At 46.7% G+C, this 57,671-nt stretch carries 54 protein-coding genes, 1 riboswitch and 2 other annotated features (1 of these 57 cut by a window edge); of the genes, 5 read left to right on the plus strand and 49 right to left on the minus strand.

Annotated elements, in window-relative coordinates:
• Positions 1–161: 161 nt before the first annotated feature.
• The 6 genes from KH172YL63_RS15975 to KH172YL63_RS16000 form a co-directional block, all read right to left on the minus strand.
• Positions 162–386, minus strand: a complete 225-nt coding sequence (locus KH172YL63_RS15975) for a helix-turn-helix domain-containing protein (protein ID WP_032087424.1) — start codon at positions 384–386, stop codon at positions 162–164.
• A gap of 134 nt (positions 387–520) precedes the next feature.
• Entirely contained in the window at positions 521–991 is a 471-nt protein-coding gene (locus KH172YL63_RS15980) for an acyl-CoA thioesterase (protein WP_173107036.1), read from the minus strand.
• Positions 992–1,133: 142 nt separating this feature from the next.
• On the minus strand, positions 1,134–2,714 hold the full coding sequence (locus KH172YL63_RS15985; RefSeq protein WP_173107037.1) for a bifunctional metallophosphatase/5'-nucleotidase: 1,581 nt from the start codon (positions 2,712–2,714) through the stop codon (positions 1,134–1,136).
• Positions 2,715–2,818: 104 nt separating this feature from the next.
• Positions 2,819–3,586 (minus strand): succinate dehydrogenase iron-sulfur subunit, encoded by a 768-nt coding sequence (gene sdhB, locus KH172YL63_RS15990; RefSeq protein ID WP_173107038.1) that lies wholly within the window; start codon positions 3,584–3,586, stop codon positions 2,819–2,821.
• Positions 3,586–5,349 (minus strand): succinate dehydrogenase flavoprotein subunit, encoded by a 1,764-nt coding sequence (sdhA, locus tag KH172YL63_RS15995; RefSeq protein ID WP_173107039.1) that lies wholly within the window; start codon positions 5,347–5,349, stop codon positions 3,586–3,588. Before sdhA ends, sdhB begins: the two co-directional genes overlap by 1 nt.
• A 73-nt stretch (positions 5,350–5,422) precedes the next feature.
• Positions 5,423–6,031 carry a succinate dehydrogenase cytochrome b558 subunit gene (locus tag KH172YL63_RS16000; protein WP_173107040.1) on the minus strand — a complete coding sequence of 203 codons (609 nt, stop codon included), beginning with the start codon at positions 6,029–6,031 and terminating at the stop codon, positions 5,423–5,425.
• Positions 6,032–6,381: 350 nt separating this feature from the next.
• Between KH172YL63_RS16000 and KH172YL63_RS16005 the strand changes: the two genes are divergently transcribed.
• Positions 6,382–6,819 carry a YslB family protein gene (locus KH172YL63_RS16005; protein WP_232066044.1) on the plus strand — a complete coding sequence of 146 codons (438 nt, stop codon included), beginning with the start codon at positions 6,382–6,384 and terminating at the stop codon, positions 6,817–6,819.
• Positions 6,820–6,946: 127 nt separating this feature from the next.
• Here the strand turns inward: KH172YL63_RS16005 and KH172YL63_RS16010 are convergent, their stop codons facing one another.
• The 21 genes from KH172YL63_RS16010 to zapA all read right to left on the minus strand — a co-directional run bounded on the left by KH172YL63_RS16010 (position 6,947) and on the right by zapA (position 31,512).
• Positions 6,947–8,185 carry an aspartate kinase gene (locus KH172YL63_RS16010; protein WP_173107041.1) on the minus strand — a complete coding sequence of 413 codons (1,239 nt, stop codon included), beginning with the start codon at positions 8,183–8,185 and terminating at the stop codon, positions 6,947–6,949.
• A gap of 188 nt (positions 8,186–8,373) precedes the next feature.
• Positions 8,374–8,552, minus strand: a riboswitch (Lysine riboswitch).
• Positions 8,553–8,674: 122 nt separating this feature from the next.
• On the minus strand, positions 8,675–10,453 hold the full coding sequence (uvrC, locus tag KH172YL63_RS16015) for an excinuclease ABC subunit UvrC (RefSeq protein WP_173107042.1): 1,779 nt from the start codon (positions 10,451–10,453) through the stop codon (positions 8,675–8,677).
• Entirely contained in the window at positions 10,450–11,934 is a 1,485-nt protein-coding gene (locus KH172YL63_RS16020) for a hypothetical protein (RefSeq protein ID WP_173107043.1), read from the minus strand. Before KH172YL63_RS16020 ends, uvrC begins: the two co-directional genes overlap by 4 nt.
• A 466-nt stretch (positions 11,935–12,400) precedes the next feature.
• Complete coding sequence (locus KH172YL63_RS16025; RefSeq protein ID WP_173107044.1) at positions 12,401–13,321, minus strand: FTR1 family iron permease; 921 nt, start codon at positions 13,319–13,321, stop codon at positions 12,401–12,403.
• A 42-nt stretch (positions 13,322–13,363) separates the two neighbouring features.
• Positions 13,364–14,113: a hypothetical protein gene (locus tag KH172YL63_RS16030; protein WP_173107045.1), complete on the minus strand. Its 750-nt coding sequence runs from the start codon at positions 14,111–14,113 to the stop codon at positions 13,364–13,366.
• Positions 14,114–14,225: 112 nt separating this feature from the next.
• The gene (locus tag KH172YL63_RS16035; RefSeq protein WP_173107046.1) at positions 14,226–14,993 is read right to left on the minus strand and encodes a glycosyltransferase family 2 protein; all 768 of its coding nucleotides are present in this window, start codon (positions 14,991–14,993) and stop codon (positions 14,226–14,228) included.
• The gene (locus tag KH172YL63_RS16040) at positions 14,986–16,443 is read right to left on the minus strand and encodes an alkaline phosphatase family protein (RefSeq protein WP_173107047.1); all 1,458 of its coding nucleotides are present in this window, start codon (positions 16,441–16,443) and stop codon (positions 14,986–14,988) included. Before KH172YL63_RS16040 ends, KH172YL63_RS16035 begins: the two co-directional genes overlap by 8 nt.
• Before the next feature lie 6 nt (positions 16,444–16,449).
• Positions 16,450–17,379, minus strand: a complete 930-nt coding sequence (locus tag KH172YL63_RS16045) for a lysylphosphatidylglycerol synthase transmembrane domain-containing protein (protein ID WP_173107048.1) — start codon at positions 17,377–17,379, stop codon at positions 16,450–16,452.
• Complete coding sequence (locus KH172YL63_RS16050) at positions 17,360–18,313, minus strand: SDR family NAD(P)-dependent oxidoreductase (RefSeq protein WP_173107049.1); 954 nt, start codon at positions 18,311–18,313, stop codon at positions 17,360–17,362. The genes KH172YL63_RS16045 and KH172YL63_RS16050 overlap by 20 nt, the downstream gene beginning before the upstream one ends.
• Positions 18,314–18,479: 166 nt before the next feature.
• A complete protein-coding gene (locus tag KH172YL63_RS16055; RefSeq protein ID WP_173107050.1) occupies positions 18,480–19,655 on the minus strand; it encodes a hypothetical protein in 1,176 nt (391 codons plus the stop codon).
• 240 nt (positions 19,656–19,895) lie between these two features.
• Positions 19,896–20,210 carry a thioredoxin gene (gene trxA, locus KH172YL63_RS16060; RefSeq protein ID WP_173107051.1) on the minus strand — a complete coding sequence of 105 codons (315 nt, stop codon included), beginning with the start codon at positions 20,208–20,210 and terminating at the stop codon, positions 19,896–19,898.
• A 215-nt stretch (positions 20,211–20,425) separates the two neighbouring features.
• Positions 20,426–21,406, minus strand: coding sequence for an electron transfer flavoprotein subunit alpha/FixB family protein (locus tag KH172YL63_RS16065; RefSeq protein WP_173107052.1), 981 nt, complete (start codon positions 21,404–21,406; stop codon positions 20,426–20,428).
• 42 nt (positions 21,407–21,448) lie between these two features.
• On the minus strand, positions 21,449–22,222 hold the full coding sequence (locus KH172YL63_RS16070; protein ID WP_173107053.1) for an electron transfer flavoprotein subunit beta/FixA family protein: 774 nt from the start codon (positions 22,220–22,222) through the stop codon (positions 21,449–21,451).
• A gap of 141 nt (positions 22,223–22,363) precedes the next feature.
• Positions 22,364–23,134: an enoyl-CoA hydratase gene (locus tag KH172YL63_RS16075; protein ID WP_173107054.1), complete on the minus strand. Its 771-nt coding sequence runs from the start codon at positions 23,132–23,134 to the stop codon at positions 22,364–22,366.
• A 21-nt stretch (positions 23,135–23,155) separates the two neighbouring features.
• The gene (locus KH172YL63_RS16080) at positions 23,156–23,743 is read right to left on the minus strand and encodes a fatty acid metabolism transcriptional regulator FadR (RefSeq protein ID WP_173107055.1); all 588 of its coding nucleotides are present in this window, start codon (positions 23,741–23,743) and stop codon (positions 23,156–23,158) included.
• Positions 23,744–23,878: 135 nt separating this feature from the next.
• The gene (locus tag KH172YL63_RS16085; protein ID WP_173107056.1) at positions 23,879–25,573 is read right to left on the minus strand and encodes a long-chain-fatty-acid--CoA ligase; all 1,695 of its coding nucleotides are present in this window, start codon (positions 25,571–25,573) and stop codon (positions 23,879–23,881) included.
• 345 nt (positions 25,574–25,918) lie between these two features.
• Entirely contained in the window at positions 25,919–26,326 is a 408-nt protein-coding gene (locus KH172YL63_RS16090; protein WP_173107057.1) for a DUF350 domain-containing protein, read from the minus strand.
• Positions 26,327–26,424: 98 nt separating this feature from the next.
• Positions 26,425–28,782: an endonuclease MutS2 gene (locus KH172YL63_RS16095; RefSeq protein WP_173107058.1), complete on the minus strand. Its 2,358-nt coding sequence runs from the start codon at positions 28,780–28,782 to the stop codon at positions 26,425–26,427.
• A 20-nt stretch (positions 28,783–28,802) separates the two neighbouring features.
• On the minus strand, positions 28,803–30,512 hold the full coding sequence (gene polX, locus KH172YL63_RS16100) for a DNA polymerase/3'-5' exonuclease PolX (protein WP_173107059.1): 1,710 nt from the start codon (positions 30,510–30,512) through the stop codon (positions 28,803–28,805).
• Positions 30,513–30,704: 192 nt separating this feature from the next.
• Positions 30,705–31,244 (minus strand): CvpA family protein, encoded by a 540-nt coding sequence (locus tag KH172YL63_RS16105; RefSeq protein ID WP_173107060.1) that lies wholly within the window; start codon positions 31,242–31,244, stop codon positions 30,705–30,707.
• 7 nt (positions 31,245–31,251) lie between these two features.
• Positions 31,252–31,512, minus strand: a complete 261-nt coding sequence (gene zapA / locus KH172YL63_RS16110) for a cell division protein ZapA (protein ID WP_173107061.1) — start codon at positions 31,510–31,512, stop codon at positions 31,252–31,254.
• A 131-nt stretch (positions 31,513–31,643) separates the two neighbouring features.
• On the opposite strand from zapA, the gene rnhC reads away from it, so the two are divergent.
• Complete coding sequence (gene rnhC / locus KH172YL63_RS16115; RefSeq protein WP_173107062.1) at positions 31,644–32,567, plus strand: ribonuclease HIII; 924 nt, start codon at positions 31,644–31,646, stop codon at positions 32,565–32,567.
• A 362-nt stretch (positions 32,568–32,929) separates the two neighbouring features.
• Here rnhC and pheT read toward each other — a convergent pair whose 3' ends face one another.
• The 3 genes from pheT to KH172YL63_RS16130 all read right to left on the minus strand — a co-directional run bounded on the left by pheT (position 32,930) and on the right by KH172YL63_RS16130 (position 37,526).
• On the minus strand, positions 32,930–35,344 hold the full coding sequence (gene pheT / locus KH172YL63_RS16120) for a phenylalanine--tRNA ligase subunit beta (protein WP_173107063.1): 2,415 nt from the start codon (positions 35,342–35,344) through the stop codon (positions 32,930–32,932).
• Between the two features lie 19 nt (positions 35,345–35,363).
• Positions 35,364–36,401, minus strand: coding sequence for a phenylalanine--tRNA ligase subunit alpha (pheS, locus tag KH172YL63_RS16125; RefSeq protein WP_173107064.1), 1,038 nt, complete (start codon positions 36,399–36,401; stop codon positions 35,364–35,366).
• Between the two features lie 65 nt (positions 36,402–36,466).
• Positions 36,467–36,706, minus strand: a binding site (T-box leader).
• 58 nt (positions 36,707–36,764) lie between these two features.
• Complete coding sequence (locus KH172YL63_RS16130) at positions 36,765–37,526, minus strand: TrmH family RNA methyltransferase (RefSeq protein WP_173107065.1); 762 nt, start codon at positions 37,524–37,526, stop codon at positions 36,765–36,767.
• Between the two features lie 124 nt (positions 37,527–37,650).
• On the opposite strand from KH172YL63_RS16130, the gene sspI reads away from it, so the two are divergent.
• Both sspI and KH172YL63_RS16140 read left to right on the plus strand, forming a co-directional pair.
• Positions 37,651–37,872 (plus strand): small acid-soluble spore protein SspI, encoded by a 222-nt coding sequence (sspI, locus tag KH172YL63_RS16135; RefSeq protein WP_173107066.1) that lies wholly within the window; start codon positions 37,651–37,653, stop codon positions 37,870–37,872.
• A gap of 128 nt (positions 37,873–38,000) precedes the next feature.
• Positions 38,001–38,543: a cysteine hydrolase family protein gene (locus tag KH172YL63_RS16140; RefSeq protein ID WP_173107067.1), complete on the plus strand. Its 543-nt coding sequence runs from the start codon at positions 38,001–38,003 to the stop codon at positions 38,541–38,543.
• Positions 38,544–38,874: 331 nt separating this feature from the next.
• Here KH172YL63_RS16140 and KH172YL63_RS16145 read toward each other — a convergent pair whose 3' ends face one another.
• Both KH172YL63_RS16145 and KH172YL63_RS16150 read right to left on the minus strand, forming a co-directional pair.
• On the minus strand, positions 38,875–39,960 hold the full coding sequence (locus KH172YL63_RS16145) for a M42 family metallopeptidase (RefSeq protein ID WP_173107068.1): 1,086 nt from the start codon (positions 39,958–39,960) through the stop codon (positions 38,875–38,877).
• A gap of 74 nt (positions 39,961–40,034) precedes the next feature.
• A complete protein-coding gene (locus KH172YL63_RS16150; RefSeq protein ID WP_173107069.1) occupies positions 40,035–40,523 on the minus strand; it encodes a dUTP diphosphatase in 489 nt (162 codons plus the stop codon).
• Between the two features lie 139 nt (positions 40,524–40,662).
• Between KH172YL63_RS16150 and KH172YL63_RS16155 the strand changes: the two genes are divergently transcribed.
• Positions 40,663–41,049: a sigma-w pathway protein ysdB gene (locus KH172YL63_RS16155; protein ID WP_173107070.1), complete on the plus strand. Its 387-nt coding sequence runs from the start codon at positions 40,663–40,665 to the stop codon at positions 41,047–41,049.
• Positions 41,050–41,291: 242 nt separating this feature from the next.
• Here the strand turns inward: KH172YL63_RS16155 and KH172YL63_RS16160 are convergent, their stop codons facing one another.
• From KH172YL63_RS16160 to polA, 17 genes are all read right to left on the minus strand, one after another.
• On the minus strand, positions 41,292–41,861 hold the full coding sequence (locus tag KH172YL63_RS16160) for a TVP38/TMEM64 family protein (protein WP_173107071.1): 570 nt from the start codon (positions 41,859–41,861) through the stop codon (positions 41,292–41,294).
• A gap of 96 nt (positions 41,862–41,957) precedes the next feature.
• A complete protein-coding gene (locus KH172YL63_RS16165; RefSeq protein ID WP_173107072.1) occupies positions 41,958–42,236 on the minus strand; it encodes a DUF1294 domain-containing protein in 279 nt (92 codons plus the stop codon).
• Between the two features lie 85 nt (positions 42,237–42,321).
• On the minus strand, positions 42,322–42,681 hold the full coding sequence (gene rplT / locus KH172YL63_RS16170; RefSeq protein WP_113969573.1) for a 50S ribosomal protein L20: 360 nt from the start codon (positions 42,679–42,681) through the stop codon (positions 42,322–42,324).
• A gap of 28 nt (positions 42,682–42,709) precedes the next feature.
• Positions 42,710–42,910: a 50S ribosomal protein L35 gene (gene rpmI, locus KH172YL63_RS16175; RefSeq protein ID WP_032087387.1), complete on the minus strand. Its 201-nt coding sequence runs from the start codon at positions 42,908–42,910 to the stop codon at positions 42,710–42,712.
• A 23-nt stretch (positions 42,911–42,933) separates the two neighbouring features.
• Positions 42,934–43,452: a translation initiation factor IF-3 gene (infC, locus tag KH172YL63_RS16180; RefSeq protein ID WP_173108233.1), complete on the minus strand. Its 519-nt coding sequence runs from the start codon at positions 43,450–43,452 to the stop codon at positions 42,934–42,936.
• A gap of 71 nt (positions 43,453–43,523) precedes the next feature.
• Positions 43,524–43,662: a sequence feature (ribosomal protein L20 leader region), on the minus strand.
• A 204-nt stretch (positions 43,663–43,866) separates the two neighbouring features.
• Positions 43,867–45,798, minus strand: coding sequence for a threonine--tRNA ligase (gene thrS / locus KH172YL63_RS16185; RefSeq protein WP_173107073.1), 1,932 nt, complete (start codon positions 45,796–45,798; stop codon positions 43,867–43,869).
• 419 nt (positions 45,799–46,217) lie between these two features.
• Entirely contained in the window at positions 46,218–47,084 is an 867-nt protein-coding gene (locus KH172YL63_RS16190) for a putative sporulation protein YtxC (RefSeq protein WP_173107074.1), read from the minus strand.
• A 535-nt stretch (positions 47,085–47,619) separates the two neighbouring features.
• The gene (gene dnaI / locus KH172YL63_RS16195; RefSeq protein ID WP_173107075.1) at positions 47,620–48,552 is read right to left on the minus strand and encodes a primosomal protein DnaI; all 933 of its coding nucleotides are present in this window, start codon (positions 48,550–48,552) and stop codon (positions 47,620–47,622) included.
• Between the two features lie 12 nt (positions 48,553–48,564).
• On the minus strand, positions 48,565–49,950 hold the full coding sequence (locus KH172YL63_RS16200) for a replication initiation and membrane attachment family protein (protein WP_173108235.1): 1,386 nt from the start codon (positions 49,948–49,950) through the stop codon (positions 48,565–48,567).
• A gap of 101 nt (positions 49,951–50,051) precedes the next feature.
• On the minus strand, positions 50,052–50,507 hold the full coding sequence (gene nrdR / locus KH172YL63_RS16205; protein WP_173107076.1) for a transcriptional regulator NrdR: 456 nt from the start codon (positions 50,505–50,507) through the stop codon (positions 50,052–50,054).
• A gap of 82 nt (positions 50,508–50,589) precedes the next feature.
• Positions 50,590–50,970: a cytosolic protein gene (locus tag KH172YL63_RS16210; protein WP_173107077.1), complete on the minus strand. Its 381-nt coding sequence runs from the start codon at positions 50,968–50,970 to the stop codon at positions 50,590–50,592.
• A 209-nt stretch (positions 50,971–51,179) separates the two neighbouring features.
• Positions 51,180–51,560 carry an adenosylmethionine decarboxylase gene (speD, locus tag KH172YL63_RS16215; RefSeq protein ID WP_034756998.1) on the minus strand — a complete coding sequence of 127 codons (381 nt, stop codon included), beginning with the start codon at positions 51,558–51,560 and terminating at the stop codon, positions 51,180–51,182.
• A 337-nt stretch (positions 51,561–51,897) separates the two neighbouring features.
• On the minus strand, positions 51,898–52,926 hold the full coding sequence (locus KH172YL63_RS16220; RefSeq protein WP_173107078.1) for a glyceraldehyde-3-phosphate dehydrogenase: 1,029 nt from the start codon (positions 52,924–52,926) through the stop codon (positions 51,898–51,900).
• Positions 52,927–53,443: 517 nt separating this feature from the next.
• A complete protein-coding gene (gene coaE / locus KH172YL63_RS16225; protein ID WP_173107079.1) occupies positions 53,444–54,049 on the minus strand; it encodes a dephospho-CoA kinase in 606 nt (201 codons plus the stop codon).
• A 21-nt stretch (positions 54,050–54,070) separates the two neighbouring features.
• Positions 54,071–54,703 (minus strand): sporulation membrane protein YtaF, encoded by a 633-nt coding sequence (gene ytaF, locus KH172YL63_RS16230; RefSeq protein ID WP_173107080.1) that lies wholly within the window; start codon positions 54,701–54,703, stop codon positions 54,071–54,073.
• Between the two features lie 68 nt (positions 54,704–54,771).
• Positions 54,772–55,596 carry a DNA-formamidopyrimidine glycosylase gene (gene mutM, locus KH172YL63_RS16235; protein ID WP_173107081.1) on the minus strand — a complete coding sequence of 275 codons (825 nt, stop codon included), beginning with the start codon at positions 55,594–55,596 and terminating at the stop codon, positions 54,772–54,774.
• 24 nt (positions 55,597–55,620) lie between these two features.
• A protein-coding gene (gene polA, locus KH172YL63_RS16240) for a DNA polymerase I (protein WP_173107082.1) crosses the window boundary here: on the minus strand, positions 55,621–57,671 show its 3' portion. Its footprint extends 580 nt past the window's final position; the window shows 2,051 of its 2,631 coding nt (coding positions 581–2,631); its start codon lies off the right edge, out of view; the stop codon is at positions 55,621–55,623.

The following is a 57,671-nucleotide window of genomic DNA, read 5'->3' on the forward strand; positions in this document are numbered from 1 at the left end:
GGCTAAGGACCCCTTACTAGCATTTTCGCCTTTTTCAGGTGAAATTTCAAGACAAGTTCGCCGAGGCCCACAACTAAAAGAGACTGACTCTCATTCAAACAGGCAGCGGCTTCCGCGAAGGATCCCCATCAATGTTTGATATCAGAATCAGTCCCTTACAATTAAAGCTTGAGTTCCCCCATGCGAAGAAGCTCTACAACAGCTTGAGATCGCCCCTTCACTCCAAGCTTTTGCATGGCGTTGGAAATATGATTTCGAACTGTTTTTTCACTAATAAAAAGATCACTTGCAATTTCTTTAGTGGTTTTGTCTTGGACTAACAGTTCGAATACTTCTTTTTCTCTTTTGGTGAGCAACGGTTTGTGTGTAAAATCATTGTCCTTCAATTATGGTAACCCTCCTTGCCTTCGCCAGCTTTAAACCGCGGGGATGGGTATTGTCGGTCGTCAGGATATCATATGTGAAGGTAGGGTTTGGAGTGACATAGAGAAGGAAGTTCTATGAAAAATAGGCAGCACACTTATGTCGGGCTTTCGACCACCCTGTTGCATTCGAGCTTCTTCTTCATTTCTTCCGTCCAAGGGACACCTTTTCCAGTGTGCTTAGATATTTGCACCATGGTCCCTCTACCTGTAAAGCAAATCTTGTCTTTTTCATTCAGTCCCATATAGTGTAGATCGACGGATGAATGACCAATCCGGTTTGCTTTCACATACACCCTCAACGTTTCATCAAAGAAAACCTGGTTCAAAAAGTCACACTGCAGGTCTGCAACGACCGGGATTGTATCATGCTTTGGACTCACCCAGCTTTGCATAAATCCAATGTGCTTGAAGTATTCGATTCGGGCTTCCTCGAAATAGGTGAATGGAATCGTATTATTCATATGTCCAAACATATCCGTCTCAGAAAACCGAACCTTTATATGGATAGAAAATGAGAATTCTTTTTTCCATGTTTCTATATCATCAATGTATGTAGAATGCTTCAAATTGGCTCCTCCTTTTATATATGGAAACAAGATAAAATGAATGGTGATTCATTCAATATCATTATACCTGTTTTCAGAAAAATAAGAAACCTTGAAAACCCAACAATAAAAGCAGCTCATAACGGCCGCTCTTTTTGTTGGGTTATTCTTTGTCCGCCTGCCTGATCCTTCCCTCGATTTCAGGGGACACGGGCGAGTGCTGTTGGAGGTAGTCACTCAACACGTCATACAGGCTGATGTAAAGTTCGGATATGCGGCCGGCATCTTTCGCTTCCCGGAAAACGGCATATCCGTCTCCCCCATTGGCAAGGAATCCATTGGTGGCCACACGGTACGACTGATCGGGATCAAGGGGCTTTCCTCCGATAAGGACGTCTGTCACCCTGCTGCCAGGATCTTTCGCCGGATCGAAACAGAAGGTGATTCCGGACACCTGGAGGAACCGGCCCGCTTCTTCTTCTACTTTTGCCACACTGTGCTCCAATGCCCGGAGGATTTCTTCCCCGGTGAGATCCAGCCTGACAAGTGCGGTTCCGAACGGTAAAACTTCGAGTACATCCCCTATTGTAATATCCCCTTTTGCCAATGATGTACGAATGCCGCCCCCGTTTTGAAACGCGATGTGGACAGGGGCGATGCTGTTCGCTTTTTCGACCATGCTGTCTGTTATGAGATTGCCGAGATTGGTCTCTTCTGTCCGGACAGAATGGCGGTCGCCGATCAGCGGCACCGTCGTAGATCCGATCACCTTTTGCTTCGCTTCTTGTATCGGCTCATCCAATTGTGCCAACCGCTCTTTCGCCCATGGATCGGCCGGGAATCTGTCATGGCCTTTTGCATCCTTTGCACGGAGCGGGATCAGTTCACCTTCCCAGCCCGTCAGCACCCCCTCTTTGGAAAAAGAGGCTTGGATTTTACCGAGATCATTCCCGTACTCATGGGCCTGCACAATCAACACAGGCCCACTTTTTCCATGATACACGATGGGATGCGGCAGCTTCGAATGGGAATGGCCGCCGATGATGACATCAATCCCCTCCACCGTTTGGGCGAGCACTTTGTCCTGAAGGATGCCCAAATGGGACAGGAGGATGATATGATTGACTCCCTTACTCTGAAGACTCGCTACCTCCTCCTTCACACGACGGGCTGCATCCTGGAATTGTATGTCAGCAGACGGGCTTGAAAGGAAAGCTGTGTCTTCCGTGGTGACACCGATGATTCCCACGTCCACACCCCTCACAGACTTGATGATGGATGGATATATTTTTCCACCCTCTGCTTTTTCCGGTGGCCCCTTTCCTATTAAAGGGGAAAGATACGGATCCCGGCGGACATCCACATTGCTGCTAATCACAGGAAAAGAAAGCTCTTTGATGAAATCAGCCAGCACGCCGCTTCCCCTATCAAATTCATGATTCCCAAACGTCATCCCGTCATAGCCGATCGCATTCATGAATTCGGCATCGGCCTGACCAAGATACTCGTTAAAATACAGCGTGCCTGAAAACACATCGCCTGCATCAAACAGGAGCGCTTCCCCATCTTTTTCCCTTTCTTTCTTAATTGCCGTATGAAGATACGGGATATTTTCCAGATGTGCATGAACATCATTTGTATGTAAGATCGTCAGCTCAAAGGTAGCCGGTTTTTCTACCGCGGCTGCTTTCCCTGTGAAAATAATCGTGATCAACAGAATACATGCAGCGATCGTCCGTTTCACATCCACCACTCCTAAACGTTTCCTTTTTGTCTACTATGCAGCAAAATGGGCTGTTTTATGAAAAACAAAAAGCACTCCCCCGAAGGAAAGTGCTTTTGCTGGTATCAGTCAACCATATGATCGCTTCCGAAGAAGTTCTTGAACATTTGGAAAGTGGTTTCCCTGTTCAGTGCGGCAATCGATGTTGTCAAAGGAATTCCTTTTGGACATGATTGAACACAGTTTTGGGAGTTTCCACAGTTTGCAAGGCCGCCGTCACCCATGATGGCTTCCAGACGCTCGTCCTGGTTCATCGCACCTGTTGGATGGGCGTTGAACAGACGTACCTGCGATAATGGCGCCGGACCGATGAAGTCCGATTTGCTGTTTACGTTCGGGCACGCTTCAAGGCATACTCCGCACGTCATGCATTTCGATAATTCATACGCCCACTGACGCTTTTTCTCCGGCATACGCGGTCCAGGACCAAGATCGTACGTTCCATCGATCGGGATCCATGCTTTGACCTTTTTCAAGCTGTCGAACATGCGGCTGCGGTCTACCTGCAGGTCGCGGACAACAGGGAATGTGCGCATCGGCTCAAGGCGGATCGGCTGTTCCAATTGATCGACAAGTGCCGTACATGACTGTCTCGGCTTCCCGTTGATCACCATTGAACAAGCTCCACACACCTCTTCAAGACAGTTCATGTCCCAGTTGATCGGAGTGGTTTGTTCCCCTTTGGCATTGACCGGGTTACGACGGATTTCCATCAGTGCGGAAATGACGTTCATATTCGGACGGTAATCTAGTTCGAACTCTTCTTGGAAAGGGGCTGCTTCCGGGCTGTCCTGACGAGTAATGATAAAACGGACTTTTTTATTTTCACTCATCATTTACTTCCCCCTTTGCTTTTAGAATAGTCACGCTTACGCGGCGGGATCAGTGATGTATCCACTTCCTCGTAATGGAACTCAGGTGAATTCGTCACGGCATTGTATTTCGCCATTGTCGTCTTCAGGAATTCTTCATCATTACGTTCCGGGAAGTCAGGCTTGTAATGGGCGCCGCGGCTTTCATCACGATTCAATGCGCCGATTGTGATGACACGGGCAAGCTGCAGCATGTTCCACAATTGACGGGTGAATGTCGCACCTTGGTTGCTCCATTTTGCCGTATCATTGATATTGATTTTTTTGTAACGCTCCATCAGTTCCAGGATCTTCTCATCGGTCTGCTTCAGCTTGTCGTTATGACGTACAACCGTTACGTTATCCGTCATCCATTCGCCAAGCTCCTTATGGATAACGTACGCATTTTCCGTACCATCCATAGACATGATGTCGTTCCATTTATCTTCTTCCTGCTTCACGTAGCGCTCAAACAGTTCAGATGGAACAGATTCGGACGTTTTCTCCAAACCTTCAATATATTTAATTGCGTTAGGACCGGCGACCATACCACCGTAAATCGCAGATAATAACGAGTTCGCACCCAGACGGTTACCACCGTGCTGTGAATAATCACACTCACCGGCAGCGAATAGACCAGGGATATTCGTCATTTGATCGTAATCAACCCATAATCCACCCATTGAGTAGTGAACGGCAGGGAAGATTTTCATTGGTACTTTACGCGGATCGTCACCCATGAACTTCTCATAGATTTCGATGATTCCGCCAAGCTTGATATCAAGCTCTTTAGAATCTTTATGGGAAAGATCCAGGTAAACCATGTTCTCTCCATTAATACCAAGCTTTTGATTCACGCACACGTCAAAGATTTCACGGGTGGCGATATCACGTGGTACAAGGTTTCCGTATGCAGGATACTTCTCTTCAAGGAAGTACCAAGGCTTACCGTCTTTATACGTCCAGACTCGTCCACCTTCACCACGGGCAGATTCACTCATGAGGCGGAGCTTATCGTCCCCGGGAATCGCAGTCGGATGGATCTGGATGAACTCACCATTTGCATAGTAAGCACCCTGCTGATACACGATCGATGCAGCTGAACCTGTATTGATGACAGAGTTTGTAGACTTACCGAAGATGATCCCCGGCCCGCCTGATGCCATGATGACTGCATCTGCTGCAAAGGATTTGATTTCCATCGTTTGAAGGTTTTGCGCCACGATCCCACGTGCGACGCCTTCGTCATCAATGACGACCCCAAGGAATTCCCAACCTTCGAACTTGCTTACTAATCCAGCCACTTCATGGCGGCGTACCTGCTCGTCCAGTGCATATAACAACTGCTGACCAGTTGTCGCACCTGCGAATGCGGTTCTGTGATGCTGAGTCCCACCGAAACGACGGAAATCAAGCAATCCTTCCGGCGTACGGTTGAACATGACACCCATACGATCAAGCAAGTGGATGATCCCAGGTGCCGCTTCCGTCATCGCTTTGACAGGCGGTTGATTGGCTAAGAAATCCCCGCCATAAACCGTATCGTCAAAATGTTCCCAAGGAGAGTCCCCTTCTCCCTTCGTATTAACGGCTCCGTTAATACCGCCTTGTGCACATACAGAGTGAGAACGCTTTACGGGTACCAGTGAGAATAAATCGACTTGCGTTCCTTTTTCTGCTGCTTTAATTGTGGCCATCAGGCCGGCTAAACCGCCACCGACAACGATGATTTTGCCTTTACTCATCGTGACTCACTCCTTTTCCTACCATACTTCGAGAGCACTTATTTAATCTATCAGACTCGCATATCATTCATTCTTATACGAAGGCAAAGATTGCACGCATACCGACAATCGATAATGCCACAAAAATCCCGATCGTAACATATGTAGCAATTAATTGAGAACGTGGTGTAACCGTAAGTCCCCAGCTCACGCAGAATGACCATAAGCCGTTTGCGAAGTGGAAGATCGTTGAAAGCACACCAAGCACGTAAAATCCTAACATAAATGGATTCGATAAAATGTTTTCCATCATTTGAAAGTTCACTTCAGCTCCAAAAGCTGCCGCTACCCTTGTTTCCCAGATATGCCATGTTACGAAAATGAATGTGATCACTCCGGAAACACGTTGAAGCAAAAACATCCAGTTACGGAAATAACCGAACCTGCTTGCATTATTCTTTGAAGTGAATGCAATATAGATTCCGTAAATCGCATGGAAATACAATGGAAGGAAGATGATAAAGAGTTCAAGGAAATAACGGAAAGGAAGACTTTCCATAAAGTGTGCCGCTTGGTTAAATGACTCTTCCCCACCAGTGGCAAAATGGTTCACGACTAAATGTTGTGTTAAAAATAATCCAACTGGAATAACACCTAGCAATGAATGAAGCCTGCGATAATTAAATTCTCGATTTCCAGCCATGATTTACCCCCCTTAATGATAAAATATGAATTCGCTTTCTAATTCTATCTACCAATATTAGACAGCGATACATATTTTATATTGTAACAATAATGTGACATGTTCATTTTACTCCCAAGGAGTGGAAGCGTCAAGAAAACGTATTCATAATTTCGACAATATCGCAAAAATATTTTTAATATATTGATAACGAAAAAGAAGCGGTTTTCCCTGTTAAAATATTTGAAAATTTAAACAAATGGAGAAATAATATTATAGCGCCAAAATATCCCAACGTCATTTTTTCATTGTATGGGATGATAATTCCCCTTTTCATGTATATAATAGTTTTATAGAAAGAGGGGATTTACTTGGAACAGAAAAATGAAGAAATACAGCAGCCGTCCGTTCCAATCTTCGGATATGAAATGTTACGAGACATATTGATTCCAGATATTTTAGGCAAACATACGCCGGATATTCTCTACTGGGGTGGAAAACAGCTTTCCCGGAAGTTCCCCCTTCATTCAACCGAGGAATTATCATCATTCTTCACTGAAGCCGGCTGGGGAAATCTGACGCTTCTGGAACAAAAGAAAAGCGAGATGACCTTTGAATTAAACGGACCGGTGATCGAACGGCGCCTGGCACTGAAAACAGATGTCAACTTCAAGCTGGAAACAGGGTTTCTTGCGGAACAAATCCAACTGCAGAGAAAATGCGTGGCAGAAGCTGCCGATGAAATACATAAGCGGAATCATTCCGTGAAAATCGTCGTGAGATGGGACGATAAAGACATCATAGAATAAATCAACTTTAGTGACTACATCCAGGCAAGACTCAGCATGTTTTCAAAAAAGAATCCGAACTCATTCGATCTTTAGCAAGATTTTCGAATGATCGTTCGGATTTTTTTTATTCTTTTTCACCTTTATGTTACAGCGTGACTTCCTCCACTTTCACGGCATCTAGGTTGAACGCCGTATGCAGGACGCGGGCTGCTTTTTGCATATATTCTCCGTCCACGACTGTTGATACTTTGATTTCTGATGTGCTGACCATTTTGACAGTGATGTCATTCTGGGCCAATACTTCGAACATTTCCGCTGCAACACCTGGGTTTGAAATCATGCCGGATCCGACGATGGATACTTTCGCAAGTCCGCTTTCATGTTCAACATGGGTAAATTTCAGTACATTTTTATTGCGCTCGAGCACAGACAGGGTTTCTTCAAGATCCTGTTCTTTGATCGAGAAAGATAAGTTGGTTGTATTCTGGTCGGTTTGGGTCTGGATGATGATATCTACATTCAGATGATTCTTGGCAAGTGTCGTGAACACGGAAGAAAGGCCCGTCAACGCATTTTGGAGTCCGAATACCGTGACCCGTGTGATGTCATTTTCAAATGCTACTCCTCTTACAATCAGGTTTTGTTCCATGCTTGCTTCCTCCTCAATATACGTTCCTTCTGCTCTTTCAATACTGGATCTTACTTCCAGCGGGATTGAATAGTTTTTCGCAAACTCCACCGCCCTCGGATGCAGGACGCCTGCACCGAGATTGGCCAGTTCAAGCATTTCATCATAAGAGATGGACGGTAATTTCCTTGCTCCTTCAATAAAGCGGGGATCAGTCGTATACACCCCGTCCACGTCTGTATAAATATCACAGCGTTCCGCTTTCAGCGCAGCTGCGATCGCAACCGCCGTCGTATCCGAGCCGCCGCGGCCCAGGGTGGTGATTTCCCCTGCTTCAGTCATGCCCTGGAATCCGGCTACAATGACGACTCTTCCTTCCTGAAGGTTCGCCTCGATTTTCTCAGTATGGATGTTTGTGATCCTCGCGTTGCTGTGTACGGATTCGGTTTCGATCCCGGCCTGCCAGCCTGTAAATGAAATGGCGTCATGCCCGGCCTGGATGAGGGCCATCGTCAGCAGGGATATCGTCACCTGCTCTCCGGTTGAGAGCAGCATATCCATCTCCCGTTTGCTCGGCTGTGATGTAATCTCCCTTGCAAGACCTACAAGCGTATCGGTCGTTTTCCCCATGGCAGACACCACGACGACGACATCATTCCCTCTTTCTTTTTCTTCAGCGATCCTTGACGCAACATTTTGAATTCTGTCTACAGACCCGACTGAAGTCCCACCGAATTTCTGAACAATAATACTCACGACTTCTCCCTCTTTCTGAGCGCAAATCCATGGCTCAATTTTTATGATGAAGAGTAATCACAATCATCCTATGTGTTCACATACAGGCCTGAAACAGACCTCATTGCTGATAATAAAAAAAGCAATGAGAATGATATCTCATTGCTTTATGAACATACAGCGGAACATACGTAATAGGTTCATTGGCATTGTGAGATAGCTCTCCAAGATTGAATCATCTTGACAATCCTACATTTCTTAAACGCAGGACCAGCGGAAACAGCATGAGACTATAACCACTTCGGCGATTCTCCCCTTTCCAGGCATCTCAACGGAGCTCATACTCCTCTTCACCTGTACTCTTGAAGTTCGCACCTCTATCACCACTTTAAAAAGTGATAATGTATAAATTTTCATTTATTATAGCACACGGGATTTCGTGATACAATGTGCATTTTCAAATTAGCTACTTTTATCATGGTTTTTGCAAATCGTATTACAGACTACTTTCTAAGTATTCTGCTTCAGCTTCTCCACCAAATCCTTTGCGACTGCTTCAGGAATCCCAATCTCGGTGAATTGTTCAACACTGGCTTCTTTCATTTTCTTCATGGAACCAAAATGCTTCAGCAGCTGCTTTTTCCTCTTTGGTCCAATCCCGTCAATGTCATCAAGCGTAGATTGAAATGCGCTCTTCCCTCTGAGCTGACGGTGGAAGGTGATGGCGAAACGGTGGACTTCGTCCTGGATCCGCTGCAGAAGATAGAATTCCTGGCTTCGTTTCTCAAGCGGTACAATCTGTAGGGGATTCCCGTATAGCAGCTCGGACGTCTGGTGCTTGTCGTCCTTCGCCAGTCCACCAATCGGGATATCGAGTCCCAGTTCCTGCTCCAGCACTTCTCTCGCTGCTTCGATTTGTCCTTTTCCTCCATCGATGATGATGAGGTCGGGTAAAGGCAGCCCGTCTTTCAATACTCTGCTGTATCTTCTCCGGACAACTTCCCTCATGGAATCATAATCATCCGGACCGGTAACGGTCTTGATCTTGTACTTACGGTATTCTTTCTTCTCCGGTTTGCCGTCGATGAAGACAATCATCGCCGAAACCGGGTCTGATCCCTGGATGTTCGAGTTATCGAACGCTTCGATCCTGAACGGGGTATAAATCCCCATATGCTCCCCGAGTCGTTCAATGGCTTTGATCGTCCGTTCTTCATCCCTTTCGATCAGGGCAAATTTTTCACCGAGTGCCTGGCTCGCATTTTTCTCGGCAAGCTTCACCAGTTCCTTCTTCTTACCACGTTGAGGCTGTGTGATTTTCACATCCAGCAGCTTTGCCGCCAGTTCCACATCGATACTTTCCGGTAGGAATATTTCCTTCGGCTTAAAATGATTGGATTTAGAATAGAACTGCCCTAGGAACGTCAGGAATTCACCTTCTGGTTCATCATAGACAGGGAACAAGGAAACGTCCCGTTCTATGAGCTTCCCTTGCCGGACGAAGAACACCTGCACACACATCCAGCCTTTATCAACCGAATAGCCGAACACATCACGGTCGGTGAAATCGGTCATCGTCATTTTCTGTTTTTCCATCGTCGCTTCGATGTGGAGGATCTGGTCCCTGAATTCCTTTGCTCTTTCAAATTCCAGATTCTCCGCCGCCTCGTTCATCTTTTCCGTCAACTGTTTCTTGATGTCTTTATATCCTCCATTAAGAAACCTGGAAATCTCATCGACCATTTCACGGTATGTATCCTTGCTCACTTCTTTGATGCACGGGGCGAGACATTGCCCCATATGGTAGTAAAGGCATGCCCTGTCAGGAAGGGTCGTGCATTTCCGCAGAGGATACAGCCGGTCAAGCAGCTTCTTCGTTTCATTCGCCGCCCCGGCGTTCGGGTACGGTCCGAAATACCTCCCCTTTCCCCGTTGTACTTTACGGGTGGTGATGAGCCTCGGATGCCGTTCATTGGTCAATTTGATGAACGGATAGCTTTTATCATCCTTCAGCATGACGTTGTATTTCGGGTCATATTTTTTGATCAAATTCATCTCAAGGACGAGGGCTTCAAGGTCTGATGAGGTCATGATGTATTCAAAGTCCTCGATCTCCCCGACGAGACGCTGGGTCTTCGCGTCATGTGAACCGGTGAAGTATGATCGGACCCGGTTTTTCAGCACCTTTGCCTTGCCTACATAAATGATCGTCCCCTGTCTGTCCTTCATTAAATAACATCCTGGCTGATCGGGGAGCAGCGCTAATTTATTCGTGATATTCTGATTCATCGGTCTTCCTCCCCTCTGGTTTTGGTGTTGAGCTTGCCTTGATATTTATACAATGTAATCTCATGATAGACGGGATCCATGAGTTCATTTGATTCAAATTGTTTTATCTTCTTGAAGGAATCAACAGGTACTCCCTGCTGACGGAACCCTTCAAGAACTTTATCGGTTACATAAATATCCCGGTCAGGATAATATCCTGCATCCACTGAAAACACCTCATACGTTTCCACTTTTTCGTGGCGGAAAGGAACGGAGAGATACTCAAACACCCTCGACTCTTCCCACGTATACACGATCAGTGGCTCATCTTTCTTCTCAAGAAAATGGGCGAGCTGATAAACAGCCGGAATATCAGAATGATGACTATATAATAGCTTCCCTGTATGAAAAACCTGAAACATCAATAGAAGCGAAAGTATCATCAGACGGATGGGAGATTGCCTGCCGGAGTAAACCTTCACGGTAATAAGGAATATCCCCATTCCGATGAGCGGCAGTGCGTGACGGGGCTTCATCACATTCTGGGCAAAAAGCGCCCACAGAAGATAACCCCCGAGAAGGACAAGTATCAGCCTGATCATCATATGACGATTGACACGAGCCTTCCACGCCAAGAGCAGAGCTGATACCAAAAGTACGAGAAGAGGGACGGACCTCGCCACGCCACCTGTCCACATCGTGTTTTCAAACAGCAGTTTGCTGCCCCGCTCAAAGAGTCCGAGGTCCGACGCGCCGATCGCACCGCCCCATTCCTGGAAATGCCCGTTTGTAAACGAGAACGCCAGGCGGAGAAAGCTACTGTATCCCCCTTCTGAAATCGAGATGGCAGTAACCCAAAGGAGCTGAAAGAGAATCCCGATGACAAGAAAGAGTGGGATCTCTTTCACTTTGAGCGTTCCACTTCTCCACTTTATTCCCATCACCATCAGGATTCCCACTCCGAGCGCTACATATGAAAGCCTGATCCCAAGGAGCAGGCTGAATACAAACAGCGGCACAATCAAAAATCCTTTATGTGCCCGGTCGTGGGCGTACACCAAACTCCATATGTACCACCACATCATCCCAATCGCAGCCCCTTCTGACATCGGTTGATTCACCATCAAAACCGTGAAGCTGCTACTATAAAGAATCGCCACAGCCATGATGGATTGAGAAGGCTGAACGAGCCGCTTCACCAGAAGGAACATCGGGATCATCCCGCTTCCGTACAGGAGGATATTAAAAAGGGACAGTGATTTGGCCGGATCATCCACCAGGAGATGAAGGGCTTTCCCGCCCAGAATAAAATAAGGGTACCCGGGGAAGTGTGGCCGCATTTGATACATATCAAAATGCACCACCCCAAGGGAGAAATCCACCATATCCCACGTGGCTGCAAAGGCAGGCACCCACATCCATTGAAGGATCAATACAAGCACAACCGCCGCTGCCCCCAACCCATTCGGCCAACTCACATACTTCTCTACATTCCACTTCACGCACTTCACCCTCGAACTATGATAACGATTAAAATATTATTGGTTTTTGTTCTGCTTTTTGATTAGAACTATACTCTGAAAATGTTGGGGGAATTCCTTATACCACAACTGGAAAAATAGTCCCCTGATTATCTATAAAGGATTTACTTAAAATGATCATACATGTTTAACACTTCACTTTGAAGTTGATTGGAGCGGAAGATGCTCGACTCCTGCGGGAACTGATGGACAGGTGAGACCCCGCAGGACGAAGTCCGAGGAGGCTCACCGCCATCCCCGCGGAAAGCGAGCATCTGGAGCGGAAATCAACCCAGCACTTTCTAAGTCATAATCGAGAGTTACTAAAACATTTTAAATAAATAGTTTACCTAAAAAAAGAACCAAACACCATTCCTCTAAAAAGTGTACACCTTTCGAAAAGGGTGTTCAATCTTTAAGAACAACGGGGTTTGGAACTTCACTACCCTTATTTGGTTTGTGGACTTAATTCAGATACAGTCGATTTCACCGGCTGCTTCGCTTCAACCGTTTTCGGCTTTGATGAAGTCAGGAAGTAGATCGCTACAAAGTAGCCGATGTACGAAATCACTTCCTCAATCGAAGGCATCGATGAGTAGCCGAACAATGCTTTCAGAAAGATACCGACATCACCTGATAACAGCGGTGCACTTCCTGTATCCCTTAAGAAATGAGCATAGTCGATAGGATGCTCAGGCAGGATCCATGTCAGATCATACAGATGAGGGATCACGCTGCCGATCATGCCGATATCCTGCATCATTGAAATCGCCTGAACGAGTAATCCTGCAGAGATCAAGATGATAAAGGCACCTGTCACTTTAAAGAAGCTCTTGAGGGAAATACGCATCGTTCCCTTGAAGAACAGATAAGCGACCAATGCACCGATCGCAACTCCAGTGATCGCGCCCCATCCCTGCATGGCAGCCCCGATATCCCCACCGGTGATGGCTGCGAAGAAGAAGACGGTCTCTACACCTTCACGAAGGACGACAAGGAATGAATGGATGACCATCCCGACGATATTGCCGGTTGTGATGAACGTCTTCATCTTGCCCTCCATATTGCCTTTAAGGTCCCGGCTGTGTTTTGCCATCCAGAAAACCATTTGCGTAAGGAGGATGGAAGAAATCAGCATGATGCTTATTTTCAAGTATATTTCACTGCCCATGGCAGCAAATCCGGTAAATACGAGTTGAAACAACATGGCCACTCCGACACTTGCGAGTACTGCCAATCCGGCTCCGAGCCAAACATACTTCGTATAGTGACCAAAATCCATTTTCTTCAGATAGGTCGTGATGATCCCAATGATCAGTAATGCTTCCAGCACTTCACGAAAGGTAATCAGCAAAGCTTGAATTTCCAAAGTAATTCCTCCTTACCAGGTCAATCCCCGACTGTTATGTTCTCATTTCCGTTTTCTGACCGCGTAGACGATCGCAGCTGCAAGCCCCGCCACAATGATGATGATCGGCAGCCAGTTTTTCAGATTTGAAATATCCGTCCACTCTTGTTTCCCTGAAGATTCCTCGGTGGCGCTTTCTGCGAAATGCCCCACTTCAAGGCTTTTGATATTGAATTCTTCTTGCAGGGAATCCAGTATGAATGTTTTATTTTCTTTAAACGCCTCTTGATCGGATTTCTTCGTTCCGACGCCGAACAAACCAGGATTCCCTAACGATTCCAGCGCTTGATCGAACGCTTCCCGGATCTTCCCATCCAATTCAGGATTTTCCCCTTCTACTTTCGGGGAGAGCGTTTTATATGTAGCAAATCCTTTTGCAAGTAATCGCTTACTAGTATCATATTCAGAAAAGTTTTGATCAATCCCCTCAAGTCTTCTTGCGATATTGAGGACGAGCAGTTCATCAAAATGTTGGATGACCTTTTCTTTTTCTTTGTTGTCAAGTTCATCGAGAATGACCTGGGAAGGTTTTTCTCCCATATGCTGGTCCACTTCTTCTTGAACGGTTTCGTAAATTTTCTTGGACTCTTTGTAATTCGGAGGGTCTTCATCGAGCTTGATCATGATTTCTTTATAAGCTTCTGCTATTTTCTCTTCACTCGGATCTCCATATGAATAGGCGGATGCCGTTGAAGAAAAAACGATGTTATATAGTAAAAACAGTAGTGTAAACGTGGTGAACGTCTTTTTCATATATGTAACCCCTCCTGGTAATAATGATAATGATTATCATTCGTATTGTCAATAAAAAATAAGCACTTCATCATGCGATGAGAGTACTTATTTTCTCCGGAGAAAGCCCCGTTTATTTAGCAAAAGTATTACTTCCTTCGTTGATCGGGATGAGATGGGCCTTTTCTTCCACATATACTTTCTCAACAGGCTTTCTCATTTCCTTGTAGATCGCCGGCAGCACCGAGGACATATACGATTGGAACTTGATAAAGGACCTTCCTGTCGTTCTCACGTAGTAAAGAATCGGAATTTCCTTCACCCTGAATCCTTTTCGGACGAGGTTGAGGGTGAGCACCTGGGCATAATTATAATCATGGATGATTTCTGCATGCTCCATTGTCTGCCTTGAGAACGCCCTCATTCCTGACTGACCGTCATAAATCCATTTCATGAGCAGGATGGATTGAAGCGCCGTGAAGCAATAGTTTCCCAGTCTGCGGTGAAGCTTCATGCCGTTGATTGTTCCGAGGAATCTAGATCCCATCGTATAATCCGCTTCCCCGTTAAAGATCGGGAGCAGGAGATCCGGGATTTGTTCAGGTGGGTATTCACCGTCTGCATCAATCATCACACCGATGTGTGCGCCCAATTCAACCGACGCTTTCAATCCCTCTCTTACCGCAGCCCCGAGGCCCTGGTTTCTTTCAAATGTGATGATATGGTCGGCACCGGCATGTCTGGCGACTTCAACCGTCCTGTCCGTTGAGCCGTCATTGATGACGAGCACTTCTACCTCTACCCATGGATGAATCGATCGGGGCACACGCTTGATCACGTCCCCGATTGATTCTTCTTCATTGTGGGCAGGCATAAATACGATGACTTTCTGCTTATTCATGCTGCTTCCAACCCTCTTTCATTGCCTCTTTTAATACAGGGCCCCTGCTGTGGCTCGGATATGGTGCACCGAGCAGGTACGCAATCGTTGGTGCCATGGAGACAAGGCTTCTTTTCTCCTGGACTTTCTCCCCTTGCTTCACACCAGGACCGACCATGAAGAAAGGGACATACCGCTCTCCTTCATCGAGGTGGCCGTGTCCGCCGATCCCGTCTGCCTGGCCATGATCGGCACAGATCATCAAGGTCGTGTTCTCCATCTTCCCAGAAGCTTCGAGCCACTCGACGTATTCCTGTATCAACGCATCTGCTTCTTGAATCTTTTCGATATATTCATCATACAGCACACCTCTGCTGTGGCCGATTTGATCGGTTCCGATCAATTGGACGATGAACAGATCCGGATCTTGTTCTTCCATGATCACTTTCGCTTTGTTGATGATGTTCCGGTCTGCCTTGTCTTTATGCATGACAGCCGTTACCGTCTCCACGTCTTTGCCAAATGAATCGACTAAGTGAGCGATACCGAGCATCTTCCCTTTCTTCCCTACTTTCCGGAGTGAATCAAAGATGCTCTCCACCTTGATCCCGAGCTTCCATACCATATTCGATTTCATGCCGTGCTCCCGTGGATAGGTGCCTGTGAACATGGAAGAGAAACACACAACGGTCCTTGCAGGGTACACCGTCTCCATATTCAAATATTCTGTCCCTCTTTCCATCAGAGAGTCAAGATAAGGTGTGTCCGCTTCATAAAACCGTTCTTTCCTCATTCCATCTATCACAATGACCACGACTTTATCGTTCAGCGCTTCCTCATTTAGAGGTTCATCATCCGTGAATGAATCATATTGTTTCGGTTTCCAGTCAAAGAGATAATAATGAAGGACGAAAGCAAGGATCAGGATTCCCCCATATAAGAAGAAGTAAGTCATAGGAACTGCCTCGCCATTTGACAGGTGGGTCATGATCCCGTTCCACACAGCCAGCAACAATAAGAATTTCGGCAGCTGCTCCTGGGCATTCCCGCTTGTCGAGTCACTGTTCTTCAAGACGAGCTTCCAAAATCTTGTGAAGTTCAGCCAATCCGTTCCGATCCGGAGGTGATAATAAAACGTTCCCCAGAAAAACACGGTAAAAAAGAAATACAATCCGATCCCAAGTCCCCAAAGACTCAGGTCTGGTGTGTCAAATAAAATCAGGAACCCTATGACAGGTATCCATAAATAGTTGCGTAAAAACAACGGGAAATCATAAAAGAAATATACAATGAACAACGGAAGGGTAAACAGTAAACTGATCAGGAAAGGAAGGACCTCTCCGTTTAGCAGTTCCTGAAAATGAAAGATCATCATCGTCCCCACCACAAAAATCGGGGTGAATGGCTTTCCTTCATTGAGCAGGTTCCACCCTCGCGCCGCTACTTTTTCAAATTTTGATGCACTCTTCAAACCCATTCATCCTTTCATCCTGATCCACCGCTTCATTTGTGCGATCGAAACAGGTGCTAATGCAATAACGATTCCTCCAGCGATATACGAAAAGAGGAATTTCAATCCATGACTAAACAATGCCATCGAAAGACCGTCCTTTAACGGGATGCCGATCGAAAGCAGAGCGTAGCTCATGATCGACTCATACGTCCCGATTCCCCCCGGGGCAAATTGGAACATCTGTCCGGCGATCGTGACACTGTTCACCCATATGGCCGCCCACGCAGACAGCGGGTGGTACATGACCGACCCGACGCCGAAAAGGACAGCCCCTTCAAGTATCCAGCTTCCGAGAACGAGACCGGTGATCCCAATGCCCCGCACACCTGACAGCGCGTCTTTCAACATGCTCAGCTGCCGGGCAAGTAACCGGGGGAATACTTTCCACAGAAGAAATCCCCCTCCGGTCACGAGACTTCCCAGTATGATCAATGAATACAAACCCGGCACTTCAAGTGATAATGAAAAAAACGGGAGACCCAATCCAATCAGGAATAGGAGCGACAATGTGTCAATGACCCTGAGGACAAACACTGAGTGGAACGACTTCTCCACAGTAACGTTCTCCCGGTGATGCATCACCATCACACGTAATCCATCGCCTACCTTCAGGGGCAATAAATGATTGAACAGCAGGCTGTAAAACAGGCCGATGAGACAGCTGCTTAATCTCACACTGCCTTTCAGGTACATTTTCCATGCAAGTCCTTTTAAGAGAAATGAAAGGAAATAGATTCCGAGGACGACTGTAATCGTTCCGGGATTGGCGAGCACCCGCCTGCCGGTTTCCATCAGGGATTCTTTATCAAGGTAAACCGAAACCAACAGAATGAATAAACCGAACAGAAGGATACGGACGCCATTAATGGCGAGCTTATAGTACGCTTTGCTCATGTTCTTTCATCCACTCGACCGTCCGCTTGATCCCTTCACTGAATGAAACGGCAGGTGCATAACCGAGAACGTCTTTTGCCTTCCCGATATCCGCCCACGTCGACGTGACATCGCCGACTCTCCTGTCAGTGACCTTCAGTCTGAGCCGTGGAAAATGTACTTTCAATTCATTGATGAGATCCTCCATCGAGACAGGATGGCCGTTTCCGAGATTGAATGTCCCGGTCGCCTCACTTTCAATCGCTTTGCACGTACCGCTGACGATATCATCTATGTATGTATAATCCCTTTTATTTTCAAGGCCGAAGATGGGGATTTCCTCATTCTTCATCAGCTTCTCGATGAATGAATAAATTGCCATGTCCGGTCTTCCCCACGGTCCATATACCGTGAAGAAACGGAGAATCGTCAAGTCCAGGCCGTAGATGGACGCATACGCTTTGCAAAAAGCTTCTGCACCATATTTGGCCGCTGCATAAGGGGACACAACTTCTCCCGTTGCTTCCTCTTCCTTCGAAGGACGCTGATCGATATTCCCATAAACAGATGACGAGGAAGCAAACAGGAATTTCTTCACTCCGCTTTCCCCGGCAAGCTTCAGCGCATTGATGGTCGCTTTGATGTCATAATCCACATATTCATTCGGGACCTCCAGCGAATGGGATACCCCCGGGATTGCTGCAAGATGCACGACACAATCGGCTTGGAAACGCTGAAACACGTCCTGCAACGCTTCTTCATCCACCAGCAGATCCTTCTCTACAAAGGTCACCATTCCCCTTTCTTTCACGTGGGACAGCTGCCTTTTTTTCCTCTCAGGGGAGTAATAAGGGTGAAAACTATCTATTATCAATACTTCATGTTTTTCCTCAAGGAGCTTCCTTGACAGATGGGACCCGATGAAACCTGCGCCCCCGGTAATTATGATCTTCAATTTCTTACACCTCGTACCGTTGCGATTTAACCATCCTATATTGTATCTTACTTTGACGAGAAAGTGAAAAAGGGTTGACCCCTTTATTCGGAAAAAATGCCTGAAATCAAATTCACCGGAACTTGATAACAGACATCCCACCGTTGTACAGGGTCAACCCAAATGACTATTTATTCGCTTTCGCAATCACATCATTCAACATGTTCTCAATGTTCTCTCTGATTGTTTCTGCTTTTTCTTTCTCTTGTGCTTTAACAGCTTCTAAGTAGCTTTGAGCATCTGTTGATAATGTCTGGTACGTTTCTTCTCCAAGCAGGGTCTTGATATCGGAAGAAATCAAATCAATGAACAATGCGCCTTCTAAAGCAGTGATCGTCGATTTATCTTCTCCCCAATTCTCTTCGCTTTCTTCATATTCATGAAGGGCGATTTTCGCGAACCCGCGGATGAACGCGTGGTTGACTGCTTCCGGGTCAAGTGACGCAACGTCTGTTTGCAGGTCGAATTGGCTGTTGATTGCTTCAGCTTCTTCCGGTGCATTTTTCGTCAAGTAGCTCGCAAGCGACTGATAGAATGCCCAGCCCTCTGCCTGCTCTGCTTTGGCAGCCTCAGGGTTTTCCTTCGCTTCTGCCGCTGCTTTCGTAGCATATCCGTTTGGAACCGCACCTGCAGCCAGGTAGAAGGTTTTCATCAACGTTTTATCCACAACTTGTTTTCCAAGCTGGAAGCCAAGCTCATCATCTGCTTCAACCGCTTTTTCGATTTCTTCGAATCCGCCATTGATGGCATCCACCATATTTGTTTCATAAGCCTGATCTCTTTTTTCCACCGTTGATTGAAGGATTTCATAGAATTCTTTCGCTTCTTCGATTTCTTCATTCACTTCTTCTTTATCGCCCCAGTTCTCGGCTACTTCAGTGAATTCATGTTTGATCGTTGTATAGAATACTTTTTGCATTAGTTTATCAAAAATCTGGGCTACGACCACTGAATCAAGGGAGCCGTCTTTGCCTGCAGTCAGGGCAGTTGAAATGTGCTCATCCACTGAATCTTCAAACTCCTGGTCACGCTTTTGCACCAGCTCTTGCAGGTTGTCTGTATAAATCGAGCTGACAAGATCGAAATCGACGTCTTGTCCTTCTTTCGCTTTTGAAAGCTCAGCTTTTGCTTCTTCGAATGAAGCAGCGAAGTCAGCTTCCTCTTCCTTTTCAACCTCATCTGTATCTTGTTGGGAAGAAGTAGTGTCTTTCTCTTCTGTCTTATCGTCTGATCCACAACCAGCCAACACTGTACCTGTCAGAAGGAATGCTGCAAAGATTTTGGTTAACTCTCTCTTTTTCATATGTAAGTACCCCCGAATGTTGTTTAAATGATAATGATTTTCAATTCCATTTCAAATTATAGCGAGAATGATTATCATAGTCAACGCTTTTTGAAAATTTAGTGGACAAAGTTTTTTTCTTTATGAAAGGGCTACCATATTCTGGGGCGAGGCTTGTCTTAGCGGGGCCTGCAGAGCATTCTTTATTGCATAAAAAAACACCGGAATCCCGTGATGGGCCCGGTGTTTCATCCGTAGTGATTATACGTGTTTGTTCAATAATTCAGCAAGAGCTTCCTTAGGTTGGAAACCGATGACTTTGTCTACTACTTCGCCGTCTTTCAGGACAACCAGTGTCGGGATACTCATAACCCCGTATTTACCTGCTGTTTCCTGGTTTTCATCAACGTCGACTTTGACGATTTTCACTTTGTCACCCATATCGCTATCAAGTTCTTCAAGAACTGGAGCGATCATTTTACAAGGTCCACACCAAGGTGCCCAGAAATCCGCAAGTACCAGTCCGGAATTTGTATCAGTTGTGAATGTTTGATCAGTAGAATGTGTAATAGCCATTTATATGCGCCTCCTAAAATCTTTGAATGTAACGTCAGTATACCACCGTTTACAGGGGTATGCCATTAATCTGCTCGTAGCTAATATTCCCTTCCCTATACGGAATATACTACGCCCTAAAAAAATAAGGAGCAGCCAAGGAATCAGCCACACCCTTATTCTTATTATATAGTATGTGTTTACCCAAACACCGCTACTTTAAAACAAGCAGGTGATTATGAAGAAGATACTTTCAGCTTTTTGAATTCTTCTGTCAGCATCGGCACGACCTCGAACAGATCTCCTACGATCCCGTAATCAGCCACGTTAAAGATGTTCGCTTCCGGATCTTTATTGATGGCAACGATGACTTTCGAATTCGACATACCGGCCAAATGCTGGATCGCACCGGAGATACCGCAGGCGATATACAGGTCAGGCGTAACGACTTTACCTGTTTGACCGATCTGTAATGAATAATCACAGTAATCAGCGTCACACGCTCCACGTGATGCTCCGACAGCTCCTCCAAGAACATCTGCAAGCTCTTTAAGAGGGTTGAATCCGTCTTCACTCTTCACGCCGCGTCCTCCGGCGATGATGACCTTCGCTTCAGACAGGTCCACCCCTTCGCTCGCTTTGCGTACAACTTCCTTGATGATTGTGCGTAAATCCTTGATATCGACAGACAGCGCAGAGACTTCACCTGAACGTGATTCGTCCTTCGCCAGTGGCTCAATGTTATTCGGACGGATCGTTGCAAAGATCACACCGTCAGTCACGATCTTCTTCTCAAATGCTTTACCTGAGTAGATCGGTCTTGTAAATACAAGGTTTCCGCCTGCTTCTTCAAGGTCGGTCGCATCGGAAATCAAACCGGTGCTCAGCTTGCTCGCCACTTTCGGTGACAGATCCTTCCCAAGCGCCGTATGTCCGAAAATGATCCCTTCAGGCTTCTCCTGATCAATGACGGAAAGAACCGCTTGTGAATAACCATCCGACGTATATTGCTCCAGCTTGTCGTCTTCTACGACCACGACTTTGTCGGCGCCGTAGTGAATCATTTCTTCACCTAAAGCGCTTACACTTTTGCCAATTAAAACGCCAACTACTTCTCCGCCTTCTGCTACTGTTTTACCTGCCGCAATCGCTTCAAAGGAAACATTACGTAATGAACCGTCCCGAACTTCTCCAAGTACCAATACTTTTCTCGCCATGTTAAATACCCCCTGAATGTTTGTTAATGCTGTGCTCTTGCTTTATATGACTTTCGCTTCATTGCGAAGAAGTGAAACAAGCTCTGATACTTGGGCATCCAAGTCGCCTTCTAATACTTTTCCTGCTTCTTTCTTCGGTGGAAGGTAAATTTCAATCGTTTTTGTTTTCGCTTCTACATCATCTTCATCAAGATCGATGTCATCAAGTTCCAATTCTTCAAGCGGCTTTTTCTTCGCCTTCATGATCCCTGGAAGTGATGGATAGCGTGGTTCGTTCAACCCTTGCTGTGCCGTCACAAGAAGTGGGAGGGATGTTTCGATGACTTCTGAATCCCCTTCTACGTCGCGGGTTACCGTTACGTTTCCGCCATCGATTTCCAACTTCGTGATCGTCGTCACATAAGGGATATCAAGCTGTTCAGCCACACGTGGACCCACTTGTCCTGATCCGCCGTCGATCGCGACATTTCCTGCAAGGATCAAGTCCACTTCCTGCTCTTTCAAATAGTGGGAAAGGATCTTCGCTGTTGTGAATTGATCACCATGATCAAGATCATCTTCCGTATTGATCAGGACCGCTTTATCGGCACCCATTGCCAAAGCCGTTCTGAGCTGCTTTTCGCTTTCTTCTCCGCCAACGGTCACGACCGTCACTTCACCGCCGTGTGCGTCACGGACTTGAATTGCTTCTTCGACTGCATATTCATCGTAAGGATTTATGATAAATTCAGCTCCGTCTTCGGCAATTTGACCGTTTTGGATCGAAATTTTCTCCTCAGTATCAAACGTTCTTTTCAAAAGTACATAGATGTTCATCCTTAAGTCCCTCCTAATAATGTAAACATTCTTTCCCTTAAAAAGATTTCGACAATTTAACCCCTTTGAATGGGCAGCTTGAAAGAATGCTTCTATCAAACTGCCCCTCACTAAGAGTTTACTATATTACTAGAATGTATTCTAGCCTTTAAAGTGCGGTTCTCTCTTTTCTACGAATGCCGAGATTCCTTCTTTGGCATCGGCGGATACGAAGATGTCACCGAAAAGATCCGATTCCCGCTTGACCCCTTCATAGAAGCGGTCATCTTTCGTATAGCTCAATAACTCGATGGCCGCCTTCATGGCACCAGGACTCTTCTTCGCGATCTTATCAGCCATTTCCTTGGCTTTATCAAAAAGCTCATCCTCAGGGTATGCTTTATTTGCAAGACCCCATTGAACCGCTTCTGTACCGGATATCGGTTCGCTCGTCAATAGCATCTCAGCCGCTTTCGCACGGCCTACCAACTTCGGCAAGCGCTGTGAGCCTGCGAATCCGGGAACCAGCCCCAATTGAAGTTCAGGCAGTCCGAGTTTCGCCTTTTCGCTTACAAGACGGATGTGACAGCCCATTGCGAGCTCCAAGCCGCCGCCCAGTGCGGCACCGTGGATGGCTGCGATGATCGGCTTCGGAAAGTTCTCCATCCGTTCGAACACATCCTGACCCTTTTTCGCCAACTGAGAGAATTCCTCTCCCGTTTCAATGGTCGTAAATTCTTTAATATCAGCGCCTGCCGAGAAGAATCGTCCTTCACCTTTCAGCAGGATCACCCTGACTTCCGGGTTATGCTCGAGTTCATCCAGGACGGCATCGATTTCTTTGATCAGGCCGCTCGCCAATGCATTAGCGGGAGGTCTTTGGATTTGGACCGATGCGACGTGCCCTTCTACAACCCATGATAAACTTTCCATCTCTCTTCCCCCTACACGAAATTAGTTCCTGCCTCCACATCCATGAAGCAACAGCTTGTGAATCGCAGGGACTTGAGCCATTAAATCATACTTCTGATCATTCATCACCCATGTCGTCACCATTTCATCCAACGTGCCAAAAATCATCTGCCGTGCAAGACGGACATCCAGGTCCTCCGAAAATTCCCCGGACTCCATCCCGCTGATCAGGATTTTATCGACGAGTTGAAGATACCCCTTTAACACATCATTGATCTTCAGGCGGATCTCTTTATTCGACTGCCTGAGTTCGAGCTGCGTGACAATGGCAAGGTGATGATCATCCGACATAATTCTGCAGTGATTTTCGATCATCACTAATAATTTCTCGGAAACTGTCTGTTTTCCTGCAATAACTTCTTCAATTTTTTCTACAAAGAGAACCATCTTTTCTTGAAATAAAGAAATCAGGATATCTTCTTTATTTTTGAAATAAAGATATATCGTGCCATCGGCCACTCCTGCCTGCTTCGCAATCTTGGACACTTGCGCCTGATGGTAGCCATTTTCTGCGATCACAATCACAGCGGCATCGATGATCTGTTTGTATTTAGGTTTATTTCGTTTCATATGTTCTTGACCTGCCTTAACAAAATATGAATGACCATTCATTCATATTTTTATAATAAAATGTTTCTCAATGATTGTCAAGAATAGAAAGCCTGTCCCATTCCCCCACAAAAAGAAAAACCAATGCGTATCAGTTTAACTTGTTTTCTGTTCATTATCCAGCTTTTGACGCTCTTCTTCCACCAGCGCCCTGCGCAAGATTTTCCCTACGGCCGTTTTCGGCAGTTCTTTTCTAAATTCATATATCCGCGGGACTTTGTAGGCTGCAAGGTATTTGCGGGAATATTCGTTCAGCTCTTCCTCTGTTAAAGACTCCCCTTCTTTCAGGACAACGTATGCCTTTACGGTCTCTCCCCGATACGGATCAGGCACGCCTGCCGCTACAACTTCCTGGATTGCAGGATGTTCATAAAGGACCTCTTCAATCTCCCTTGGATAGATGTTGAAGCCTCCGGCAATGATCATATCCTTCTTACGGTCGACCACATAGAAGTAACCCCTCTCATCCATATAGCCAAGATCCCCTGTAAGGAGCCATCCGTCCTTTAACGTTTGAGCCGTTTCCTCCGGCCGGTTCCAATATCCTTTCATGACCTGAGGACCTTTGACGACGATTTCACCGATTTCATTCGGAGGCAGCGGTTCGCCCGTTTCCATTGAAAAGACTGCGCTCTCAGTACCCGGCCACGGAACCCCGATGCTTCCTTTGATTCTCTCTTTGTCCCAAAGGAAATTGGAATGGGTGACGGGGGATGATTCGGTTAATCCGTATCCTTCTACAAGCTTCCCACCTGTGACGTCTTCGAATTGCTGCTGCACTTCCACCGGCAGCGGTGCACTTCCACTGAGACATGAATCGATCGATGACAGATCATATTTTTTAATATCCGGATGATTCAATAAACCGATATAAATGGTCGGCGCGCCTGGAAACAGGGTCGGCTTTTGTTTCTGAATCGTCTTCAGCGTTGTTTCAGGATCAAACTTTGGAAGCAGGATCATTTTATATCCCTGCATGATCGACAGGATCAGAACGGCAGTCATTCCGTACACATGAAAGAATGGCAGGATCCCAAGCATCCTTTCTTCCCCTTTTTGACACTTATAAAGCCATTGATCACACATGGAAGCATTCGCCACCAGGTTTTTATGCGTCAGCATGACACCTTTCGGGAAACCTGTCGTACCGCCAGTGTATTGTAAAAGAGCTAAATCCTCTTCAAAATCGAATGGTTCTTCCCTGACATCCGTTCCAGCCGTTTTCATGATTTCTGTAAACAGATGGTTCTGTCCGGAATGATTGACTTTCACGACGATGCCATATTGTTTCTTTTGTATAAATGGATAAATGAAGTTCTTTGGAAATGGAAGATAATCTTTGATAGCGGTTACAATAATGTGTTCAAGATCGGTATCCTTCATCACTTTCGATACCCTCGGATATAAAATATCAAGGGTGAGGATCACCTTTGCGCCCGAATCCTTCATTTGGTATTCGATTTCCCTTTCCATATACAATGGATTCGTTTGGACGACGACTCCGCCTGCATAAAGGATCCCGTAATAGGCGATGACCGACTGTGGTGTATTCGGCAGCATGATCGCCACCCGGTCGCCTTTTTGGATACCCAGTGTTTGAAGATAGCTGGCGAACCTGAGGGCAGACCTGTAAAGTTCCTCGTAGCTCATTTCTTTCCCCATGAAATGAATCGCTGCCTTCTCCCCGTAAAGGGTTGCGGCTTCGGATAAATAGGATTGTAACGGCTTTGGTGTTAGATCCACCTCGGCCGGTATCTCCGCCGGATATTCAGCAAGCCATGGTTTGTTCATTGCATTCCCTCCTTACTGATTTTTTAGAAAATTCCTTCTATTCATTATTATAATATAAGGGGACTTCAGTTACAATTTGATTTGAAGATGTGACGTACTTTCTTCCTAGTTGGGAAGGTGAGGGGATAATTGTGGTAAGGTTTGCTTCTTCAAGATCGGCTGTCGTCCCTGCCTTTTAAAGACAACAAAAAAGACTGCCTATAAAACTATATGACAGTCTGTTTGTACACAATTATGATATGGGGGTGATTTATGCAAAGAACAGCATATAGATGATGCCGACCAGGATAAAGACCCCGCACAGGGTGAGTAGTACCTTCGCTAATGTTTCCATATTCCCTCTCCTTACGAAATGCCTGCTCCTATGACATACGACAGGCCGACTGAAATCACCAGTGAAATAAAACCGACAGCCCGGTTATCATTCTCTATTTCTTCATCAATTTTAAACTTTGGCGTGAGGAATTCATAGATGAAATATCCGATCAGCAACAGGACGAAGCCGAACACGCCCCATCCGATCGTGGTCAGGATCGTATCGTTGTGGGAGATGGAATGGCGGAAAATATTCGCGATCCCGAATATTTTCCCGCCAGTTGCCATCGCCACCGCCATATTGCCTTTTTTGATTTCTTCCCAGTTTCTATATTTCGTAACCAGTTCAAAGACGGCGAGGAATAACACCATGCATAAGATGACCACACTGTAGTTCCCTGCCGTTTGAACAAATTCATTCTCCCAAAAGTTCTCCATTGGAAAGCTCCCTTACTCCTGTTATTTAAGCGTAATGGGCGTGGGGTACGTCTAACCCCACAGCTCATGACGTTAAGTTGATCCATAGTACAACCGAACTATTTAAATTGAACGACCGTCACACCGGTTCCGCCTTCTCCGGCGTCGCCGAAGCGGGTGCCTTTTACTGATCGGTGGTTTTTCAAGTATTCCTGAACACCCTGCCTTAAAGCCCCAGTACCTTTACCATGGATGATTGACACTTGCGGGTAGCCGGCAAGCAGTGCATCATCGATATACTTTTCGACTCTTGAAAGGGCATTGTCATATCGTTCACCACGGAGGTCAAGCTCAAGGCTGACGTGGAAGTCCTTTCCTTTCACGGTGGCAAGCGGCTTGGTTTCGACCTTTTGCTGTGACTGGATGAACTCGAGGTCCGATTCCTTGACCTTCATCTTCATGATCCCCATCTGTACCTGCCATTCTTTCGCCGATACCCGTTCAACGAGGTGGCCTTTCTGATCGAAGCTGAGCACTTTGACTTCGTCACCCGGCTTCAGCTCCCGGGTCGCTTGACTGGTCTTTTTCTTCGGCCCTGATGTTTTCAAAGTCGGAATCGCTTCTTCGAGTTGCTTTTTTGCCTGGATTAATTCATGTTCTTTGATCTGGGCAGACTTTTCGTGCTGCATCTTCCGAAGGTCCTTGATCACCTGTTCGGCTTCCGCTCTCGCTTTTTCAACGACTTCGGTCGCTTTTTGCTGGGCTTTCTCATAGAGGGAGTCTTTCTTTTCATAGTACTCCATCATTTGCTTCTGCATATCTTTATGCATCTTTTCAGCCTGTCTTAACAGCTCATGGGCTTCTTCAAGTTCACGTTCCCCCTGGCGTCTGCTGTCTTCTAGTGATGCAATCATATTCTCGACTTCTTTGCTGTCGGTGCCGATATGGGACTTGGCACGCTGAATGACCCTGTCGGTTAATCCGAGCCGCTTTGAAATGTCAAAGGCATTGCTTCGTCCTGGTACACCGAGCAACAGCTTATAGGTGGGACTCAGGGTTTCCACATTGAATTCCACGCTCGCATTCACGACGCCTTCACGGTTATAGCCGTACGCTTTCAGCTCAGGATAGTGGGTGGTCGCAACGACCCTCGCCCCTGTTGCATGCACTTCATCCAGGATGGAAATCGCCAGTGCCGCTCCTTCTTGGGGATCGGTTCCTGCACCAAGCTCATCAAACAGCACCAGGCTTTCGTGATCCACTTTCTTCAGGATGTCGACGATGTTGACCATATGGGATGAAAATGTACTCAAGCTTTGCTCGATGGACTGTTCGTCTCCGATGTCGGCGTAGATCGTCCGGAATATCCCCACTTCCGAGCCGTCCAGTGCCGGGATCGGAAGACCGGATTGTGCCATGAGGCTCGTCAATCCCAGTGTCTTCAGGGTGACCGTCTTCCCCCCTGTATTCGGACCGGTGATGACGATCGATGAAAATTCATCCCCCAGTTCGATGTCATTTGCTACTGCTTCATCGATCGGCAATAGTGGATGACGGGCTTTATTCAGCTTGATCCGCCGCTCATTGTTGATGACCGGCTTCGAGCCTTTGATGGACCTTCCGAACTTTGCTTTCGTGAACATAAAATCGATGTCGGACAGGACGCTTACGATCAAGAGCAGTTCCTCTCCTGATTCCTGCACGCTCAGAGTAAGCTCCTGAAGGATCTTTTCGATTTCTGTCTGTTCTTTCAGGCGCAGCTCACGGAGTTGATTATTCAGCTGGACGATCGCTTCAGGCTCGATGAACAATGTTTGACCGGATGATGATTGATCATGGATAATCCCGCCGTATTGCCCTCTGTACTCCTGCTTGACCGGGATCACGTAGCGGTCGTTCCGTATCGTGATAATCGCGTCAGACAGCATCTTCTGGGCATTCGAGCCTCGGATCATCCGCTCGAGCTTCTCCCGGATCCGGCCTTCGTTCGCACGGAGCTGGGTCCGGATCGAGCGCAGTGTCTCACTTGCTGTATCAAGGATTTCACCGTTCTCATCCACGACTTTCCGGATATCCTGCTCCAGCTGTGGAAGGGGGATGACCGTACCGATTTTCTCCTGAAGAAGGGGAATCTCCACTTCTTCTTCAAGCAATTCGTCTACGAACAGCGTCATCTTCCTGCTTGCCCGTATCGTGCTTGCTACCTGTATGAATTCAGACGGTGAAAGCATACTGCCGATTTGTGCACGCTTCACGTGGGGGCGGATGTCAAAGATCCCGCCAAGTGGCGCATGCCCTTTCAAACGGAGGATCGTCATCGCTTCATCGGTCTCTTCGTGCAGCGCGGTGATTTCCTCATATTCAACCGAAGGAATGAGGGCTGAAACCCGGGCGTGCCCAAGGGCAGAGGCAGCATATTCCTTCAATAATTCTTTTATCTTATCAAACTCCAATGTCTTTAACACTTTTGCATTCACGGGTTGGATTCCACCTTTTATCAGTTTCGCTTAATAAATTTCAGCAGCTCTTGCGTGTCCCATGTGTTGATGACTGTATCCTTCTTGATCCAGCCTTTGCGAGCAGTCCCGATCCCGACCTCCATAAACGGAAGATGATCGGTGCTGTGAGCGTCTGTATTGATGACAAGCTTCACGCCCTGCTCCTGGGCTTTGCGGATATTTTCAGCAGACAGATCCAGTCGGTTTGGGTTTGCATTGAGCTCTAACGCCGTACCGGTCTCTTTCGCCAGTTGAATAAGCAGGTCCATATCCACTGCGTATCCTTCCCTGCGGCCGATGATCCGTCCGGTCGGATGGGCAATAATATCCACGTGGGCACTTTTCAGGGCCGTGGTCAGTCTTTCCATGATTTGATCTTGAGATTGAGAGAAGCTCGAGTGGATCGAGGCAATCACAAGATCCACCTGTTCGAGCACTTCATCGTCATAGTCCAACGTACCGTCAGGAAGAATGTCCATTTCTATGCCTGAAAGCACCTCTATATCGTCATATTTCTGATTGATTTCCTTGATTTCTTCGATCTGTTTCAGCAACCGTTCAGGCGTCAGCCCGTTTGCTACCCGCAAATATTGGGAGTGGTCTGTGATCGCCATATATTGATAGCCTTTCGCACGGCACGCCTCGACCATTTCCTCTATGGAAAACGCCCCGTCTGACCAGGTTGTATGCATATGAAGATCACCTTTAATATCCTCTAATGAAAGAAGCGGGTAATCAGAGCCGAACTCATCCACCTCTTTCCCGTCTTCCCTTAACTCAGGCGGGATGAAAGGCAAATTGAAATGATGGTAAAAATCTTCTTCAGAATCAAATGTCTTGATTTCACCTGTTTCACTATTTTCAACACCATATTCACTGATCTTCTCTCCACGCTCCTTCGCCAGCTGGCGCATGCGGACGTTATGATCCTTCGAACCGGTAAAATGATGAAGGGTCGTAGCGAATTCTTCAGGCTTCACGATCCTGAAATCGATGCTTACGTCCCAATTGTAAGACAGTGTCAACGACACCTTCGTCTCTCCGGCAGCAATCGTTTCAACGATATTCGGAAGCTTCAAGAGATCTTCCTTTACCGCCTGTGGTGAATCGGTTGAAATGATGAAATCCAGATCCTTGATCGTCTCCCTCATCCTTCTCAGGCTTCCTGCCCGGGAAAACGTGCGAACACTGTCGAGTTCAGACAGATAGGACTCGATTTCAGCGGCGATGCCCATCATGAACGCGATTGGAAGGCGGTCCGGTCTCTTTCCGACCTGCTCGATCGCAGCCAGGATCTTTTCCTCAGACTTCTTCCCGAATCCTGCGAGCGCCTGGATTTTATTCGCTTTGCACGCTTCCTCCAGGTCTTTGATGCTTTCAACCCCAAGCTCACTATACAATTTCGCGATTTTCTTCCCGCCGAGACCCGGCAATTGAAGAAGCGGGATGAGACCTTGCGGGACCTCTTCCTTCAATTCTTCCAGAACGGAAGAGGTGCCTTCCTTTATGTATTCTTCGATGACACCTGCCGTCCCTTTCCCGATCCCGGAAATCTTTGTAAAATCACTGATCTCCTGCAGGCTCCGGTCGTCATTCTCAAGTGCAGCCGCAGCTTTCCGGTAAGCTGATATCTTAAAAGAATTCTCACCTTTCAGTTCCATATATATCGCAATGTTCTCTAATAATTTGATAATATCTTTTTTATTCATCGTATCCACCCGCCATCTTATAATTGAAGAGTTTCCTGTGTCCTGCCATGAAGGCGCACATCCGTGCCACAATGGCTGACACTCCCTCTATATAGTAGCAAACTTGATATAAAAAGAAAAAAGACTGACATATAAGTTGAACATTTTCAGTCCTTAACGAACAGATGTTGCATACTTATAGTCAGCCCTTTTTCAGCCTACATATTCAATCCACCAGTCCTTCACCATATCAGAGAAAACCGGGGTATGTTTCACCATCGCCTGCGCAATGAAAGAGTCATTGATGAGTGTCTGAACCGACTCGATCGGCAATAATACAGCAATAAATAATAGAATGAATATCATTAAGTACGATTCGATAAAACCAAGGACCCCACCGCCCAGTACGTTCAACTGCCTTAACAGAGGCAGATGTGCGACAAAATCAAGCATCGATCCGATGATCTGCAAGATGATCCGTGATGCGAAGAAAATCATCGCAAACGCGATCACCCGGTAGTAGGCGTCGTCCAGATTGGTCGATTCAAAAATCATATTTAACGTAGACTGCTCATCCAGCACAGGATAAGGAATCCATAGTGTTAACTTCGGTGCAAGCTGATCATAATATATGTATGCTACAATAAAAGAAACAATAAATCCGAATATGTGGATAACCTGCAAAATAAATCCACGTCTTAGACCTATGAAGAATCCCATAATCAGGATAATCAACAAAGCTAAATCCAGCATCTTTTTTTCAATCCCTTAATCGTTTAATTTCCCGCTCCAGCTCTTCAAACTTCTCTTGCAGTTTGAGATAATCATTTACGGCATTCACCGCTGTCAGCACAGCAAGCCGGCTTGTATCGAGAGACGGATTCATGGAGTTGATCTCTCTCATTTTGTCATCTACTTTAGAACAGACAAATCGAATCTGACTTGTTGATTCAGTGCCAACAATCGTATATTGTTGTCCATATATGTCTACCGTGGTGCGATTTTTTTGTTCTTCAGACAATCTGAAAGCCCCCCATCCTTAAGAATCCTACACATAATCATACCATGAAATCTTTTGATTTTGGAAGGAATTTGTCATATCAGCTCACATTTTTTATAAAACAATAGAACTTTGTCTAAGGAGAGAGAAACGTGGCTAATACCGTCATACAAACAACGAAAGCAACAATCGATAAAATGAAAGACCATTACAAAGGAGTGCTTGTGGACAAACTGCCGCCGGGTGCCCTGTTTGTAGCCAAGCCGTCAGGATGTACCGTCACCGCCTACAAATCAGGAAAGGTGCTGTTCCAGGGGGCAAACGGCGAAGGAGAAGCAAGTCAGTGGGGAACAAGCCAGCCGCCGAAGGTCAAATCCGCTGCGAAAGGATCGACATCATTACCGGAAAACTTCGCCAACTGGTCGGTCATCGGATCTGATGAAGTCGGCACCGGCGATTTCTTCGGCCCCATCACCGTGGTGAGTGCCTACGTCAAAAAAGAGCACATCCCCCTCATGAAGGAACTCGGGGTCAAAGATTCAAAAAACCTGACAGACGCACAGATCGTCACGATCGCCAAAGACTTGATCGCAACCATCCCCTACTCACTGCTGATCCTGCACAACCCGAAATACAACGAACTGCAGGAAAAAGGGATGACACAAGGCAAGATGAAGGCACTCCTTCACAACCAGGCCATCCTGAAGCTGCTGGAAAAAATGGCGCCAGAACAACCAGAGGGCATCCTGATCGACCAATTCGTCGAGAAAAATACATACTTCAAACACATCGCCAACCAAAAGAACATCCAGCGGGACCGGGTGTACTTCAGCACAAAAGGCGAAAGCATCCACCTCGCCGTCGCCGCCGCTTCCATCATCGCCCGCTACGCCTTCCTGAAGGAAATGGACAAGCTGAGTGAAAAAGCAGGCGTCACCATCCCGAAAGGCGCCGGCAATCATGTAGACGTCGCCGCCGCCAAGATCATTAAACGAAAAGGCGTCGAGGAATTAAAGACGATGACGAAATGGCATTTTGCGAATAGTGAGAAGGCGATGAGATTGGCTAGGAAATAGAGAAGAATCCGCATCGGTTGGGCCGGTGCGGGTTTTTTTGTTTGTCAGTTGATTATTTCGTTTGGTTTGCCTGTTAAATTTGGTGGTTTTTTTGTCAGTTGAAGTTTGAGAGGATTTTGACTGTTGAAAATGGGAATATTTTTGTCAGTTGAATTTCTCCTGTGGTTTGCCTGTTAAAAATAACGGGATATTCAACTGACAAAACTCCCCCTTATTTTGCCTGACAAATAGATGCATATAATCAACTGACAAACCATCACCTCACCACACCAAAAGGGAAATATATACAATATCCCACCCGACCCACCCCATAAAAAAAAGACGCCGGACACTCCCCGTGTCCGGCATCTCCTTGATCAGGTTTAGCCTCTCAGCTCTGCTCCTGCTTTTTCTTTTACTGCTGCAAGTACTTTGTCGTGTACTTTTACTACTTCTTCGTCGGTTAGTGTTTTTTCCGGGTCGAAGTATTTTAGTGAGAAGGCAAGGGATTTTTTCCCGGCTTCCATATGTTCGCCTTCGTAAAGGTCGAAGACGGATACTTCTTTCAGGAGTTTGCCTCCTGCTTCTTTGATGATGGTGTTGAGCTGTCCGGCTTTCACTTCTGTGTCCACGACAAGGGCGATGTCTCTTGTGATGGATGGGTGACGCGGGATCGGTGTGTAGCTTAGTGCAGGCTTCTCATAGTGGAAAATAGGTGAAGCCTTCAGTTCGAAAACGTATGTTTCGTTGAGGTCCAGTTCTTTTTCCGCTTCTGGGTGGATGGCGCCTACAAAGCCGATGACTTCGTCGTCGAGAAGGATTTCAGCCGTTCTTCCAGGGTGCATGCCTTCAACAGTTGCCTGGCGGTAAGAGATGGCGTGTGCGACGCCGATTTCTTCGAATAAGCCTTCCAGGATTCCTTTTGCTACGTAGAAGTCTGCCGCTTTTTTCTCTCCCTGCCAAGGGTGTAGATGCCACAGGCCTGTGAGTGCGCCTGCGATGTGTTCTTCTTCTCTAGGAAGTTCTTCGCCTGATTCGCTCAGGAATACGGATCCCACTTCGTAGAAGGCAAGTGAGTCGTTTTGACGTGCTTTGTTATATGAGATGACTTCCAGCAATTGCGGGATGATGCTGAGGCGAAGGTTGCTTCGCTCTTCACTCATCGGCATCAATAGGCGGACCGGTTCTTTTACGTCCAGTGCGTATTGGGTTGCTTTTTTGTCATTTGTCAGTGAGTACGTGATTGCCTGAAGGAGACCGGCTCCTTCCAGGTAGCGGCGTACCGTACGGCGTTTCAGTTGGTGATTGGAAAGTCCACCTGGTGTTGCTTCACCTTCCGGCAGCGTCATTGGAAGGTTGTCGTATCCGTAAAGACGTGCTACTTCTTCAAGCAGGTCTTCAGGGATCGTGATGTCTCCCCTTCTTGTCGGTGCTGTCACGGTGAAAGTATCGCCGTTCACTTCCAGATCGAATTGCAGGCGGCGGAAGATGTCTTCCACGGTTTCTGCAGTGATGGATGTACCGAGTGACGCATTGATTTTATCAAGGGTGATGTCCACTTTGGCAGGCTGGATGTCGATTTCGTTGAATAAAACAGTTCCTTCAAGGACTTCTCCGCCTGCGTATTCAGCCATAAGTTGTGCCGCTCTTTCTCCTGCTTTCAGGACGCGGTCGGGATCGACTCCCTTTTCGTAGCGGGTGCTCGCTTCGCTTCTGAGACCGTGGTCTTTGGATGCACCCCTTACGATCGCGCCTGTGAAGTATGCTGCTTCAAGGAGAACGGTCGTTGTGTCTTGTTGAACCTCTGAGTTCGCTCCACCCATGACGCCGGCAAGGGCAACTGGTTCTGATCCGTTTGTGATGACGAGCTGGCTGCTTGAAAGGGTTCTTTCTGCATCATCAAGCGTCACGATGGTTTCTCCATCTTTCGCACGGCGGACAAGGATTTCTTTTGAGCCGAGGCGGTCGTAGTCGAACGCGTGCAGCGGCTGGCCGTATTCCAACAATACATAGTTGGTGATATCCACGACGTTGTTATGCGGACGGATCCCTGCTGAGATCAGTGCGTTTTGCATCCACAGCGGGGACGGACCGATTTTGACGTTTTTGATGATTTTCGCACCGTATAGCGGGTTATCTTCCTTCGCTTCTACGTTGACGGATACGTAATCAGAAGCCTTTTCGCTGGCTTCAGATACAGCCGTCTGTGGAAGCACCACGTCTCGGTAAAGAATTGCTGCGACTTCATATGCCACACCAAGCATGCTGAGGCAATCGGAACGGTTTGGCGTTAAGCCGAGTTCAAGGATGGCATCATCAAGGTTTAATAATGCAACGGCGTCCTTCCCTACTTCTGCATCCTCTTCGAACACGTAAATGCCTTCTGCGTGCCCTTTCGGTACGAGCTTGCTTTCGACCCCTAGCTCCTGAAGGGAACAGATCATGCCGTGTGATGCTTCTCCGCGAAGCTTGGCTTTTTTGATTTTGAAATTACCTGGAAGCACAGCGCCCACTTTTGCAACGGCCACTTTTTGACCTTTGGCGACGTTTGGTGCACCGCAGATGATTTGGACTGGTTCTTCTTCACCTACGTCCACCAGGCATTTATTCAATTTGTCTGCATCCGGGTGTGGTTCGCATTGTAAAACATGACCGACGACCACATTTTTGATGCCTTCTCCGATTCGTTCGACACCTTCCACCTCGATGCCGCTTCTCGTGATTTTTTCTGCTAATTCTTCTGGTGTTGTACCGGATAAATCTACGTAATTCTCTAACCATTTATATGAAACAAACATGTGTTAGTACCTCCTTCGTTTATTCTTTCGTTCCGAACTGTGTGACAAAGCGCGTATCATTTGTGTAGAAATGACGGATATCATCGATTCCGTATTTCAGCATGGCGATCCGCTCTGGTCCCATTCCGAATGCGAATCCAGTGTATTTCTTAGAATCGAATCCTGCCATTTCAAGTACGTTCGGGTGGACCATCCCTGCACCAAGGATTTCGATCCAGCCGGTTCCTTTACAGACACGGCAGCCTTTTCCACCACAGATTTTACAAGAGATATCCATCTCGACGGAAGGCTCTGTGAATGGGAAGAAGCTCGGGCGAAGGCGGATTTCACGATCTTCACCGAACATTTTCTTGGCAAACACGTTCAGTGTTCCTTTCAGGTCGCTCATGCGGATGTTTTCATCGATCACAAGTCCTTCGATCTGGGTGAATTGATGGGAGTGGGTCGCATCATCCGTATCACGGCGATACACTTTACCCGGGCAGATGATCTTGATCGGACCGTTGCCTTTTGCAAGTTCCATCGTTCTTGCCTGTACAGGTGAAGTATGTGTACGCAGCAGCGTTTCTTCTGTGATATAGAATGAATCCTGCATGTCACGGGCCGGATGTCCTTTCGGAAGGTTCAGCGCTTCGAAGTTATAGTAATCCTTCTCGACTTCCGGACCTTCAGCAACCGAGTAGCCCATGCCGATGAAGAGGTCTTCGATTTCTTCGACAATCATCGTCAGCGGATGATGATTCCCCTTCTTCACCGGACGGCCAGGCAGGGTGACGTCGATTGTTTCAGACGCAAGCTTCTTCTCGACAGCCTCTTTTTCAAGGACAGCCTGCTTCGCTTCGATCGTTTCAGTGATGGCGCCACGGACTTCGTTTGCAAGTGCCCCCATTTTCGGGCGTTCTTCTGCAGACAGTTTCCCCATGCCTTTCAACGCTTCAGTGACAGGACCTTTTTTACCGAGGTATGCAACACGGATCGCGTTCAATTCTTTCAGATCAGCTGCTTCATTTACCTTTTCGATTGCTTCTTGTTGAAGGGATCGTAATTTATCCTCCATTATTCTTCCTCCTTTAATGTATATCGTCCGAAAGGGGTCTGGACAAATAAAAAAACCCCATCCCAAAAAGGGACGAGGTTTATATCGCGGTACCACCCTTATAAGTATATCCACAGGGGGATACACTCACTTCATTCGGATAACGGCTTTGCCGGTGCATCTTTACATTCAGCGAACTGAATGGTCCCGATGCCAACTCGAGAGGTGAAATCTTCGCATCACGGTTTCTTAAGAATGCTTTCAGTCCAGGACATTCTCTCCCTTAAAGAAGTGCATGTGCTACTTTCCTCTTTCAACGTTTTTAAGTTATATGTGCATTATTATAGTGAATTTCAAGGTAAATTTCAAACCTTTTCAGGAAATTCACTGCCCATTTTTAAAATAGTAAAGCAAAACGCCGGCGGCAATCGCCACATTCAACGATTCGCTTTTTCCATAGATGGGGATGTAGAGGTTCTGATCGGTTTCAGTCAACAGTTCCTTCGTCATCCCGTTCCCTTCATTTCCGACGATGAGGGCATATGTGGATCCTGGCTTCACCCCGGTATACTCAATGCCGTTTTCAAGGGCTGTCCCGTAAACCGGAATGCTGCGCTCCTTCATTTCATCAATGACGTCTGAAAGATCACGTCTCACAAGCGGGATATGGAAATGGGCTCCTTGCGCTGAGCGGAGTACTTTAGGGTTATAAGGGTCCACCGTCCCTTTTCCGAGCACAACCATATCAATTCCGGCTGCATCTGCCGTGCGGATGATCGTCCCGATATTCCCGGGATCCTGTAGTCCATCTAGGAGCATGAACGTTTTCGCTTCCTTCGTATCATGCTCATCTTCTTTCTGCTTACAGATCGCAAAGATCCCCTGTGGCGTCTCCGTATCAGACAGCACTTTCCCCACTTCAGCTGAAACCATCGTGACAGGCACCTCATCGACGGTCCACTTTTGCGGCATATCGACTCCTTCCACCACAATCAGTTCAAGGACCGTGCCGCTTTGCTTTAACGCTTCCTCCACGAGATGAAAGCCTTCAATGATATATGTACGAGTAAGATCTCGTTCCTTTTTCGTCAACAGCTTCTTCCACTGCTTCACAACAGGATTTTTCGAGGATTGAATATACTTCAATCGTATCCGCTCCTTTTGATTACTATTCAAGCTCTCATTATACCTTAACTTTCATACATAATAAATTCAATTTGAGACATGATAACAATGAATTCCTCAACCTATCAAAAAGGAGAAATGTGTGATGAACCTTAACTTGCGAGCAGCAATCATACACAACGTATCTGGGAATAACCAGGATGAACTGAGAGACACCATCGTCGATGCCATCCAAGGGGGAGAAGAAAAGACCCTACCGGGACTTGGTGTTCTCCTTGAAGTCTTCTGGCAAAACGCAGATCCCGAGGAACAGCGAATGGTCCTTGAAACGTTGGAGGAATCTCTGCAGCAACAACAATCGCAATAAGGATGAGGGTGACCCGTTTATGGGTTGCCCTTGTTTATTGAAAAAAAAATTTTCTTCACGGCCGTTTGAAGATGCCTCTTTCAGTGGTAATGAACTAATACATATTTTCCGGAAGGGGCCATGCATGCATGAGTGACAAAAAAAGCGCACTGCTGATCATCGATATGATCAACACATTCGATTTCGACGGCGGTGATCAATTGTATGAAAACACATTGAAAATCGTTGGAAACATAGACAGGCTGAAGAAAAAAGCCAAGGAAGCCGGAATCCCGGTCATTTATGTGAACGACAACTACGGGCTCTGGCAGGACAATATGAATGACGTCATCGAGAAATGCAAAAAAGGAAAGGGGAAGAAAGTGATCGAAGCACTCCACCCCGACACCGATGACTACTTCATCATTAAACCGAAGCATTCATGTTTCTTCGGGACCCAGCTTGATATTCTTCTTCATCAGCTGGATGTGAACCACCTCATCCTGACAGGCATCGCCGGGGACATCTGCGTCCTTTATACGGCCAACGATGCCTACATGCGGGAATACGAATTGACGATCCCGAAGGACGGCATGGCTTCTGAAACAGGGGCAGACAACGAAAGTGCGGTCCGCATCATCCAAAAGACGATCGGCGCTGATATGGGGCCGGCGGAGGAGATTGATTTCTGATGAAGGGGGTTTGGTTCGTAAATGAAGACTTGCGCTTAAGATTCTCTGATTTTTTTACTGAAATAGAGGTATTTTATTGAGTTGCCTTCAAGTAAGATGCTCATTCACGTGCTCCGGGGCCTCGAATCAAGTGTTTGCTACCTGGACTCCCGTTATATGAGCCGGTTTCGGACTCTTATGAGCGGGTTTTCGAATTTATGAGCAGGTTTCACGATTTATGAGCCCGGATCCACATATATGAGCCGCTTCCCTTGTTTTATGATCACTTTGTCGAAAATCCTTACCCATACAAAAAGATGCCCGTCACAACACGGGCATCTTTTTTCATCTCTTAGTCAAATGTAATTCCGTCAACCGCAGTACGGTCTAGTTTCTTGATCACTTCTGTAATCAGCTTGACGGTGTTTTCGTAGTCATCACGGTGGAGCATCGCCGCATGTGAGTGGATGTAGCGGGTCGCGATCGTGATGGATAATGCAGGCACGCCGTTTGCGGTGATATGGATCGCACCTGAATCCGTGCCTCCGCCTGGAAGTGCATCGAATTGGTATGGGATGTTCAATTCGTCAGCCGTATCTGTGACGAAGTCCCGCAGGCCTTTGTGGGACACCATGGATGCATCATACAGAATGATCTGCGGGCCGTCTCCCATTTTGCTTGAGGAATCTTTATCCGAAATACCCGGCGTATCCCCTGCGATGCCGACGTCTACTGCGAAGGCGATGTCAGGCTGTATTTTGGCCGCTGCCGTTCTTGCACCGCGGAGGCCGACTTCTTCCTGCACCGTGCCGACGCCGTACACGACGTTCGGATGCTTCTCGTTTTGAAGATGCTTCAAGACGTCGATTGCAATCGCGCAGCCGATCCGGTTATCCCATGCTTTGGCAAGGAGCATCTTTTCGTTATTCATGACCGTGAATTCAAAGTGAGGGACGACCATGTCGCCAGGCTTCACGCCCCACTCCTTCACTTCCTCACGGCTGGATGCACCGATGTCGATGAACATATCCTTGATCTCAACAGCCTTTTTCCGTGCTTCAGGAGATAGGATGTGCGGCGGCTTGGAGCCGATCACACCGGTGACGTCCCCTTTGCTTGTCACGATTGTCACACGCTGGGCAAGCATAACCTGTGACCACCAGCCGCCGACGGTTTGAAAGCGGAGGAATCCTTTGCTGTCGACCTTGGTGACCATGAAGCCGACTTCATCCAGATGGCCCGCAACCATGATTTTCGGTCCCTGCTCATCCCCGACCTTCTTCGCGATCAAGCTTCCAAGATTGTCGGTCAGCATCTCATCTGCGTACGGTTCTATGTATTTTTTCATGACGTTCCGGACTTCCCGCTCATTACCGGGAACCCCTTTGGCATCGGTCAAATCCTTGAGCATCGTCAACGTTTGATCTAATTCTGTCATTATTTCGCCTCCCTAAATGTTGTTGCTTCTTCATTATACTAAAATGTGAGCTTTTCTTCAAAAGCTCCTACCTATTAATATCCTTCTTTTTGGCGATTATAATTCACTTCATTTTTCTTGACATATGCTTCGAACACATCTTCATGTGAGAATCCGAGGAGTTCGCCGAGATAAACGTATTGCCTGAACAACTGCTGGAAGTGTTCCACAGATCGTTCTTCGGCAAAGTGATTCACTTCTTTAAACACTTCCAAGAATTGCTTCGACAGGTCTTCGTTCGTGTAATTGGTATCGCCGAGATCAAATTGCATGATGCCGATTTCAATCCCGAGTGACAGGATGAAGTGGATGCCGTCAACAAACTCCTCAAGAATCACATCATCTGCTGAAGACGCCTTCTTGCTCCAGAACTTAAAGCTGCGGGTTTCATTGGCAAGCTCCCCGATTTCCACAAGCAGCGCAAGCACCTTCTTCTCGACTAAATCTTCCTCTTCCAATCCGTGTTCCTTTTCAATATGCTCATCAAGTTTTTTCTGCATGTCCAACAGCTTTTCAATATTCATTCATTCTCTCCCCTTCGCATGTCTATGGTTGCTCTCCTCTAGTATGACAAAAAACAAAACAAATTTTAAATAAAATGAAACCTATATTCACTTCAATCGTAAATATAGGGGAAGAAATATGCCTACGGAGGTAATGGTTATGCTTTGGCTTATTCGATTAGTGATTTTTTTCCTCATCCTTTATCTTTTATACCGCAGTGTGAAATACATCATGAATCCAAAGCGAAAACTCGAACTTGCACAGGAACAGAAACGTTTCTATTTTCTAGATGATCAGGATAATGTACGGAAGAATTTCCATGTGACGTATAAAGGTGTGTTGTTTGAAGGTGAAAAATATCTCGGCTCAACCGAAACATCCTTTGAGGTCGTATCGATCTTTGTATGGACGAAGAATATTGCTTCTTTAAAAGGGCTCACGAAGGATGACTTTGAATATTTGCAGCAGGAAATCAAAGAGCGCTATCCAAACGCCAAGCTGGACTGGAAGAGCCCGGTTCATGAGTTTTTGAGGGAGCGGCAGTGAGGGTTGTTGGTTTCGCCGTTAAAATCGGGATTTCGCCGTTATTTTCAGGATTTCGCCGTTAAAATGAAAATTTCGCCGTTATATCGAGAATTTCGCCGTTAAATGAATATTTTCGCCGTTATCCCCCTTACAGGACACCTAATCAGGAGTCTGGAAGGGGGTAATTTTTTGTGCAACAAAAAAATGACTGGTTGAACCAGCCATTTTTATGCTACCGCATGATTTTATCAGAAGAAAATCATTCACTTCCCCGGAAAAAACTCCCGCCACTCAATCACCCGTACTTTCTCCCTCAACAGGTAAAAGAGCACGATAAGTCCGAGCAGGATCATGGCAAGGATGGGCGGGGAGAATTGTTTGATGTATTGGCCGAAGACGGTGTAAAAGAACGCCAGGGGGATGTTGGACAGGACAGAGGCGCGGATGAAGGGTTTGAGCTCCTTCTTCCGTTCGAGCAGGCACAGGTTGAGCAGTTGATAGTGGACGAAAGGGATCAGTCTGAGCACCGCAATTTGTCCGGTGGTCAAGGTGGCATTCCGTCCGAACCATCTTTCCTTCAGTCTGAGGAGCTTCTCATAAAAGGCGGTGAAGCTTTTGATGACAAAGTAAAATGTGACAGATAAGAGCGTTAAACCGACCAGGGAATACAGGGTGCCGAGGATACTGCCGAACAGCACCCCTCCCGCCATGCATACAAGGGCGACGGGGATGAACAGGAACTGCCTGAGGATATGAAAGAGGATAAACAGGACCGGAGCCAGGTATCCGCTTGCTTCCATGAAGGCGAATGCAGCAACCAAACGTTCGTCCATGGCTTATCCGACCTCCTTCTGCTTCACTAAGCTGTAAATGTGCGTTCTTTACATAGTATGTAGATAGATCGGGTTAAAGAATGGAAACTTGACTTTCTACAGCTGAGCGTTCAGCCAGATGAAGAACAGGCAATGGAGCATGACGAGGAGCGGGAAACCCAGGGCGAATTGTTTGTGCTTTGTTTTATGTCTGTATACTTTCATGCCGAGATAGGCACCGACACTTCCGCCGAGGATCGCGACCTGCCAGAGCACCCGCTCACTGATCCTGTATTGATGACGTTCTGCTTTTCTTTTGTCACGCCCCATCATGATGAAGGCGATGAAGTTGATGATGATGGCATAAAGATAGAGAATGCCTGTTAGTGAGTCCATGAATGCTACCTTCTTTCCGTTTTGATATGAAGAAAGGACCGGCCAGGGGCCGGTCCTTATTGTCTGCTGACGGGTCAGCAGTTAATTATTTGTTTAGTTGAGCTTTAGCAGCGTCAGCTAATTGGTTGAATGCTTTTTCGTCAGCAATCGCAAGCTCAGCAAGCATTTTGCGGTTTACTTCGATACCAGCAAGCTTTAATCCGTGCATTAAACGGCTGTAAGAAAGACCGTTCATACGTGCAGCCGCATTGATACGTGTGATCCATAGTTTACGGAAATCACGTTTCTTTTGGCGACGATCACGATAAGCATACATGTATGATTTCATGACTTGTTGATTTGCTACTTTATATAAAGTATGTTTTGAACCGAAATAACCTTTGGCTAACTTAAGAACTTTTTTACGACGTCTGCGTGTTACTGTTCCGCCTTTTACGCGTGGCATAATAATTCCCTCCTGTTTCTATTACTTCTTATTTTAGGTTGTCAAGCATATGACGAATGCGTTTGAAATCTCCTTTAGAGACAACAGCCGCTTTACGTAGCTTACGTTTTGCTTTAGTAGATTTGTTTGCGAATAAGTGGCTTGTGTAAGCGTGTGAACGTTTAAGTTTACCAGAACCTGTTTTCTTGAAACGCTTAGCTGAGCCGCGGTGAGTTTTCATTTTTGGCATGTGCTTTTCCTCCTCGGGTCCTCTTATTTTTCGTTAACTGGTGCAAGCACCAAGAACATACTGCGACCATCCATTTTAGGCTTTGATTCAACGGTTGCTACATCTTTGCATTCATCACTGAAGCGATCCAGAACGCGTTGACCAATTTCTTTGTGCGTGATCGCACGGCCTTTAAATCGGATTGACGCTTTAACTTTGTCTCCTTTTTCAAGGAACTTACGAGCGTTGCGAAGCTTGGTGTTGAAATCATGCTCATCGATCGTAGGGCTTAGACGCACCTCTTTAAGATTGATGATCTTCTGATTCTTACGTGCTTCTTTCTCTTTCTTCTGTTGCTCAAACTTAAACTTACCGTAGTCCATGATACGAGCAACAGGTGGTTTTGCAGCTGGTGCAACAAGAACAAGATCAAGGTTTACACGTTCAGCAATTTCAAGAGCTTCGTTCTTGGATTTGATTCCAAGTTGCTCACCGTTTTGATCGATAAGACGTACTTCACGGGCACGAATCGTTTCGTTTAAGATCATGTCTTTGCTAATAATTAGCCACCTCCAAGGTTTATTAAAAGAATACACGGCTTTGGTCGAGCACCCACATGTTTTTTGTACTTAGCGCACAAAAAAAGATGCGAGTGTCGAAACACCCGCACCTGATTATTAAGCATATATATAGGCTTTAATAGTCAATCACATACCTGCCAACAGCATAAATGCGTCATTCAGGTGAGAAGCGGGTAGCTTCTGCTTGTACCAAACTGTATTCAATTCACCTTAGATACTATATCACATGACAAAACCGCTGTCAAATAATCATTTAATATCACAACGTATTTCATAATATCAGACATCTCAGGTAAGTGCAACAGTTTTTTTGAAATTAATATAAGAGGGACGGACCTCAAAGACACGCTCTTTGTTCAGTACAATGGGCATGTGGAGGTCCGTCCCTCTTCTTTTTTAGCGGTTCGCTTCTTTTGTGATGTGGGCGATGAATGCGTCAAGGGAGATTGTTTCTGATTTTTGTTCGCCGTATTTGCGTACGTTTACAGCAGTTTCCTTGATTTCATTGTCACCTACAACAAGCATATAAGGTACTTTGCTCATTTGTGATTCGCGGATCTTATAACCGATCTTTTCATTTCGGTCATCGATCTCAACACGGAGTCCTTCTGCTTGAAGCTTCTCTTTCACTTCTTTCGCATAGTCGAAGTGGACATCCGGTGATACAGGGATCACTTGAACCTGTGTCGGAGCGAGCCATGTCGGGAATGCACCTTTGTATTCTTCGATCAGGAATGCCACGAAGCGTTCCATTGTAGACACGACACCGCGATGGATGACGACCGGACGGTGCTGCTTCCCGTCTTCCCCTACATATGTTAAGTCAAAGCGCTCTGGTAGCAGGAAGTCAAGCTGTACAGTTGACAGTGTTTCTTCCTTGCCAAGTGCCGTTTTCACCTGAACGTCCAGTTTAGGGCCGTAGAATGCCGCTTCCCCTTCTGCTTCGAAGTACTCGACATCAAGCTCGTCCATCGCTTCTTTGATCATGCCTTGGGCACGGTTCCACATGTCATCGTCGTCGAAATATTTCTCCGTATCGGCCGGATCACGGTAAGACAGGCGGAAAGAATAGTCATTCAGGTCAAAGTCTTTGTACACTTCCTGCACAAGACGGACGACGCGCTTGAATTCTTCCTTGATTTGGTCAGGACGGACGAAGATATGTGCATCATTCAACGTCATTCCCCGGACACGCTGCAGTCCGGACAGTGCACCGGACAGCTCGTAACGGTGCATCATGCCAAGCTCGGCGATGCGGATCGGAAGCTCACGGTAGCTGTGGATGCCGTTTTTATAAATCATCATATGATGCGGGCAGTTCATCGGGCGAAGGACAAGGTCTTCATTGTCCATTTCCATGACAGGGAACATATTGTCCTGATAGTGATCCCAGTGACCGCTTGTTTTGTACAGCTCAACGCTTCCCATCACCGGCGTGTAGACGTGGTCATAGCCAAGACGTTCTTCTTTGTCCACGATGTAACGCTCAATGATGCGGCGGATCGTCGCACCTTTAGGAAGCCACATTGGCAGACCTTGTCCAACTTTTTGCGAGTTCATGAACAGGTTCAATTCTTTCCCAATCTTACGGTGATCACGCTCTTTCGCTTCTTCTAAAAGACGAAGATGCTCTTCCAGGTCTTCTTTCTTGAAGAAGGCCGTACCGTAAATCCGTTGAAGCATTTTATTATCGCTGTTTCCGCGCCAGTATGCACCGGCGATGCTTAACAGCTTGAATTCTTTGATCTTATTTGTTGAAGGGATATGAACACCGCGGCAAAGATCGAAGAACTCACCTTGCTCATAGATGGAAACCTGTTCCCCTGCCGGGATCGCTTCAAGCAGCTCAAGCTTGTACTCGTCACCGATCTCCTCGTACATTTTCTGAGCTTCATCACGGCTCACTTCTTTACGGATCACTTCCAGATTTTCACCTGTGATCTTCTTCATTTCCTTCTCGATCAACGGAAGATCTTCCGGTGTGAACGTGTGCTCAGAATCGATATCGTAGTAGAATCCGCCTTCGATGACCGGGCCGATGCCAAGCTTCGTTTCCGGATACAGGCGTTTGATCGCCTGTGCCATCAAGTGGGCAGAGCTGTGGCGAAGGATTTCAAGTGCATCTTCTGAAGGTGGCGTCACGATTTCAATCGCGCCATCTTCCTGGATACCTGTGCGTAAATCGATCAATTCTCCGTTGATTTTTCCTGCAAGGGCCTTCTTCTTCAGCCCCGGACTGATTGATGCAGCAATTTCTTCAGTTGTTGTCCCTTTAGGGAATTCTTTCACATTCCCATCAGGGAACTGCATTTTCACTATTTCTGACATGTGTTTCACTCCTTATATGATCTACATCGTTCCTACGTTCCTCTCAATCATGAGGAGGGCCTCAGGCACAACAAAAAACCCCGCCCCTTCACGATTGAAGGGACGAGGTTAGTACATAATCTCGTGGTTCCACCCAACTTCTCATCGCCCGCTTATGGACAATGACTTCATTGAAAACGAATAACGACATTTAGCCGTCAATCATTACTGTGGATCCTGACCGGAACCGGTTCACGATTGAAGTTCAGAGGTGGTAAATATCACTAACGTATTAGGAAGCTTGCAGCCTTTGGCTCCCCTCTCTGTGAATGGAATAGGAATATTGTTGTCCTCATCATAACCTGTGTGTATTGACTTATTATGTAGGTATTATAATCGGTTATGTGCCGAAAAGCAAGGGCTTCCGCTAAACTGATTTCTTATTCATTTGCCAGGTCCCAAGTGGGGTAAAGAAGGGTGTCAGGAAAATAATGCTGCGGCAACAGATCGATCCGCTCTTCAAAAATATTCTGCATCGTCCTGATCAATGGCTGTTCCAAATTCCCGTAAACAAAGATTTTCTCAGGCGCAAGTGATAACAACGGAGCGATTGTGTATGAATCCACGTACAGAGGGTGGTTCGTCAGCAGCCGCTTATCAATCACCTTCGAAAGCTCCCGCCTCGTCACTTCTTTCATGTCTTCGTCAAAAAAACGGAACCCATCCCCTGTTGCATACAGGTGGATCGCCTTCATCTTCTGTTCCCTCGAAGCGAGATATTCCCTCAGCATATGAATGAACATTTGATATTCCTGCTCCATTTTGTATTCATCGATGGCAAGGTCGACAATCTGGAGAAGCCTTTCCTGAAGCTCCTTCAGCCTGAACTTGCTGAATGAATCAAATGAAATCGGCCCTTTCCCCTCCAGTATCATCTCGAGGCTCGTGCGGACATACCCGTCCTCGTCCCATTCAGACAAGAGCTCCATCAGCTCCGGCCGTTCCCCCATCCTCATTTCTGAAATGATTTCCAGTATATGATTGATTTCATGGGCGTCTTCATAGTAATACTGATCCTGAAGGATGCACGCACACCAGTCCAGGCATTTATCCTGAATGACGAATCGGGAAACGCCTTTGAATAGTTTTTCTTTATCCTGAAAAAAAGGAGAAATGTCGATCGTCAGATGAAAATGCGCTTTATGTTGAAATAGCGTTTCATGAAACCATGATTGGATGAATTCTTTATTGAGGTATTGTTGGAGCTTTAGTGCGTCGCTCTTTTGCTTAAAAATGAATTCAATCAAACTTTCCCGCCTCCTTAAACCCAAATCCCTGATTTATATATATGGGAGGCTTGTATGAATTAGAAGTTTCTGGGGGAAATTTATTGGATGGAAGCCTGGAAATGCAGTTCCGCTTTCTATTTACTAATAGCATGTGGTGATTTCCGCTGCAGGGGCTCGCTTTCCGCGGGGTGGGCGGTGAGCCTCCTCAGCTGCGCTTCCGGGGTCTCACCTGTCCAGCTCCGGCGGCTAGCCCCTCGAGGTCATAAGCTAAATGGTCCAAGAAGGCAAAGACCGCCTTCTTAGGCCCATTCATCTTATGTTTGTCGGGGCTGAACAAGCCGCCTCCGCCTTTCTTTCTGTCCCACTATCCCGCAGGAGTCGAGCCCCTTCCGCTCCAATCTATTAAGCATATTATTCTAAAAACATGAACCCAAAACCATAAAACACACGACCATTGCTTTCATACTGCCCATTCATTTTTTTCATTCTTCTTTCTCCAACCAATGGACCCAAAAAAGAGAGGATCCCCCCTCAGGGATTTCCTCTCTTTTCGCTATTCTCTCCGGTTCCGGCCGTCGATGTGGACGGGTTGGGAGAGGTATTTGATGCGCTCCATGATGCGGGCGGCTTTTAGTTTTTCTTCTTCGCCCCTTTGACTGTATGTCAGGTGATGGGTGAGTTCGTTGAAGTTGAAGTTGGACGTGAAGAAGGTCGGCAAGTTCTCGAGCATGCGGTACTGGAGGATGGTGCCGAGGATTTCATCCCTTCCCCAGCTGGACATCGTTTCTGCGCCGATGTCATCGAGCATGAGGATCGATGCGGTTTTCACCATTTCCAGTTTCTCGTTGATCGAGTTGTCGCCGAGTGATTGCTTGATTTCCCGGAAGAACTCGGGAACGTACACAATCAGGGAAGCGATCTTCTTCTCGGCCAGTTCGTTTGCCATCGCGCCTAATAAGTAGGATTTGCCGACTCCGAACTTGCCGTAAAAGTACAAGCCTTTCATTTTCGTCCCTTCAGAATAGGTTTCTACGAAATTCTTCGCCAGGCGGACCGCTTCCAGCCGGCTCTTAGTATCGAGCTCAAGGGTCTGGAAGGATGCCTGCAGGATATCTTTCGGCACGTACAGGCTTTTGATGAGACGCTGGGAGCTTGTCCGCTCGTCATGTATGACTTTGCGGGGACAGCGGTGATACTCGATGTCGATCGTATCCCCCCTGATGACGAGATGAGGGTCGTAGCCTTCCATCATGTTTTTACATTCCTGCAGAGAAGGACAATACCTGCACTCTTTGCTTTGAGAGATGTATTCATACAGCTTCATGAGGCTGTTGTTGACCATCTCTGCCGTCACCAGGCCTTCGTTCTTTCGGATAAAGTCCTTTACATCATTGTTTTCAAGGATCTCTTTTTTCATTTGTTCATATCTTTGTTGAAACGAACCAGAAGTCGCCAACCGTTTCAGGGTGTTGTTTATGTTCTCCACCGTTCTGTTCACCTACTTCCGAAAATTTTTGAGTTCTTCTTCGAGCTTCTTCTTTTCTGCTTCAAAATCGTAATCTTCTGCCGGGGATTCGGATTCTTTCGCCGTGTCTTCTTCCTTGAACCATTCAGGAAGCTTTTCGGTCCGGATCGGTTTTCGCCGCTTGGTCGATTTCGATTCCTTCTTCCCTTCGGCCCATTCGAGATACTGCTTGTGCTCCTTTTTCGCCAGGTCCATTGCTTCACTTGCAGTCGTCACTTTTTTCCTTGACCAGTGGGATGCGATTTTTTCCATATATCCTTTGGTGAGCTTCATATCGGTCTTCAGCAATACATACTGCACCAGGACATTCATGACCCCGATCGGAAGCTTTTGTGACATGAGCACTTCTTCGACAGCCTGTAGATCCGCCTTCGAAGGGGAACCGCCGTTTGAAATGTCTGAGAGCACATCTTTCGGTGATGTCGTTTCCAGGTATTCGATCAGCTCCTCTTCCTTTGAAAGGGGCTTGTCGGATTTCACCGGTGCCTTCACTTCGGTTCTTGTCGTCAAATCGGGCAATTGATCTCCGGACTTCAATCCGTACCAGTCACGGGCTGTTTTCCTCAGCAATTCTATGTTGATCGTATCATCGGCATCCAGGGAGCTTAAGACGATGTTTTTCATCTGCAGGGGATCGATGCCGTACAAATAACTCAGCTTCAACACCGTATCCTTCACATTTGCCGTGAACGCACGCCTTGGCACCATTGATTCAGACAGTCCTGAAAGTAGCAGCTGAAAATCGAAATCCACTTCATCGAGTGAAAGGCCTTCGTTCCTGCCATATTTCATATATTGTTCACCGGATGCCGCCTGTGAATCCACGTTGGCGTCATGGTGAAGAAAATTGATCGGTTCCGACGTAAAGACATCCTGAAACGATCGGGTGATATTCGTATACGACCCTTTTTCAACCGAGACATCTGTGAAGAATTTCTTCAACCGTAAATAATGGGTCCGTCCGATCTTACGGTACAAATAAACATTCAACATGCCGTCGTGAAAAAACTCCTCCGGTGACAAAGGGGGCTGCAATTCATAAAGGAAGCTCCGGTCGTCACCATCCTTCTTTTCATACACCTTCAAAAGCCCGATGCCTTCAAGCTTCATTCTTGCCTCATATACATCCTGCAGATTCACAGACAGCACATTCATCAAATGATAGTGGGTGGAATCGGTCGACCACAGGCGGTTCTCTTCCACTTCCCCCCATAAACTCATATAGAGGCTGTAGCAAACAGATCCGATCAAAGGCTGGTATAAAAATGTAATGATTTTCCGGTCATATTCCTGAAGCATCCCATTGGTCCCTACCGTGTAGTGATCGATTGGCTGTATTTCATTCCAATGCTTCTTCATCATAGTTAGATTCTACCTTTCATAAAAACTCACGAGGTCAACGCCCCGAAGTACCAGTCAAAGAGAAAAGAGCCAAAGAAATCCATCTTCAGCTCATTCTTCTACTCTTTTTTAATTAATTCCTTTAATTCGTCTATGAACACATTAATATCTTTAAATTGACGATAGACTGATGCAAAACGGACATAAGCCACTTCATCCACTTTCGCAAGGTGATCCATGACCATCTCGCCGATCTTCACAGATTCCACTTCGGATGCACCTTGATTCCGAAGGTCTTTTTCAATATCCGTTGAGATCTTCTCTAATCTCTCAAGGGGAACAGGACGCTTCTCGCACGCCTTGATCAATCCCCTCAATATCTTCTCTCGACTAAACTCTTCTCTTACCCCTTCTTTTTTCACCACAATCAGAGGAAGCTCTTCCACCTTCTCGAAAGTCGTGAAGCGGAACGTGCACACTTCACACTCTCTCCTTCTCCTGATTGAACGTCCTTCATCAGCAGGACGGGAGTCTACAACTCGTGTACCATTATGCTGGCAAGACGGGCATTTCATAATATCAGCTCCGTTATTACATACTATTACCTTCATCATATAAAAAAGCCGGGTCATACACAAGCGTATAAAGGATTTACCGTTATTTCACTTTATTCAGCTCACTGTCGAGCCTCTGATAATAGTGGTTGATTTGTGCCTTCAACACGGTATATGTACCGAAGATCTTCCCTTTATCCGCACTGACCTTGAAGTCGATTGCCGTTTCGAACGGCCGGACGGTGATGACCGTTGCGACGATGAACAGCTGTGGCATCCCGTTTTTCCTCACGGTGATCTCCCCTCTGTCCTTCGACTGGGAAATCACTTCATACTCTGATGAAGAAAACAGTTCTAATACTGCATTAAATGCACCTTGATGCATCGCTTTATAATAGTGGGTTTGTAATTCTTTATCATCATGCGCATCAGACGTCTCGCACTCTGACTGAAATCGTTTCAACAGGGTCTTTAATCCGCTCATATGAAGTTCCTCCCTTTATTTACCCTTATTTTACACGAAAATAGAGGGATTGGAAAATAGGAAAAGAGCGGCGGGCGGGGATGATGGCAGGATTCTTGTGAAAAGTGGCTGGTTTGTTAGGAGTGAGTGCTGGTTGATTTCCGGCATCCAAACCAACAACACAAAAAAAGAGATGCATAATTCACGCATCTCTTTCGGGTTATAATCGATTAAAGGGCTTGAGCCTGAGACTTTTTCACTTGTACTGGACCCATACCACGTGGCAATTCAATTGTTTCGCGAGTGTCCGCACCTAGCGCGTCTGCAATATATTCAGCAGCGATATTAGGATCTAAATCACCGCAAGTATATACATCAATGCTGGCATAACCGTGTTCAGGAAAACTGTGGATGGTTAAGTGTGATTCAGAAATGATCACGACTCCACTTACACCTTGAGGCGCAAATTTGTGGAATGCCACCTCACGCACTTCCGCACCTGACTTAAGCGCAGCATCTACGAATGTTTTCTCAATACCTACTACATCGTTTAATTTTTCAAAATCGCAACCCCATAATTCTGAGATTACATGGCGACCCATTGTTTCCATTTCGTATTTCCCCCTTTGACATGATTTTTTTCGTCAAAATGAACGCATCCTTTGGCAAAATCTTAATTACCACGGGGGAAAGTTAGTCCGAAGAGGTCCTAACCCTTTAAGTAATTAAATCAGTATTCATTTGCTAATAAGAAGTTCACGAAAAATAGTATACTTTGTTTAAATCTCTTTTGCAATAAATTTCTTTAAACTTTTTTAAATGGGCATTCCGGCCGTTGACGAAAGGGGATTCAGCCGCTTTCAGCCATGATTTTCCGAAAAAAAAGAAAAAGGACGCGTCACGGTCGACGCGCCCTAAAAGCATAGCTTATCGTTTATGTTGATTCTTTCAAACGTTCACTTCTTGTTTTGCGCTCATTTTGGATGCCACGAATTTAGCCAGGTCGACGACGCGGCAGGAGTAGCCCCACTCGTTATCGTACCATGCGAGCACTTTCACTTTCCGGCTGCCCATGACCATTGTGGACAGGCCGTCGATGATCGCTGAATGAGGATTCGTATTGAAGTCGATTGATACCAATGGTTCCGTCGTGAATTGAAGGATGCCGTCCAAAGAGCCGATCGATGCCGTGATGAAGGCATCATTGATTTCGTCCACGGTGACGTCCCTTTTCACATCAACAACAAGGTCGACAAGGGATACGTTCGGCGTCGGGACACGGAGTGCCATGCCGTGCAGCTTTCCGCTTAACTGAGGTAGCACCAATGACAGCGCTTTCGCGGCACCCGTCGTTGTCGGGATGATGGACTGTCCGCATGCTCTTGCCCGGCGCAGGTCTTTATGCGGGTTATCGATATTTTTCTGATCATTTGTGTATGCATGGACCGTCGTCATCAGACCGTTCTCGATCCCGAACTGCTCATCGAGGACCTTTGCAACCGGAGCCAGGCAGTTCGTCGTGCATGATGCATTTGAAATAACACTATGTTCTTCTATATTTAATGCGCTTTCATTTACGCCCATCACAATCGTGATATCTTCATTTTTACCAGGGGCCGTCAAAATGACTTTCTTGGCGCCGGCTTCAAGGTGAAGGCTTGCTTTATCCTTTGAATTGAATTTCCCTGTCGCTTCGATCACGATATCAATGTTCAATTCACTCCAAGGCAATGCTTTCGGATCACGGTTGCTCAACAGCATGACACGTTTGCCGTTTACGATGATGGCATTGTCCTCTGCCACTACTTCCGCCTGGAATGTGCCGTGATTTGTGTCATACTTTATTAAATGGGCTAACGTTTCAGCCGGGTAGCTCGCGTTGATGGCTACAACCTCTAAGTTATCATCTGTAATCGCTTTTCTGAAAACCATTCTCCCAATACGCCCAAAACCATTGATTGCAATTTTCGCCTTCATAAATCCGGCTCCCCTCTATATTAATGTTATACTTATATGATTGATTTCTAAAATTAGTATAACATATTGAGAGAATTAGTTAATAAGTATTTTGCTGATATTAAATGTTTTATTATTCTGACAAATGTACTTATTGAATGTATATTGTGTTGCTTTGCATTCATACATGATTTCGCGGTCAAGAGCCTGGTCTATTATGGGTGACTTCATTTTTAAAAACCAACATCATAGATATTGGCGATTTCCGCTGCAGGTGCTCGCTTTCCGCGGGGCGTGAGTTGAGCCTCCTCAGGCTTCGCCTTGTGGGGTCTCAACTTTCACGCGTTTCCCGCAGGAGTCGAGCACCTTCCGCTTCAATCAAATGAGCATGTTTTTCCAAAAAAACATGTAAACCGAGACCTACATCTTCAAATCCCCAACACATATCATTCTCCGAAGTTAAACCATTTTTTTGTGCAAGAATTTCAATCAGACACAAAAAAACCGACAAGGGCTTCCTTGTCGGTCATTTCTCTTGCTAGGGTTTCAAGTCCCATTCTACTATTAGCGCTTCAAGCTGTTCCTTGGTGTCATGCAGTGAGCCGTTGTTGTCGATGACTGCGTCGGCAAGGTTGACTTTTTCTTTCAGCGGGAATTGTGACGCGATGCGTGCTGATGCGTCTTCTTTGCTGAAGTGGTTCCGCTCCATGAGGCGGGCGAGCTGGGTTTCTTCGTTGACGTATACGACGAGGGTCCGCTCGACCATCCATGTGAGTTCACTTTCAAACAGAAGCGGGATGTCCATGAAGATCGTTTGTTTGCCTGCAGCGACGGCTTCGTCTTTGTGCTGGAGCATCATCTGCCTCACTGCGGGGTGGACGATGCCGTTCAGCACTTTTCTTTTTTCTTCTGAGTTGAAAATGATCTGCCCGAGCTTTTCCCGGTTGATCGTGGAATCGTTGGGATGGAGGATGCCGTCGCCGAATTCCTCCACGATTGCCAGATAGGCAGGCTGGTCGACTTCGACCACCATGCGGGCAGCGAGATCAGCGTCGATGATCGTGTATCCTTTTTCATTGAGCATGGCGGAAACGGTGCTCTTGCCGCTTGCGATTCCGCCGGTTAATCCGATGATTCTTGCCATTGTCCCATCCTTTCCGGCACATTAAAATCGCAGGATCCCGATGAGGATGAGCAGGACGCCCGGGAGGAATGATACGCGGTGGATCCACCGCAGATGGGAAAAGAATTCCCCCAGCTTGAGTCCCGAGAATAAGAACGTAAAGCTCATCACCAGGATCGCTGACGTAAGTAATATAGGTGAAAAATGTAAGAGTGCTGCGCCAATTCCTGCCCCGAATGCATCCAGTGATAAGGCGATCCCGAGCATGAATGCCTCGATCCCGGTGATCGTACCTGATTTATCAAAGTCTGCGGTGAGGGGCTTTCTTAATATTTGAATCACTAAACCGATCGATTTAATTTCAAAGTTGATCAACGTTTTTTCATGTGACAGGACAGTTTCCTTTTCCGGTCTGAAAAACTGGTAAAGGACGGCTGCCCCGATCACGACGAGAATCAGGCCGCCGATTCTGCCGGCCCATACCGGATCGATGATGGAGCCGAGGGTCCGGCCGAGCAGCATGGCCAGTAATAGGGAGCTTGCAGAACAAACCGATATGATGCTGATTGATTTTGCATGTATTTTCACTTTACGTAATCCGTAGGTCAATCCGGTGCTGAAACTATCGAGACTAACAGCAAATGCCAGCAGTAATAAGGAGATTGTTTCACTCATCTAATAGCCCTCCCAGAAATCATTACAATACTATATGGTAAGGGCTTATCAGATGTTAAATGTTCTTTCTACCGCTGACAGCGGGGACAGTAATGGGTCCCTCTGCCTGCTGACACCTTCTTCTCAATGATGCTGCCGCAGTTCCTGCACGGCTCACCTTTTCGGCTGTAGACGTAGAGGTTTTGCTGAAACATCCCCATCTGTCCCTGGGAATTGACGTAGGAGCGTATCGTGCTCCCTCCCATTTCCACGGCTTCAGATAATGTTTCAATGATACGTTTATGCAATTCTTCGATCTCTAGTGTAGACAGAGATTTCGACTTTCTGTCCGGATGGATGCCTGCACGGAATAACGCTTCATCCACGTAGATGTTCCCCAATCCGACCAGGACGGTTTGATCGAGCAGCGCCGCTTTCACGATCCGCTCGGTTTTCCCGAGCTTTGCGGCGAGATATTCAGGGATGAATCCCTGCTGAAATGGCTCCGGCCCCAATTGGAGAAGGGGAAGATGAAGCTCTTCCTCCCCCTTCCTGAAAAGGTGCATCGTGCCGAATTTCCTTACGTCCCTGTATCTTAGCTCGGTCCCGTCGGTGAAGTGAAAAATGACGTGGGTATGCTTTTCGACAGGGTCGCCCTGATCGGAAAGATTATATTTCCCTTCCATTCTCAAGTGGGAAACGAGTGCGACATCATTCAGGTAAAAGACAAGGAACTTCCCTCTTCTTCTCATCTCGAGGATTTCCTGTCCCTTCAGGCTGTCGATGAATTGTTCAGGATCCACCGGGTTTTTGATCATCTTTGGCCAGGAGACGGTGACATCCTCTATCTTCTTACCGAGCACAAGGAGCTCAAGCGTTCTTCTGACCGTTTCTACTTCTGGCAATTCAGGCATGATGCCACCTCCTCCAAAAGGGTTTTATTTCGCATCGTACCAGGTTTGGCCGTAGGAGTAATCGACCTTCAATGGCACTTCAAGCTCCATCGCATTCTCCATCACTTCCGGTACGATTTTCTTCAACGTTTCGATTTCATCTTCAGGGGCTTCAAAAATCAATTCATCGTGCACCTGAAGCAGCATGCGGGTTTGAAGATTCTCTTCCTTCAAGCGCTCAGCCATATCAATCATCGCCTTCTTGATGATATCGGCAGCACTTCCCTGAATCGGCGTATTCATCGCGGTACGCTCCGCAAAGCTTCTAAGATTGAAGTTCCGGCTCGTGATTTCAGGCAGGTAGCGGCGGCGGTTCATGAGCGTCGTCACATAGCCTTTTTGCTTCGCATCCTGGACGATGTCTTCCATATAATCCTTCACACCAGGGAAGCTTTCTAAATATTTCTTGATGAATTCCCCTGCTTCCTTACGGGTGATATCAAGACTCTGCGACAGGCCGTAATCACTGATTCCGTAAACGATCCCGAAGTTGACGGCTTTCGCATGCCTTCTCATATTGGATGTCACGGCATCTTTTTCCACACCGAACACGTCCATCGCTGTTTTCGTATGGATGTCCATGTCATTGCGGAACGCTTCGACGAGCTTTTCATCCTTCGCAATATGAGCGAGGACACGGAGCTCGATCTGAGAATAATCGGCAGCGAACATGACCCAGCCTTTTTCAGAAGGAATGAACGCCTGGCGGATCTTGCGGCCTTCTTCCAGACGGATCGGGATGTTCTGCAGATTCGGATCCGTTGAGCTTAGGCGGCCCGTTTGCGTCAGCGCCTGGTTGAAGCGGGTGTGGATCTTGCTTGTATCTTGATGAACAACCTTCAACAATCCTTCCAGGTAGGTGGACTGAAGCTTCCCTAGCTGGCGGTAGTGAAGGATATGATCGATGATTTCGTGCTTCGGCTGAAGTTTTTCCAACACGTCGGCAGAAGTGGAGTAACCCGTCTTCGTCTTCTTCACGACAGGCAGGCCAAGCTTCTCAAAAAGAATCACCCCAAGCTGTTTAGGGGAATTGATGTTAAAGTCCTCCCCGGCCAGTTCGTGGATATTCTTTTCAAGCTCTTCCAAACGGTGTGCGAGCTCATCCTTCATTGTCAGTAAACGGTCCTGATCCACCTTCACCCCGGTGAATTCCATCTCGGCAAGAATCAGGGCAAGCGGCAGCTCAAGCTCCATGAACAGGGTATCCAGTTCGTTTTCTTCCAGCTCTTTCAGGCACGTGTCCTTTAATTCATGCAGGATGTACGCCTTACGTGCAACATGCTCTGCCAAAACATCCTCTGAAGGGACTTTCTGCTTCGCCCCTTTGCCGTACACCGCTTCGTCGGTTTCAATCGACGGCTGGCCATGGCCTTTCGCGATTGATGCGAAGTCGTCACTCGATTCTGACGGGTTGATGATGTAAGACGCCAGCAGCAGGTCAAATTCGATGCCTTTGATGTCGATTCCCTGACGCTTCAACGCCACGACCGTCTCCTTCGAATTGTACACATACTTCGACGCACTTTCTTTCTCCGCCCACTTCTTAAACGCCTCTGACTTCAGCGCCGTTTCAAGGGTGAAGAAAATCGTCCCCTTTTCATTGTGAAGACTCATCCCGATCACTTCTCCGAGATGATAATTTTCTTCGAGCATTTCGATATAAAGGGACGTTTCATTCGTCAGATGTTCCTCTTTGACCTCTTCGACCTTATTAAAATCGATCTTATCAAGCTCTTTCGGTGCCTCTTCAACAGACTCACCCATTTTTTCCAATAATGAATTGAAGCCAAGGTCACGGTAGAAGTCCTTTAACTGGGCTTCCACAATCCCTTCATACTGGAGCTCCTCCACCTTGATCTCGATCGGGGCTTCCCTTAGGATCGTCGCCAATTCTTTACTCATGATCGCCTGATCTTTATTGTCTTCAAGCTTTTCTTTCAATTTCTTCCCGCTCACCTGATCGATCGAATCAAGGAGTTTTTCAAGGGATTCAAATTCCTTCAACAGCTTGATTGCCGTCTTCTCTCCGACGCCGG

The organism is Bacillus sp. KH172YL63, from assembly GCF_011398925.1.
Taxonomy (GTDB): Bacteria; Bacillota; Bacilli; order Bacillales; family Bacillaceae_B; genus Rossellomorea.

Coding starts and splice junctions, on each gene's coding strand:
- sdhA (WP_173107039.1), bottom strand. CDS start 5,349: ATGAGTAAAGGCAAAATCATCGTTGTCGGTGGCGGTTTAGCCGGCCTG.
- rplT (WP_113969573.1), bottom strand. CDS start 42,681: ATGCCACGCGTAAAAGGCGGAACAGTAACACGCAGACGTCGTAAAAAA.
- KH172YL63_RS16210 (WP_173107077.1), bottom strand. CDS start 50,970: ATGAGCGGATTAAAGACCCTGTTGAAACGATTTCAGTCAGAGTGCGAG.
- KH172YL63_RS16155 (WP_173107070.1), top strand. CDS start 40,663: ATGCTTTGGCTTATTCGATTAGTGATTTTTTTCCTCATCCTTTATCTT.
- KH172YL63_RS16070 (WP_173107053.1), bottom strand. CDS start 22,222: ATGAACATCTATGTACTTTTGAAAAGAACGTTTGATACTGAGGAGAAA.
- pheT (WP_173107063.1), bottom strand. CDS start 35,344: ATGTTTGTTTCATATAAATGGTTAGAGAATTACGTAGATTTATCCGGT.
- KH172YL63_RS16220 (WP_173107078.1), bottom strand. CDS start 52,926: ATGAAGGCGAAAATTGCAATCAATGGTTTTGGGCGTATTGGGAGAATG.
- uvrC (WP_173107042.1), bottom strand. CDS start 10,453: ATGAATCAGAATATCACGAATAAATTAGCGCTGCTCCCCGATCAGCCA.
- coaE (WP_173107079.1), bottom strand. CDS start 54,049: ATGGCAAGAATCATCGGATTAACCGGCGGAATCGCAAGCGGCAAGAGC.
- KH172YL63_RS16035 (WP_173107046.1), bottom strand. CDS start 14,993: ATGAATAAGCAGAAAGTCATCGTATTTATGCCTGCCCACAATGAAGAA.
- KH172YL63_RS16065 (WP_173107052.1), bottom strand. CDS start 21,406: ATGGCGAGAAAAGTATTGGTACTTGGAGAAGTTCGGGACGGTTCATTA.
- KH172YL63_RS16165 (WP_173107072.1), bottom strand. CDS start 42,236: ATGGACTCACTAACAGGCATTCTCTATCTTTATGCCATCATCATCAAC.
- sdhB (WP_173107038.1), bottom strand. CDS start 3,586: ATGAGTGAAAATAAAAAAGTCCGTTTTATCATTACTCGTCAGGACAGC.
- rpmI (WP_032087387.1), bottom strand. CDS start 42,910: ATGCCAAAAATGAAAACTCACCGCGGCTCAGCTAAGCGTTTCAAGAAA.
- KH172YL63_RS16080 (WP_173107055.1), bottom strand. CDS start 23,743: ATGAAACGAAATAAACCTAAATACAAACAGATCATCGATGCCGCTGTG.
- KH172YL63_RS16145 (WP_173107068.1), bottom strand. CDS start 39,960: ATGACAGAATTAGATCAAACGTTGACGATGCTCAAGGATTTGACCGAT.
- KH172YL63_RS16160 (WP_173107071.1), bottom strand. CDS start 41,861: ATGGACGAACGTTTGGTTGCTGCATTCGCCTTCATGGAAGCAAGCGGA.
- pheS (WP_173107064.1), bottom strand. CDS start 36,401: ATGGAGGATAAATTACGATCCCTTCAACAAGAAGCAATCGAAAAGGTA.
- KH172YL63_RS16085 (WP_173107056.1), bottom strand. CDS start 25,573: ATGAACAAACCATGGCTTGCTGAATATCCGGCGGAGATACCGGCCGAG.
- KH172YL63_RS16140 (WP_173107067.1), top strand. CDS start 38,001: ATGAGTGACAAAAAAAGCGCACTGCTGATCATCGATATGATCAACACA.
- KH172YL63_RS16030 (WP_173107045.1), bottom strand. CDS start 14,113: ATGAAAAAGACGTTCACCACGTTTACACTACTGTTTTTACTATATAAC.
- KH172YL63_RS16045 (WP_173107048.1), bottom strand. CDS start 17,379: ATGAGCAAAGCGTACTATAAGCTCGCCATTAATGGCGTCCGTATCCTT.
- KH172YL63_RS16000 (WP_173107040.1), bottom strand. CDS start 6,031: ATGGCTGGAAATCGAGAATTTAATTATCGCAGGCTTCATTCATTGCTA.
- KH172YL63_RS16090 (WP_173107057.1), bottom strand. CDS start 26,326: ATGGAGAACTTTTGGGAGAATGAATTTGTTCAAACGGCAGGGAACTAC.
- speD (WP_034756998.1), bottom strand. CDS start 51,560: ATGGAAACAATGGGTCGCCATGTAATCTCAGAATTATGGGGTTGCGAT.
- nrdR (WP_173107076.1), bottom strand. CDS start 50,507: ATGAAATGCCCGTCTTGCCAGCATAATGGTACACGAGTTGTAGACTCC.
- KH172YL63_RS16200 (WP_173108235.1), bottom strand. CDS start 49,950: ATGAAGAAGCATTGGAATGAAATACAGCCAATCGATCACTACACGGTA.
- thrS (WP_173107073.1), bottom strand. CDS start 45,798: ATGTCAGAAATAGTGAAAATGCAGTTCCCTGATGGGAATGTGAAAGAA.
- polX (WP_173107059.1), bottom strand. CDS start 30,512: ATGAATAAAAAAGATATTATCAAATTATTAGAGAACATTGCGATATAT.
- mutM (WP_173107081.1), bottom strand. CDS start 55,596: ATGCCTGAATTGCCAGAAGTAGAAACGGTCAGAAGAACGCTTGAGCTC.
- trxA (WP_173107051.1), bottom strand. CDS start 20,210: ATGGCTATTACACATTCTACTGATCAAACATTCACAACTGATACAAAT.
- ytaF (WP_173107080.1), bottom strand. CDS start 54,703: ATGAGTGAAACAATCTCCTTATTACTGCTGGCATTTGCTGTTAGTCTC.
- sspI (WP_173107066.1), top strand. CDS start 37,651: ATGAACCTTAACTTGCGAGCAGCAATCATACACAACGTATCTGGGAAT.
- KH172YL63_RS16150 (WP_173107069.1), bottom strand. CDS start 40,523: ATGAATATTGAAAAGCTGTTGGACATGCAGAAAAAACTTGATGAGCAT.
- KH172YL63_RS16105 (WP_173107060.1), bottom strand. CDS start 31,244: ATGCTGGATTTAGCTTTGTTGATTATCCTGATTATGGGATTCTTCATA.
- KH172YL63_RS16075 (WP_173107054.1), bottom strand. CDS start 23,134: ATGGAAAGTTTATCATGGGTTGTAGAAGGGCACGTCGCATCGGTCCAA.
- KH172YL63_RS16055 (WP_173107050.1), bottom strand. CDS start 19,655: ATGAAAAAGAGAGAGTTAACCAAAATCTTTGCAGCATTCCTTCTGACA.